Annotated in this window: 47 protein-coding genes and 1 tRNA gene (2 of these 48 only partly in view); 28 read left to right on the top strand and 20 right to left on the bottom strand. The window is 64.9% G+C overall.

Annotated elements, in window-relative coordinates; translation table 11 throughout:
* The 3 genes from ACVMB1_RS32255 to ACVMB1_RS32245 all read left to right on the top strand — a co-directional run.
* Positions 1 to 1650, top strand: the 3' portion of a protein-coding gene (locus ACVMB1_RS32255) for a dipeptide ABC transporter ATP-binding protein (protein ID WP_076834757.1). The gene continues 39 nt to the left of window position 1, outside the view; only the last 1650 of its 1689 coding nucleotides appear in the window; the start codon falls outside the window, past its left edge; its stop codon occupies positions 1648 to 1650.
* Complete coding sequence (locus ACVMB1_RS32250) at positions 1647 to 2948, top strand: ArgE/DapE family deacylase (RefSeq protein ID WP_076834759.1); 1302 nt, start codon at positions 1647 to 1649, stop codon at positions 2946 to 2948. Before ACVMB1_RS32255 ends, ACVMB1_RS32250 begins: the two co-directional genes overlap by 4 nt.
* Before the next feature lie 107 nt (positions 2949 to 3055).
* A complete protein-coding gene (locus tag ACVMB1_RS32245) occupies positions 3056 to 3691 on the top strand; it encodes a pyridoxamine 5'-phosphate oxidase family protein (RefSeq protein ID WP_076834761.1) in 636 nt (211 codons plus the stop codon).
* Positions 3692 to 3998: 307 nt separating this feature from the next.
* Here the strand turns inward: ACVMB1_RS32245 and ACVMB1_RS32240 are convergent, their stop codons facing one another.
* The 4 genes from ACVMB1_RS32240 to ACVMB1_RS32225 all read right to left on the bottom strand — a co-directional run bounded on the left by ACVMB1_RS32240 (position 3999) and on the right by ACVMB1_RS32225 (position 10682).
* Positions 3999 to 7151, bottom strand: a complete 3153-nt coding sequence (locus ACVMB1_RS32240) for an efflux RND transporter permease subunit (RefSeq protein WP_057021104.1) — start codon at positions 7149 to 7151, stop codon at positions 3999 to 4001.
* Positions 7152 to 7164: 13 nt separating this feature from the next.
* On the bottom strand, positions 7165 to 8082 hold the full coding sequence (locus ACVMB1_RS32235; RefSeq protein ID WP_076834763.1) for an efflux RND transporter periplasmic adaptor subunit: 918 nt from the start codon (positions 8080 to 8082) through the stop codon (positions 7165 to 7167).
* A 247-nt stretch (positions 8083 to 8329) separates the two neighbouring features.
* Positions 8330 to 8983 (bottom strand): OmpA family protein, encoded by a 654-nt coding sequence (locus ACVMB1_RS32230; protein WP_076834764.1) that lies wholly within the window; start codon positions 8981 to 8983, stop codon positions 8330 to 8332.
* 139 nt (positions 8984 to 9122) lie between these two features.
* Positions 9123 to 10682, bottom strand: a complete 1560-nt coding sequence (locus ACVMB1_RS32225; RefSeq protein WP_076834766.1) for a caspase family protein — start codon at positions 10680 to 10682, stop codon at positions 9123 to 9125.
* Positions 10683 to 11070: 388 nt separating this feature from the next.
* On the opposite strand from ACVMB1_RS32225, the gene ACVMB1_RS32220 reads away from it, so the two are divergent.
* Both ACVMB1_RS32220 and ACVMB1_RS32215 read left to right on the top strand, forming a co-directional pair.
* Entirely contained in the window at positions 11071 to 11877 is an 807-nt protein-coding gene (locus tag ACVMB1_RS32220; protein ID WP_016843242.1) for an N-acyl homoserine lactonase family protein, read from the top strand.
* Entirely contained in the window at positions 11831 to 12832 is a 1002-nt protein-coding gene (locus ACVMB1_RS32215; RefSeq protein WP_256521258.1) for an NAD(P)-dependent oxidoreductase, read from the top strand. Before ACVMB1_RS32220 ends, ACVMB1_RS32215 begins: the two co-directional genes overlap by 47 nt.
* 263 nt (positions 12833 to 13095) lie before the next feature.
* Here ACVMB1_RS32215 and ACVMB1_RS32210 read toward each other — a convergent pair whose 3' ends face one another.
* The gene (locus tag ACVMB1_RS32210) at positions 13096 to 13656 is read right to left on the bottom strand and encodes a MarR family winged helix-turn-helix transcriptional regulator (RefSeq protein WP_057021109.1); all 561 of its coding nucleotides are present in this window, start codon (positions 13654 to 13656) and stop codon (positions 13096 to 13098) included.
* 169 nt (positions 13657 to 13825) lie between these two features.
* On the opposite strand from ACVMB1_RS32210, the gene ACVMB1_RS32205 reads away from it, so the two are divergent.
* The 5 genes from ACVMB1_RS32205 (at position 13826) to fahA (ending at position 19606) form a co-directional block, all read left to right on the top strand.
* Positions 13826 to 15454: an FAD-dependent oxidoreductase gene (locus tag ACVMB1_RS32205; protein ID WP_141342735.1), complete on the top strand. Its 1629-nt coding sequence runs from the start codon at positions 13826 to 13828 to the stop codon at positions 15452 to 15454.
* 9 nt (positions 15455 to 15463) lie between these two features.
* Positions 15464 to 15691 carry a DUF2783 domain-containing protein gene (locus ACVMB1_RS32200; protein WP_050401747.1) on the top strand — a complete coding sequence of 76 codons (228 nt, stop codon included), beginning with the start codon at positions 15464 to 15466 and terminating at the stop codon, positions 15689 to 15691.
* Between the two features lie 231 nt (positions 15692 to 15922).
* Positions 15923 to 16876 (top strand): MBL fold metallo-hydrolase, encoded by a 954-nt coding sequence (locus ACVMB1_RS32195; protein WP_076834772.1) that lies wholly within the window; start codon positions 15923 to 15925, stop codon positions 16874 to 16876.
* Between the two features lie 2 nt (positions 16877 to 16878).
* The gene (hmgA, locus tag ACVMB1_RS32190) at positions 16879 to 18225 is read left to right on the top strand and encodes a homogentisate 1,2-dioxygenase (protein ID WP_076834774.1); all 1347 of its coding nucleotides are present in this window, start codon (positions 16879 to 16881) and stop codon (positions 18223 to 18225) included.
* Positions 18226 to 18334: 109 nt separating this feature from the next.
* Positions 18335 to 19606 carry a fumarylacetoacetase gene (gene fahA / locus ACVMB1_RS32185; protein WP_076834776.1) on the top strand — a complete coding sequence of 424 codons (1272 nt, stop codon included), beginning with the start codon at positions 18335 to 18337 and terminating at the stop codon, positions 19604 to 19606.
* A gap of 99 nt (positions 19607 to 19705) precedes the next feature.
* Here the strand turns inward: fahA and ACVMB1_RS32180 are convergent, their stop codons facing one another.
* Both ACVMB1_RS32180 and ACVMB1_RS32175 read right to left on the bottom strand, forming a co-directional pair.
* Complete coding sequence (locus ACVMB1_RS32180) at positions 19706 to 20017, bottom strand: DUF1272 domain-containing protein (protein ID WP_028335203.1); 312 nt, start codon at positions 20015 to 20017, stop codon at positions 19706 to 19708.
* A gap of 81 nt (positions 20018 to 20098) precedes the next feature.
* Complete coding sequence (locus ACVMB1_RS32175) at positions 20099 to 20575, bottom strand: Lrp/AsnC family transcriptional regulator (protein WP_038385738.1); 477 nt, start codon at positions 20573 to 20575, stop codon at positions 20099 to 20101.
* A gap of 123 nt (positions 20576 to 20698) precedes the next feature.
* Here ACVMB1_RS32175 and hppD point away from each other — a divergent pair, with 123 nt between their 5' ends.
* Positions 20699 to 21817, top strand: a complete 1119-nt coding sequence (gene hppD, locus ACVMB1_RS32170) for a 4-hydroxyphenylpyruvate dioxygenase (RefSeq protein WP_076834778.1) — start codon at positions 20699 to 20701, stop codon at positions 21815 to 21817.
* A gap of 202 nt (positions 21818 to 22019) precedes the next feature.
* Here the strand turns inward: hppD and ACVMB1_RS32165 are convergent, their stop codons facing one another.
* The 4 genes from ACVMB1_RS32165 to ACVMB1_RS32150 form a co-directional block, all read right to left on the bottom strand.
* Positions 22020 to 23132 (bottom strand): CaiB/BaiF CoA transferase family protein, encoded by a 1113-nt coding sequence (locus ACVMB1_RS32165; protein WP_076834780.1) that lies wholly within the window; start codon positions 23130 to 23132, stop codon positions 22020 to 22022.
* A gap of 233 nt (positions 23133 to 23365) precedes the next feature.
* Entirely contained in the window at positions 23366 to 24166 is an 801-nt protein-coding gene (locus tag ACVMB1_RS32160; protein ID WP_076834782.1) for an FAD binding domain-containing protein, read from the bottom strand.
* A gap of 13 nt (positions 24167 to 24179) precedes the next feature.
* Positions 24180 to 26519, bottom strand: a complete 2340-nt coding sequence (locus ACVMB1_RS32155; protein ID WP_076834783.1) for a xanthine dehydrogenase family protein molybdopterin-binding subunit — start codon at positions 26517 to 26519, stop codon at positions 24180 to 24182.
* A 90-nt stretch (positions 26520 to 26609) separates the two neighbouring features.
* Positions 26610 to 27095 (bottom strand): (2Fe-2S)-binding protein, encoded by a 486-nt coding sequence (locus ACVMB1_RS32150; RefSeq protein WP_028335209.1) that lies wholly within the window; start codon positions 27093 to 27095, stop codon positions 26610 to 26612.
* Between the two features lie 404 nt (positions 27096 to 27499).
* Here ACVMB1_RS32150 and ACVMB1_RS32145 point away from each other — a divergent pair, with 404 nt between their 5' ends.
* The 4 genes from ACVMB1_RS32145 to ACVMB1_RS32130 all read left to right on the top strand — a co-directional run bounded on the left by ACVMB1_RS32145 (position 27500) and on the right by ACVMB1_RS32130 (position 32288).
* A complete protein-coding gene (locus tag ACVMB1_RS32145; protein ID WP_076834785.1) occupies positions 27500 to 29215 on the top strand; it encodes a PQQ-dependent dehydrogenase, methanol/ethanol family in 1716 nt (571 codons plus the stop codon).
* Between the two features lie 27 nt (positions 29216 to 29242).
* A complete protein-coding gene (locus ACVMB1_RS32140) occupies positions 29243 to 30451 on the top strand; it encodes a c-type cytochrome (RefSeq protein WP_307720419.1) in 1209 nt (402 codons plus the stop codon).
* Positions 30452 to 30586: 135 nt separating this feature from the next.
* Positions 30587 to 31267, top strand: coding sequence for a response regulator (locus ACVMB1_RS32135; RefSeq protein ID WP_016843264.1), 681 nt, complete (start codon positions 30587 to 30589; stop codon positions 31265 to 31267).
* A 280-nt stretch (positions 31268 to 31547) separates the two neighbouring features.
* The gene (locus ACVMB1_RS32130) at positions 31548 to 32288 is read left to right on the top strand and encodes a LuxR C-terminal-related transcriptional regulator (RefSeq protein ID WP_076834789.1); all 741 of its coding nucleotides are present in this window, start codon (positions 31548 to 31550) and stop codon (positions 32286 to 32288) included.
* A gap of 105 nt (positions 32289 to 32393) precedes the next feature.
* Here the strand turns inward: ACVMB1_RS32130 and ACVMB1_RS32125 are convergent, their stop codons facing one another.
* From ACVMB1_RS32125 to ACVMB1_RS32115, 3 genes are read right to left on the bottom strand one after another with little or no spacing between them, the layout of a single operon-like run.
* On the bottom strand, positions 32394 to 33767 hold the full coding sequence (locus ACVMB1_RS32125) for an ATP-binding response regulator (RefSeq protein ID WP_076834793.1): 1374 nt from the start codon (positions 33765 to 33767) through the stop codon (positions 32394 to 32396).
* On the bottom strand, positions 33764 to 34936 hold the full coding sequence (locus tag ACVMB1_RS32120; protein WP_076834794.1) for an FIST N-terminal domain-containing protein: 1173 nt from the start codon (positions 34934 to 34936) through the stop codon (positions 33764 to 33766). Before ACVMB1_RS32120 ends, ACVMB1_RS32125 begins: the two co-directional genes overlap by 4 nt.
* On the bottom strand, positions 34917 to 35249 hold the full coding sequence (locus ACVMB1_RS32115; protein WP_141342733.1) for a hypothetical protein: 333 nt from the start codon (positions 35247 to 35249) through the stop codon (positions 34917 to 34919). Before ACVMB1_RS32115 ends, ACVMB1_RS32120 begins: the two co-directional genes overlap by 20 nt.
* A gap of 154 nt (positions 35250 to 35403) precedes the next feature.
* Here ACVMB1_RS32115 and ACVMB1_RS32110 point away from each other — a divergent pair, with 154 nt between their 5' ends.
* Together ACVMB1_RS32110 and ACVMB1_RS32105 are read left to right on the top strand one after the other, a co-directional pair.
* Positions 35404 to 37437, top strand: coding sequence for a methyl-accepting chemotaxis protein (locus ACVMB1_RS32110; RefSeq protein WP_141342737.1), 2034 nt, complete (start codon positions 35404 to 35406; stop codon positions 37435 to 37437).
* A gap of 167 nt (positions 37438 to 37604) precedes the next feature.
* Positions 37605 to 38660, top strand: a complete 1056-nt coding sequence (locus ACVMB1_RS32105; protein WP_253625294.1) for an IS30 family transposase — start codon at positions 37605 to 37607, stop codon at positions 38658 to 38660.
* A gap of 5 nt (positions 38661 to 38665) precedes the next feature.
* Here the strand turns inward: ACVMB1_RS32105 and ACVMB1_RS32100 are convergent, their stop codons facing one another.
* Complete coding sequence (locus tag ACVMB1_RS32100; RefSeq protein WP_141343299.1) at positions 38666 to 39034, bottom strand: DUF3175 domain-containing protein; 369 nt, start codon at positions 39032 to 39034, stop codon at positions 38666 to 38668.
* 184 nt (positions 39035 to 39218) lie between these two features.
* Here ACVMB1_RS32100 and ACVMB1_RS32095 point away from each other — a divergent pair, with 184 nt between their 5' ends.
* The 4 genes from ACVMB1_RS32095 (at position 39219) to ACVMB1_RS32080 (ending at position 43837) form a co-directional block, all read left to right on the top strand.
* Positions 39219 to 40709, top strand: coding sequence for an MFS transporter (locus ACVMB1_RS32095; protein ID WP_244559015.1), 1491 nt, complete (start codon positions 39219 to 39221; stop codon positions 40707 to 40709).
* A 3-nt stretch (positions 40710 to 40712) separates the two neighbouring features.
* On the top strand, positions 40713 to 41546 hold the full coding sequence (otsB, locus tag ACVMB1_RS32090) for a trehalose-phosphatase (RefSeq protein WP_057021127.1): 834 nt from the start codon (positions 40713 to 40715) through the stop codon (positions 41544 to 41546).
* Positions 41547 to 41748: 202 nt separating this feature from the next.
* Positions 41749 to 43200, top strand: a complete 1452-nt coding sequence (locus ACVMB1_RS32085; RefSeq protein ID WP_057021128.1) for a trehalose-6-phosphate synthase — start codon at positions 41749 to 41751, stop codon at positions 43198 to 43200.
* A 547-nt stretch (positions 43201 to 43747) separates the two neighbouring features.
* A tRNA-Ser gene (locus tag ACVMB1_RS32080) sits at positions 43748 to 43837 on the top strand.
* 155 nt (positions 43838 to 43992) lie between these two features.
* Here ACVMB1_RS32080 and ACVMB1_RS32075 read toward each other — a convergent pair.
* The 3 genes from ACVMB1_RS32075 to ACVMB1_RS32065 all read right to left on the bottom strand — a co-directional run bounded on the left by ACVMB1_RS32075 (position 43993) and on the right by ACVMB1_RS32065 (position 47118).
* A complete protein-coding gene (locus ACVMB1_RS32075; protein WP_076834804.1) occupies positions 43993 to 45252 on the bottom strand; it encodes an arsenic transporter in 1260 nt (419 codons plus the stop codon).
* Positions 45252 to 46535, bottom strand: coding sequence for an MFS transporter (locus ACVMB1_RS32070; RefSeq protein WP_283805990.1), 1284 nt, complete (start codon positions 46533 to 46535; stop codon positions 45252 to 45254). Before ACVMB1_RS32070 ends, ACVMB1_RS32075 begins: the two co-directional genes overlap by 1 nt.
* A 133-nt stretch (positions 46536 to 46668) precedes the next feature.
* Entirely contained in the window at positions 46669 to 47118 is a 450-nt protein-coding gene (locus ACVMB1_RS32065; RefSeq protein ID WP_076834806.1) for a hypothetical protein, read from the bottom strand.
* A 185-nt stretch (positions 47119 to 47303) separates the two neighbouring features.
* Between ACVMB1_RS32065 and ACVMB1_RS32060 the strand changes: the two genes are divergently transcribed.
* From ACVMB1_RS32060 to ACVMB1_RS32030, 7 genes are all read left to right on the top strand, one after another.
* Complete coding sequence (locus ACVMB1_RS32060) at positions 47304 to 47762, top strand: hypothetical protein (RefSeq protein ID WP_158074248.1); 459 nt, start codon at positions 47304 to 47306, stop codon at positions 47760 to 47762.
* 105 nt (positions 47763 to 47867) lie between these two features.
* Positions 47868 to 48533: a response regulator transcription factor gene (locus ACVMB1_RS32055; protein WP_076834811.1), complete on the top strand. Its 666-nt coding sequence runs from the start codon at positions 47868 to 47870 to the stop codon at positions 48531 to 48533.
* A complete protein-coding gene (locus ACVMB1_RS32050) occupies positions 48533 to 49921 on the top strand; it encodes a sensor histidine kinase (RefSeq protein ID WP_456834681.1) in 1389 nt (462 codons plus the stop codon). The genes ACVMB1_RS32055 and ACVMB1_RS32050 overlap by 1 nt, the downstream gene beginning before the upstream one ends.
* Before the next feature lie 215 nt (positions 49922 to 50136).
* Positions 50137 to 51141: a TAXI family TRAP transporter solute-binding subunit gene (locus ACVMB1_RS32045; protein WP_057021156.1), complete on the top strand. Its 1005-nt coding sequence runs from the start codon at positions 50137 to 50139 to the stop codon at positions 51139 to 51141.
* Between the two features lie 32 nt (positions 51142 to 51173).
* Positions 51174 to 51767: a hypothetical protein gene (locus ACVMB1_RS32040; protein ID WP_225643109.1), complete on the top strand. Its 594-nt coding sequence runs from the start codon at positions 51174 to 51176 to the stop codon at positions 51765 to 51767.
* A gap of 35 nt (positions 51768 to 51802) precedes the next feature.
* Entirely contained in the window at positions 51803 to 52417 is a 615-nt protein-coding gene (locus tag ACVMB1_RS32035) for a DsrE family protein (protein WP_057021157.1), read from the top strand.
* Between the two features lie 123 nt (positions 52418 to 52540).
* Positions 52541 to 55402 carry a coiled-coil domain-containing protein gene (locus ACVMB1_RS32030; protein WP_141341226.1) on the top strand — a complete coding sequence of 954 codons (2862 nt, stop codon included), beginning with the start codon at positions 52541 to 52543 and terminating at the stop codon, positions 55400 to 55402.
* Between the two features lie 124 nt (positions 55403 to 55526).
* Here the strand turns inward: ACVMB1_RS32030 and ACVMB1_RS32025 are convergent, their stop codons facing one another.
* Positions 55527 to 56954, bottom strand: a complete 1428-nt coding sequence (locus ACVMB1_RS32025) for an HlyD family type I secretion periplasmic adaptor subunit (protein ID WP_076834818.1) — start codon at positions 56952 to 56954, stop codon at positions 55527 to 55529.
* Positions 56941 to 57671, bottom strand: partial view of a type I secretion system permease/ATPase gene (locus tag ACVMB1_RS32020; RefSeq protein WP_244559016.1) — the 3' portion only. It continues 1918 nt past the right edge of the window; the window shows 731 of its 2649 coding nt (coding positions 1919-2649); its start codon lies off the right edge, out of view — the gene reads right to left on this strand; its stop codon occupies positions 56941 to 56943. Before ACVMB1_RS32020 ends, ACVMB1_RS32025 begins: the two co-directional genes overlap by 14 nt.

The raw sequence follows: 57671 nt of genomic DNA, 5'->3' as shown, positions 1-57671 counted from the left end.
GTCGATGGTCTCTCGATCGCGCTCCCCAAGGGCGGTGATCGGCCCTTCGCGGTCGAGAACGTCTCCTTTGAGATCAAGCCAAACGAAGTGGTTTGCCTGGTCGGCGAGTCCGGCTCCGGCAAGTCGATGATCGCGCATGCAGTGCTGTCGCTGTTGCCGCGGGGCGTCGACATCGCGTCCGGCGCCGTGGCGGTCGCAGGGCAGGATCCGTCGAAGCTCGACGGCCGCGCTCTCCGCAAGCTGCGCGGCGGCAACGCCGCGATGATCTTTCAGGAGCCGTTGTCTTCGCTCAATCCGCTGAAGCGCGTCGGCAGGCAGATCGAGGAGATGATCCTGGCGCACCAGCGGCCTGCGCCCTCGGCGACCGAACTCCGCGAGCGGGTGCTGACGCTGCTGACCCAGGTCGGGCTGCCGAATCCGCAGCTGCTGGAAAAGAGCTACCCGTTTGAGCTTTCCGGTGGCCAGCGCCAGCGCGTGATGATCGCGATGGCGATGGCCAACCGCCCCGCGCTCCTGATCGCAGACGAGCCGACGACCGCGCTCGATGTCACGACCCAGCGCCAGATCCTGCGCCTGATTGACGATCTCCGGCGCGAGCGCGGCATGGGCGTGCTGCTGATCACCCATGATTTCGGCGTTGTCGCCGACGTTGCCGATCGCGTCGTGGTGCTGCGCCATGGCAAGGTGGTCGAGCAGGGCACGGCCAGCGAGGTGCTTCGCAATCCGCAGGCCGCCTACACGCGCGAACTGATCGACGCGGTTCCGAAGGCGCGCCTCGCCGACATCCACGAGGCCATCCTGCGTCCCGAGCCGCTGCTCGAGGTCATCGGCCTGCAAAAGACCTTTCGGGTCAAGCGCGGCTGGCTGCAGCCGCCACGCGAGGTGACCGCCGCTGATGGCATCTCACTGACGCTGCACGAGGGCGAGACGCTTGCGGTGGTCGGTGAATCCGGTTCCGGCAAGTCGACGCTCGGGCGCATGATCATGCGGCTTACCGAACCTGACGCCGGCGCCATCCGCTTTGGCGGCGCGGATCTCCGGCAGCTGCGCGGCGAGGCGTTGCGCCAGGCGCGGCGCCAGCTCCAGATCGTGTTCCAGGATCCGTTTGCCAGTCTCGATCCGCGCCAGAAGGTCGGCGATGCCATCGCGCGCGGACCGATGGCCTATGGGACGTCGCGGGCCGAGGCGATGGCCCAGGCGAACAAGCTCCTGGTGCGGGTCGGCCTGTCGGCGACCGCCGCCGATCGCTACCCGCACGAGTTCTCGGGCGGCCAGCGCCAGCGCATCTGCATCGCGCGGGCGCTGGCGCTGAAGCCGCGGGTTCTGATCGCCGACGAGGCGGTGTCGGCGCTGGACGTCTCGGTGCAGGCCCAGGTGCTGGCGCTGCTCGCCGAGTTGCGCCAGGAGATGCGGCTTGCGATGATCTTCATCACGCACGATTTGCGGATCGCCGCCGAGATCGCCGACCGCGTCATCGTCCTGCAGAAGGGGCGTATCGTGGAGGAAGGCACCACCGCCGAAGTGTTCACCGCGCCGTGCCAAGCCTACACTCGCGATCTGCTCGACGCGATTCCCGGGCGCGATTTCTTCGACCAGCCGGGCTTTGCGGCCGTGGCCGTTACACGCCCTACAGCAAGGATCAATTCATGACCGACAGCCGTTCAGTTCCCCTTCCGGCCGGCGCGCGCGAGCGCATCGAGGCGGCTGTCGACGCCGCCTTCGAGCAGCAGCTCGCGACCACGATCGCCTTCTCGTCGATTCCCAGCACGCGCGGCCAGGAAGGTCCGTGCCAGGACATGTTCGCGAAGCTGCTGCGCGAGCGCGGCTATGAGGTCGACGACTGGGTCATCAATCAGGACGAGCTGAAGACCTTGCCCGGCTACGGGCCGGTCGAGACCGATTTTTCCCGCGCGCGGACCGTCGTCGGCACCTATCGGCCGGCGCGCGAGGAGGGACGTTCGCTGATCCTTCAGGGGCATTGCGACGTGGTACCGGTCGGGCCGCTCGACATGTGGGAGCGGCCGCCGTTCCAGCCGGTGGTCGAGGACGGCTGGCTCTATGGCCGCGGCACCGGCGACATGAAGTCGGGCACCATTGCCGCGCTCTACGCGCTCGATGCGGTGAAGGCCGCGGACTTTGCGCCGAAGGGCCGCATCCATCTGCAATCCGTGATCGAGGAGGAGAGCACCGGTCTCGGCGCGCTCTCGACGTTGCAGCGAGGTTACCGTGCCGATGCCTGCCTGCTGCCGGAGCCGACCGAGGAACGGCTGATGCGAGCCCAGGTCGGCGTGATCTGGTTTCGCCTCAAGGTTCGCGGAATCCCGGTCCATGTTGCGCGCGCCGGCACCGGCTCCAACGCTATCCGCGCCGCCTATCATCTGATCGGCCATCTCGACACGCTCGAGGCGGAGTGGAACGAACGTGCCAAGTCGCATCGCCATTTCGGCGCGGTGCATCACCCGCTCAACTTCAATCCCGGCATCATCAAGGGCGGCGATTGGGCCTCCAGCGTGCCGGCGTGGTGCGACGTCGATTGCCGGATCGGAATCCTGCCGGGATGGAAAATCGCCGACTGCCAGGCCGAGATCGTCGAGTGCGTGACCAAGGCTGCCAGGGCCCATCCGTTCCTCGCCAACAATCCGCCAGAGATCGTCTGGTCCGGCTTCCTGTCGCCGGGCTATGAAGCGACCGAGGTGCAGGAGAGCGAGGCGGTCCTCGGCTCGGTCTACGAGCATGTGTTCGGGCGCGAGCTGACGGATTTTCCCTCGACCGCGCTGACGGATGCGCGCTTCTATGGCCTGGATTATGGTGTTCCCGCATTCTGCTTCGGCGCCAGGATGGAGAACGCGCACGGCTTCAATGAACGGGTCCAGCTCGATTCGCTGAAGAAGGTGACCAAGGCCTACGCCCTCTTCGTCGCGAGCTGGTGCGGGATCGACGCGGTATAGAGCATGATCCGGAAAAGTGCGAAGCGGTGTTCCCTCGCGACAAACGCGGAGCGTTTGCGCGGAGATCATGCTCAACGAATTGAGACAAACCAAACGGGAGGTTCGCTATGGGTGACCAGAGTGCGGGCGGCAAGCCGCCGGTCAAATCGCACGAGGATCTTCGTGCGCATTTCGGGCAATTGAGCCCGCTCGCCGAGAAAAAGGTGCTCTATCATCTCGACAAGTTCTGCCGCGACTTCATCGCGCTGTCGCCGTTCCTCGTCATCGCTTCCAGCGACGGCAAGGGTCATGCCGACGCCAGCCCGCGCGGCGATGCGCCGGGCTTCGTCTCCGTGCTCGACGACAAGACGCTGCTGATCCCGGATCGGCGCGGCAACAACCGGGTCGATACGTTCGGCAATATCATCGCGTCGCCCGGGATCGGGCTGATCTTCATGGTGCCCGGCATCAACGAAACGCTGCGCGTCAACGGGCGGGCCGAAATCTCGCAGGAGGCGGATTTGTTGACGCCGCTGACGGTGCAGAACGTCACGCCGATCATCGGGCTCAAGGTGCATGTCGATGAGACCTACTTCCACTGCGGCAAGGCACTGATGCGCTCGAAGCTCTGGAATCCCGCCGCGCAAGTCGAGCGCCACAGCTTTCCGACGCTCGGCCGGATCATCGCCGAGCAGACCGCCGCGATCGAGGTCGAAGTCGCCGAGAAGGCGATGGAAGAGGCCTATCGGACGCGGCTGTATTAGAACTTGAGATCACCCGCATGCGCAGGCGATGACACCGCCTGGTGTAACGCCCTGAATCGATATCCTTCCTCATCGTCGTCCCTGCTCCCGTGCGCAATTGCGCACCAGGCAGGGACGACGTGTTGGAGGAGTCGTAGACTCACACCATGATTTCGGAATAATGGAAAAATATCGCTGATTTGCCCGACGTGTCAAGTCGCCGTGTCGGATTCCGGCCGCCGTCGGCTCCTTTGCATGGGGTTGTTTTCGATATTTTGGAGTACGTCATCTCGTACGGGTCGCACCGCTGGCGAGGCGCGGCCTCAGCTCATTCCGCGGCGGGCGAGATCATGTTCGGCGGGCCGGGCGGGCGCTTGGTGTCGTCGGACTGGTGCTCGTTCGGGGTCAGCTCGTGGTCGGCATGCGAGACCACGAGCCGCTTGCCGAAGCGCCAGATCAGGCCGCCGACATCATCCATCACCATGAACATCGCCGGCACGAACACCAGCGACAGCGCGGTCGAGAAGATCAGGCCGCCGATCACTGCGAGCGCCATCGGCGAGCGGAATTCGCCGCCCGCGCCGAACGCAAGCGCTGACGGCATCATGCCGGCGGCCATCGCGATCGTGGTCATCACGATCGGGCGGGCGCGCTTCATGCCGGCGTCGATCATGGCTTCCTCGCGCGCCTTGCCGTCGCGGATCGCCTCCACCGCGAACTCCACCAGCATGATGGCGTTCTTGGTGACGATGCCCATCAGCATCAGGATGCCGATCCACACCGGCGTGGTGAGCTGCTTGCCGGTCAACAGCAGTGCGCCGATCGCGCCGCCGATCGAGAGCGGCAGCGAGAACAGGATGGTGATCGGCTGCAGGAAGGTGCCGAACAGCAGCACCAGCACGGCATAGACCATCATCAGGCCGGCGGTGATCGCGGTGGCGAAACCGTCGGACAGCTCGGCGAGGCTCTCGGCGTCGCCGGACGGGCTGACCCGCACGCCCTTCGGCAGGGTCTTCATGACCGGCAGGTCGTAGATCAGCTTGGTGGCGTCGCCGAGCGCGGCATTGCCGACAAGGTCGGCGGCGACGGTGGCCTGCCGCTCGCGGTCGTAGCGGTTGATGCTGGTCGGGCCCTGGTCGAGCTGGATGTCGGCGACGACGGAGAGCGGCACGCCGCCGCGCTCGCCCCGCTGGCCGAGCGGCACCCGCAGCTGCTCCAGCATCTGCAGGTCGCTGCGCGCATTGTCCTCGAGCTGGACGCGGATCGGTACCTGGCGGTCGCCGGCGTCGAACTTCGCCAGCGCAGGACCGACGTCGCCGATGGTGGCGACGCGAATGGTCTGCGACAGGCTTTCGGTCGAGACGCCGAGCCGGGCCGCGAGCTCGGCGCGCGGGCGGATGCGCAGCTCGGGCCGGTCGAGCGCGGTCTCCGAGATCACGTTGGCGATGATCGGAATCCGCTTCATCTGCGTCGCGAGTTCGCTGGCCACGTTGTTGACGATGTTGCTGTCGGTACCGGTGACGACCAGCGAGATCGCGCGCAGGCCGTTCTCGTCGAGGAACCAGAACCTGATGTCAGGAACGTTATCGAGCTCCTTGCCGATCGACAGTTCGAGCTCGCGCTGGGTGATCTTGCGGTCGGCCTTCGGCGTGTAGTTGATGATCAGCGCGGCGCGGCGGACCTCCTGCAGGCCCGGCGGCACCCGGCCGCCATCGACGAACACGCTCCGTACCTCAGGCCGCTTGCGCAGCCGCGCCACGATCTCCTCGGTGACCTTCTCGGTGTAGGCGAGCTGCGAGCCGGGCGGCAGCTCCATCGCGAGCAGCGAGCGCGCGGTGTCCTGCGCCGGCAGGAAGCCCTGCGGCAGCAGCGTGATGCTCCAGATCGACGCGGCGAAGATCGCAAAGCCGATCAGCACGGTGACGAAGTAATGCTTCACCGACCAGGTGACGAGGCTGTGATAGCCGCGCAGGATCGGGCCGGGCGGAGGATCATCGTGGTCATGATGCTTGAGGAAATAGGCGGCCAGCATCGGCGTCACGAAGCGCGCAGCGAGCAGCGAGAAGAACACCTGCACCGACACGGTGATGCCGAACTGCTTGAAGAACTGCCCGGCAATGCCGGACATGAAGCTCGCCGGCGCGAAGATCGCGATGATGGTGAGCGAGATCGCGATCACCGCAAGGCCGATCTCGTCGGCGGCTTCGAGGGCGGCACGATAGGGCGTCTTGCCCATCCGCATGTGGCGGACGATGTTCTCGATCTCGACGATGGCATCGTCGACCAGGATGCCGGTCGAGAGCGTGATGGCGAGGAAGGAGACGAGGTTGAGCGAGAAGCCGAGCAGGTCCATCGCCCAGAAGGCCGGGAAGATCGATAGCGGCAGCGAGACCGCCGCGATGATCGTGGCGCGCATGTCGCGCAGGAACAGCAGCACGATGATCACGGCGAGGATCGCGCCCTCGAACAGGGTCGAGATCGCGGCCTCGTAATTGCCCTTGGTGAACTCGACCGAGGTGTCGATCAGCTTCAGGTCGACATCGGGATAGGCCACCTTCAGCGCGTCGATCCGCTTCTGCACCGCGGCCGCGACGACGACGTCGCTGGCGCCCTTGGAGCGCTTGATGCCGAGCGCGACAACCGGCTCGCCGTTGAAGCGGGCGAAGGTGCGCCGGTCGGCGATGGTGTCGGTGACGGTGCCGAGATCGTCGAGCCGGATCTCGCCGCCGCCGAACAGCGGGATCATGGTGCCGGCGAGCTCGTTCAGCGTCTTGGCGCCGGCCAGCGTGCGGATCGCCTGGTCGTTCTTGCCGATCTCGGCGCGGCCGCCGGCGACGTCGACATTGGTGCCGCGCAGGATCTGGCTGACATTGACCGCGGTGAGCCCCACCGCCTGGAGCTTGTCGGGATCGAGCGAGACCAGGATCTCGCGCTCGACACCGCCGATGCGCTCGACCTGGGCGACGCCGCGCACGCCCTGCAGGGCGCGCTTGACCACGTCGTCGACGAAATAGGACAGCTGCTCCGGCGTCTTGCCGGGCGAGATCGCAGCATAGGTCACGATCGGCAGGCCGATCACGTCGACGCGCTGGATCAACGGCTCGGTGACATTCTGCGGCAGATTGGCGCGCACCCGCGTCACCGCGTCCTTGACGTCGTTGAGCGCGCGGTCGGTGTTGGTCTCCAACGCGAACTGGATCGTGGTCACCGACAGGCCGTCGGTGATCGAGGAGGAGATATGGCGCACGCCCTCGACGCCGGAGACGCCGTCTTCGATGGTCTTGGTGACCTGCGATTCAAGTTCCGACGGCGCGGCGCCGAATTGCGAGACCGCGACCGAGATCACCGGAATGTCGGCGCTCGGCAGCCGCGTCACCGCGAGCTTGGTGAAGGAGACCCAGCCCAGCACGAGCAGGATGATCGAGAAGACGATCGAGGGAAGCGGGTTCCGGATCGACCATGCCGAGATGTTCAAAGCCATTAGCGTGCCCGAATTACCGTGATCGCGTGCGATCGAGTTCGTCGGCGAACATGGTCTTGATCTGGTCGCCGTCATGCAACGAGGTGCCAGCGTCGGCCACGACGATTTCGCCGACGTCGAGGCCTTCAAGGATTTCGGTCGAGGTGTCGGAGGTCAGCCCGACGCGCACCCTGCGGGTCTCGACGGTGTTGCCCTTCACGACCTGCAGGGTCAGGCGGTCGATCGCGGTGCGCGGCACCGCGACGCCGCAGGAGCGCTTGGCGTCGATATTGGCGCGCGCGAACATGCCGACCTTCAGCGTCGGATTGTTGTTGATGGTGATGCGGACGTGCCCGAGCTGGGTGGTGCGGTCGATCTGCGGCGAGATCTGGCGGACCTTGCCGACCATGTCGGGCGCATCGTCGCGGCTGATCCGCACATTGGCGCCGGGATTGAGCTTCAGGAGCTGGAAGCCCGGCACCTCGGCGTCGAGCTCGATCTCGTTGTTGATGGAGATCTTGAACATCGGAGGCGCCTGCGGCGAGGCCGGCGCGCCGGGCGCGGTGCGCACTTCGGTGATAAGGCCGGCCGCCGGCGCCCGCAGCACAAGCGGCTTGGCATTGGCCTGTGCGGCCTGCTGCGGCGGCGGGGTCAGCCGCGCCAGTTCCTGGTTCTCGGTGACGGTGTCGCCCTCGCGGACCAGCACGTCGGTGACCTTGGAGCCGTCCTGGTCGACATTCACCTGCGCCTCGCGGCGCGGCACGATGAAGCCGGTGACGCGGACCATGTCGGAGAAACAGGCATTGGTCGACTTCGTCACCACGACCAGCGCCTGGCCCGGCGTCACCTTCTCTTCGGGATGGGAGCGATGCTCGAACGCGTAATAGGCGATCGCGAGGGCGAGGAAGAACACCGTGCCGAGCGCAGGCTTGAGGTATTGGGAAAAATTCATAGCCTGATCAATCCAGAGCTTGGCGCGTCATCGGTGTTGGTCGAAGTCTCATCATGCTCGCTATCGTATTGCCTGGGCATTCGGAAGGCCGGTGCCATTGTTCCGGATCATGCCCTGACGTCATGTGAGGCGGGTCACCTGTGGGCCGCGTTGGGGCTCGACCCAACAGCATTGGCCCTAAAGCAAATGCGCCCCGCCGGGGTGCGGGGCGCATTGTAACCTCAAAAAGGGGCCACGCCACCGCCCATCACTTGGCGGCGGTGGCCTTGTTTTCCACGTTCACGACCTGCACGCGCCGGTTCACCTCCGCCATCGGGTGGCTCGGGTCCTTCAGCTTGCTCTTGCCATAGCCGACGGTGACGAGATCGGTGCCGTTGATGCCGTATTTGTCGACGAGATAGCGCTTGATGGCGTCGGCACGGCGTTCCGAGAGGCCCTGATTGTAGTCCTCACCGCCGGCGGCGTCGGTGTGGCCGGCGACCACGAAGGTCGAGCCCTTCAGGTCCTGATTGGTCAAGGCGCGGCCGAGCGCCTGCACCGACGGCAGCGACTTGGCGCTGATATCGGCGGAGTTGTAGTCGAAGTTGATCTCGAGATCGATCTTGGGCTTGTCCTGGACGATGGTCGCGATTTCCTCGCGCTCGGCCGAGGACAGCGAGCGGGTGGTGCGGCCGCGGACGCTCTGCACGAATTTGGCCTGGTCGACGTTCAGCTCCGGCGAGGTGGTCTGCGGGCCGGCCGAAAGACCGCGGGTCAGCGGCTTCTTGTCGGGCGTCAGCGCCTTGATGATCTGGTCCTCGGTGACATCGTCACCGGCGCGGGCGGCTGCCAGGCAAAACGACAGCGCGGCGCCAACGGTCATGATTGAAACGATCGCGGCCTTTGCCGACGGCTTGAACATTTCGGTCCCTCCTGCGCAAGCTGACGCGGTTCCAACGACTATCCAGATTGATTGCCGGCATCGCCGCCCGGCTCGCACCCTCTGATTAGTCGCTCAATTCCGTCAGCGGTTCGAGCCGCGGGCAGACCTTCGTCCATTGTCACTGCACGCCGTAGTCGGCGAATTCCTTGACGATGTTCGGGTCCATCGCCTTGGCGTTGGCGATGTCGAGATCGCCCTCCGCGACCGCGCCGTTGCGCTGCTTGGCGAGCCCGCGCCCGTACAGCGACGAGGTCAGCCGCGGATTGATCTTCAGCGCGGCGTCGAAATCGGCGATCGCGTTCTTGTTCTGCCCGCCCTTCAGGTTCATCAGCCCGCGGCTGTCGAGTGCATCGACGAAGTTCGGACGCAGGCGCAGCGCCTCGTTGCAGTCCTTCAGCGCCGCCTGCAGGTCGCCGATCACGGTGCGGACCCAGCAGCGGTTGTTATAGGCCTCGACATCCTTCGGGTTCAGCCGCAGCGAATTGGTGAAGTCCTTCACCGCGAGGTCGTAGGCCCCCTTGCTGGCATAGACCTGGCCGCGGCGATACAGCGCCGCTGCGTCATCGGGATTCTTGTCCAGCTTTTCGCTCAAGCTCTTGATCGTCGGATCATCGGCGAGCACAGGCGAATTGCTCGGGGCCGGCGTGGGCTGGATCACCACCGGCGGCGGAGCCGCGGGCGGCGGCAGGGCGATCTCGGGCGCCTTGGGCTGGGGTGGCGGTGCAGTCGGCGCTGCCGCAATCGGAGGCGTCGGCGGCGCCGGTGATGGTGTCGGCGCTGTTGCCGCTGGTGGCGTCGGGGTCGCCGCGGGCGGTGTCGGCGTTGCTGCGGGCGGAGCCGGCGGAGGCGCGACTGGCGGTGCCGCTGCCACTTCCGGTGACGGCGACGCGGCGGTTGCCGGCGCGGCGTTCGACGGCCCGGCCGTGCCGGCCGGAATGAACGAGAAATCCTCGGCCAGTGACGACGAGATCCACGGCACCTGTTCCTGCCGCGAGGCGCGGGTGACGCCGACGCGGGTGCGGTTCAGCGTTTCCTCGGCCATCAGGTCGGGGGTGCGGATCTCCTTCAGGAGTTCCCGCACGAACAGGCTGTGGTCGCTGCCATTGTCGGAGACGACAGACGACAGCGCGGCCGAATACATCACCAATGTACCGTTCGGGGCGATCACCGGGGCGAGCCCTGCCGAAAAGCTGCGGAAGCGCCGCTCGAACGGGTTGCGCCGCGAGGCGTCGATCAAGGCGATCTTCACACCGGCGCCACGGCTGTTGATTTCCCCGAGCACGGTCTCGAGGCTGAAGCCGTCGCGGCGTACGTCCGCCTCGGCCCAGATCTGCGCATCGATCGGGATCATGTAGCTTTGCCGGTTCGACTGGATGCCGTAACCGGAGAAGAAGATCAGGGCGACCGAGCCCGGCTTGATCTTGCCGTAGAGCCGGTCGAACGCGCGGCGCATGCCGTCGCCGGTCAGGTTCTCCCCGACCTCGACGGTGAAGCCGTCGCGCTTCAACTCGTCGGCGACGTCACGGGCGTCGTTGACCGGCTCCTTCAGCGGTGCGTCGGCGTCGGGATATTTGGCGTTGCCGATCACCAGCGCGAAACGGTCGCCGGCAGCGAAGGACAAAGTGGGCGCCGCGATTGAAAAAATCAGCGTGGCGAGCAAGGCAAGGCGGATTTTCATAATCGCAGCAAATCCAGATCGCGGCATTCCAGTGAAACGGCGCCGCTTCCAGCCTGCGCCTCGGGAACCTTACTCTAGCGAAAATCCATTATCAAACCACGGCCAAGCCCCCGTCAACGGCTTGCGGCAGCATCGTTTATCGCGGTGATGCCAGCCAGACCGCAGTGCAGCAGCATGCGGTCATGGCGGCCATCGTCATCCGGCACGGTGCTGGTTCCTGCGGGCCGATAACGTGCCTGCACTCACGAAGGCTGTCGCCACCCTGTCATGCGCTCGTCGCACGCCGCGCGGTTTGACCTTTGCGCGAGGCGATGGCTTTGTGTTCGGGACGGCAGGCTATTCAAAGACAAGCCGTTCAAAACAGGCCTTGCAAACAAGAGCGAAACCGATGGGAAACGCCTACGAGATCTACGCCCTGCGCTATGCGACGATGTCGCCGCGCACGCCCCACCTCAACTTCCTGGTGCCCGATCCGCACGATACCACCGCGCAGGACCTGGATTATTTCGTCTGGCTGATCCGTGGCCATGGCCGCGACATCCTGGTCGACACCGGCTTCAACGCCGAGGAGGCTAAGGCGCGCGCCCGCAAGCTGACGCTCAACCCGGTCGACGCGCTGGCCGGCTTCGGCGTCAGTGCCGATAGCATCAAGGATGTCGTCGTCACTCACCTGCATTACGACCACGCCGGCAATCTCGATCGCTTCCCGAACGCCAAATTCCATCTGCAGGAACGCGAGATGAGCTACGCGACCGGCCGCTGCATGTGCAACGGCATGCTGCGCCATCCGTTCTCCATCGAGCACGTCACGCAGATGGTGCGCCACGTCTATGGCGAGCGCGTCACCTTCCACTCCGGCGACGGCGAGATCGCACCCGGCGTCACCGTGCATCGCGTCGGCGGCCATTCCGACGGCCTGCAAGTGGTGCGCATCGAGACCGCGCGCGGCCCGGTCGTGCTGGCGTCGGACGCCGCGCATTATTATGCGAACCTGCACAAGCGCAGCCCGTTCCCGATCGTCTACAATGTCGGCGACATGGCGCAGGGCTGGGAGACCGTCGAGCGGCTCGCCGGTCATCCGGACCGCTTCATTCCAGGTCACGATCCGATCGTCAGCGAGATCTATCCGCGCGCCAGCGACAAGGTCGATGCGTTCGCGCTGCATCTCGCGCCATCGCGATCGTTCGCGAAATAGCCTCGCCGATTGGGCGAGGCTCGTCTGCAACACGTCAAGAAACGTCAAAAGAAGCGATATGACTGACACCAAGACGACTGACACCAAGACTCTCGGGTTCATCGGCCTCGGCGTGATGGGTGAGCCGATTTGCCGCAACCTGGTCAAGAAGAGCGGCAAGCGCGTTGTCGTGTTCGACCTCTCGGCCGAACCGCTGCAGCGGTTGCGCGCCGACGGTGCCGAGGTTGCGGCGTCGGTCGCCGACGTCATCAAGCGGAGCGATGTGGTGTTCCTCTGCTTGCCGAGCGCCAGGCACGTGCGCGCGGTGTTCGAAGGCGACGGCATTTTGAAGAACACGAGAAGCGGCCAGATCGTGGTCGATCTCGGCACGTCTTCAGTCAGCCAGACCCGCGATTTCGCCGCGCAGTTGCAGGCCAAGGGCGCGGCGTGGGTCGACGCACCGATCGCGCGCACGCGGCAGGCGGCGCAGGACGGTACGCTCAGCGTGATGGTCGGCGCGGTGCCGGCGCTTTATGCCGCGATCGAGCCCTTGATCCGCTGCTTCGCCACCGATGTCACCAATTGCGGTGACGTCGGCGCCGGGCAGGTGACCAAGATCCTCAACAACATGGTGCTGTTCGAGACCGTGAACGCGCTGGCCGAGGCTGTCGCGGTGGCGAAGCATAACGGCGTCGATCCGAAGCTGCTGCTGGAAACCTTGTCGAAGGGCTCGGCCGACAGCTTTGCGCTGCGCAACCATGGCATGAAGGCGATCGTGCCCGGCGTGTTTCCCGAGCGCGCATTCTCGACCGAATATGCGCTGAAGGATCTGTCCTACGCGCTGGAGCTCGCCGCCGACGCCGGCATCAAGATCCGCGGCGCGGAGCTGATCGGCACGGTGCTGCAGGAAGCGATCGACAAGGGATCGAAGGACAATTATTTTCCGGTGATCGCGACACATATCGACAGGGCGTAACGGCACCGTCATTGCGAGGAGCGTAGCGACGAAGCAATCCATCGTCCCGCATGCTCGGATGCATGGATTGCTTCGCTTCGCTCGCAATGACGGTGGAAGGAGCCGCACAAGATTCCATCACCGTCACCCCCGCGCAAAGGCTTCGCCTTTGTCGCTGGAGGAGCGCGCTCTTGCGCGCGTCTCGAAGGGTCGACGGCCACCAGCCGGGCCGTGCATCCTTCGAGACGCGCTGCGCGCTCCTCAGGATGACGGGTTGAGTGAGCCTAATACGCGTCCTTCGCGTCGGCCTCTTCGCTGGTCTGCACCAACTCGAGGGTGCTCTCGACCTTGCCGAGCAGGCGGCCGAGGTCGCGGCGTTCCTGTGCGGAGAGGCAGGACAAGATCTCCTGTTCCTTGCGCAGCAGGCGCGGGATCAGTTCCTCGTAGAGCGCCTGGCCCGTTTTGGTCAGTCGCAGGCGGAATTCGCGGCGGTCGTCGGCGTTCTCGACGCGCTCGACGATCTCGCGCTCCATCAGCGCCGACACCGCGCGGCTGATGGTGGATTTATGGGTGCGCGTGCAGTGCGCGATGTACTGCGCGCTGCAGGGATCGCTGCGGAAGCCGAGCGTTGCGAGCACGCGCCACTCCGGAATGTCGAGGCCGTAGCGCGCCTGATATTCGCTCGACAGCGCCGAGGACACCTCGGCCGCCAGCCGGTTCAGGCGGAACGGCATGAAATGGAAGAGATCGAGGCGCTTCTTGGTCGGCGCGATAGTGTCGCGCAGCTCCGCTTCCACGGCACTGCGCGGCCGGGCTGGAGGCTGGCTTGCAGAGGTCCGTGCCAAAAATCCCTCCAATTTGAGTTGACGGCAGCCCCGACTGGGGGTTTAAGATAGTTGCAAGTGAGACTAATTTAGCAAGGTCGCGGCCGGCTCGCAAGGTCCCGGTCGCACGCCGGTCACACAGAACCGCAGCCAGAGGCCGCGGCGCAAGGGAAACATCCAGGGTCACGCAATGGCACACGCCAACACGGCACAGGCCAAAACCCAGTTCGGCTATCGCCGTCATCCCGACCAGGAGCGCTCGGGCGCCAATGTCGCGGAGCATCCCGTCGTCGTGGTCGGCGCCGGGCCGGTGGGATTGTCGCTCGCGATCGATCTCGCGCAGCGCGGCCAGCGCGTGGTGCTGCTCGACGATGCCGACCGGATCGGCGAAGGCTCGCGCGCGATCTGCTTCTCGAAGCGCTCGCTTGAGTTCTGGGATCGCCTCGGCGTCGGCGACCGCATGGTCGAGAAAGGCGTGGTGTGGAGCGTCGGCAAGATCTTCCACGGCGCCTCGCAGCTCTACCAGTTCAATTTGCTTCCCGAGGAAGGCCACAAGCGGCCCGCCTTCATCAACCTGCAGCAGTTCTACGCCGAGGCCTATCTGGTCGACCGGGTCGGGCAACTGCCTGAAATCGACCTGCGCTGGCGCAACAAGGTGATCGCGCTGGAGAGCCGCAACGATGGCGTTGCGCTGACCATCGCAACCCCTGACGGCTCCTACCAGGTGCACGCGACCTTCGTGGTCGCCTGCGATGGTGCTCGTTCCTCGCTGCGGCAGATGGTCGGCGCGGAGTTCGCGGGCCAGGTGTTCGAGGACCAGTTCCTGATCGCCGACGTCAAGATGACGGCGGCGTTCCCGACCGAGCGCTGGTTCTGGTTCGATCCGCCGTTCCATGCCGGACGCTCGGCGCTGCTGCACAAGCAGCCGGACGACATCTGGCGGATCGATCTGCAGCTCAACCCGGATGCCGATCCGGTGGCCGAGAAGCAGCCCGAGAATGTCCGGCCGCGGATCGAGCGCATGCTCGGCCATGACAAGTTCGAGTTCGAATGGATCTCGCTCTACAAGTTCCAGTGTCGCCGGATGGCCAAGTTCATCCACGGCCGGGTGATCTTTGCCGGTGATTCCGCCCACCAGGTCTCGCCGTTCGGCGCGCGCGGCGCCAATTCCGGGCTCGAGGACGCCGAGAATTTGGCGTGGAAGCTCGACCGCGTGCTGCGCCGGCTGTCGCCGGAGGGCTTGCTGGAGAGCTATCACATCGAGCGCAGCGCGGCGGCGGACGAGAACATCCGCGAGTCGACCCGCTCGACCGACTTTATGGCGCCGGTGACGAAACAGGAAGCGCGGCTGCGCCAGGCGGTGCTGTCGCTCGCCAACGATACCGAGTTCGGCAAGCGCATGGTCAATGGCGGGCGGCTGTCGGTGCCGTCGGTCTACGATACGCCGCTGTCGAGCGGCGATCGCGATGATTGGCGCGGCGGCCCGCGGCCCGGCGCCTCGATGCCGGATGCTCCGGTGACGGAGCAGGGCGGAGGTTCCACCTATCTGACCGATGTTTTCATCAGACAGGGAACGCGCTTCACGCTGCTGGAGTTTGGCAATGGCGCGGCTGCCGATGTGCCCGATGGCGTCGGCAGCATCCGAGTCGGCGGCGAGGATGGGCTGGTCGACGCGCAGGGCCTTGCCGGCAAGCGCTACGATGCCGAGCCCGGCACCGCCTATCTGCTGCGGCCGGACGGCTATGTCGCGGCACGCTTCCGCAACGCGGCGCGGCCGGCACTTGATGCGGCGCTGGCGCGCGCAGCCGGCCTGAACTGAGGAGCAGTCATGGCGCTGTCGACCAGTTCGAATTTCGCAAAGCCCGATGACGCCTTCCGCGCCATCGTCGAGGCCCATCGCGGCCTCACCGAGGCGCAGAGCGCCGATCTCGATGCTGCGCTGGTTCTGGTGCTCGCCAACCATATCGGTGATCTCGACGTGCTGCGCGAGGCGATCGCGCTGGCGAAGCGGCGGATGCTTGATGCAAGCCAGCAGCAACAGCAGCAACAACAATAGTTACGAGCTGAATCAGGATGGATCTTGATCAAGTCGCGCAGCAGCCTCCGCCTCACCTCGCCCCGCTTGCGGGGAGAGGTCGGAACGCATCGTCAGATGCGCTCCGGGTGAGGGGGCGCTTCCGCAGACACATCTGTCGCCGTGTATGCGGAGACAGCCCCTCACCCCAACCCTCTCCCCGTAAGAACGGGGAGAGGGGGCGAATGCTCTTGAACGGACAGGATTGAACTGATGGCCAAAGGTTTCGCATCGACCACGGATCTTTCGGAGAAGAAGGTCACCTTCTCCGAGATCGGCACCGACCTCTATGCCTTCACCGCCGAGGGCGATCCCAACACCGCCGTGATCGTCGGCGACGACGGCTGCCTGGTGTTCGACGCGCAGGCGACGCCGGCGATGGCCAACAAGGTGATCGAGCGGGTCAAGACCGTCACCGACAAGCCGATCAAATATGTCGTGCTGTCGCACTATCATGCGGTGCGCGTGCTCGGCGCCTCCGCCTATCACGCGCAAGCTATCGTCGCCTCGCAGGAGACCTATCGCCTGATCGAGGAGCGCGGCCAGCAGGATTGGGATTCCGAATATGGCCGCTTCCCGCGCCTGTTCCAGGATGCGGCAAGCATTCCCGGCCTGACCTGGCCGACGCTGACCTTCGAAGGCGAGATGTCGATCTATCTCGGCAAGCGCGAGGTGCGGCTGATGCAGCTCGGCGCCGGCCATACCTCGGGCGACATCGTCGCCTGGGTGCCGGATGCCGAGGTGATGTTCTCCGGCGATCTGATCGAATATCACTCGGCGTGCTATTGCGGCGATGCGCATTTGCGCGAATGGCCGACGACCTTGAACGAGATCCGCGCCTTCAATCCGAAGGCGATCGCGCCGGGCCGTGGCGATGCGCTGAAGGGCCTCGCCACCGGGCGCGATGCGATCGCGATGACCCGCGATTTCGTCACCACGCTCTACGGCGCGGCCGAATCATCCGTCGCCAAGGGCCGCAGCATGAAGGAATCGATGGCGGCAACGCGCGAGGTGATGGATCCGAAGTTCTCGAGCTTTGCGATCTACGAGCACTGCCTGCCGTTCAACGTTTCGCGCGCCTATGACGAGGCGTCGGGGATCGACGATCCCGTGATCTGGACCGACAAGCGCGACCAGGAAATGTGGGCCGCCCTGCAAGGAGGATAGCGATGAACATCAATACCTCGCCTGATCAGATCGTCCGCAGCTCAGGGCAAGTCACCCCGGGCTACATGTCCGGCTTCGGCAACAGCTTTGAGACCGAGGCCTTGCCCGGCGCGCTGCCGATGGGGCGCAATTCGCCGCAGCGCTGCGCCTATGGGCTTTATGCCGAGCAATTGTCCGGCTCGCCGTTCACGGCGCCACGCGGCACCAACGAGCGCTCGTGGCTCTATCGCATCCGCCCGTCGGTGCGGCACTCCGGCCGCTTCGCCAGGGCAGATAGCGGGCTGTGGCGCACCGCGCCGTGCCACGAATACGACATGCCGATCGCACAGTTGCGCTGGGACCCCGCGCCGATCCCGAAGGAGGACATGACCTTCCTGCAGGGCGTGCAGACCATGACCACGGCGGGTGATGCCAACACCCAGGCCGGCATGGCCGCACACATCTATCTCATCACCAAATCGATGGTCGATCAGCATTTCTACAATGCCGATGGCGAGATGATGTTCGTGCTGCAGCAGGGCAATCTGCGTTTCGTCACCGAGTTCGGCCGGATTGATGCCGAGCCGGGCGAGATCGTGGTGATCCCGCGCGGCGTCAAATTCCGCGTCGAAATTCCCGGCGGCCCGGCGCGCGGCTATCTCTGCGAGAATTACGGCGGCGCGTTCACGCTGCCGGAGCGCGGCCCGATCGGCGCCAACTGCCTCGCCAATTCACGCGACTTCCTGACGCCGGTCGCGAGCTACGAGGACAAGGACACCCCGACCGAGCTCTACGTCAAATGGGGCGGCTCGCTGTTCAAGACCACGCTGCCGCATTCGCCGATCGACGTGGTCGCCTGGCACGGCAATTACGCGCCCTACAAATACGATCTGCGTACCTTCTCGCCGGTCGGCGCGATCGCCTTCGATCATCCCGATCCCTCGATCTTCACGGTGCTGACCTCGCCGTCGGAGACCGCGGGCACCGCGAATATCGACTTCGTGATCTTCCCGGAGCGCTGGATGGTGGCCGACAACACCTTCCGTCCGCCGTGGTACCACATGAACATCATGTCGGAGTTCATGGGGCTGATCTACGGCGTCTACGACGCCAAGCCGCAGGGCTTTGTGCCGGGCGGCATCAGTTTGCACAATTGCATGTTGCCGCACGGTCCCGACCGCGAAGCCTTCGAGCACGCCAGCAACAGCGAGCTGAAGCCGGTCAAGCTGACCGGCACGATGGCCTTCATGTTCGAGACCCGGTTCCCGCAGCGCGTGACCGAACATGCGGCGAAATCGTCGACGCTGCAGGACGATTACTCGGATTGCTGGAAGGGCTTGGAGAAGAAGTTCGACCCGAACAAGCCGTGAGTTTGTGTCCCTCGTCATCGCCGGGCTTGACCCGGCGATCCATCGCGCTTTCCGAAGATGGATGCCCGGGTCAAGCCCGGGCATGACAGCTTCTTGATTGGAGGAATCAGTGACCCACCCCAACGACCCAAAGCTCCGCTCCTTCATCGACGTCGCCCCGACCTCCGACTTCCCGATCCAGAACCTGCCCTATGGTGTGTTCTCGTCGAAGGATGGCCTTGCGCCGCGCGTCGGTGTTGCGATCGGCGATTATGTGCTCGACCTGTGGGAGCTCGAGCAGGACTCGCGGCTCGATGTCGGACCGCTCGGCGTGTTCTCGCAGCCGTCGCTCAACGCCTTCATGGCGCTCGGGCCGAAAGTGTGGTCGGCGACGCGGGCGCGGATCAGCGAGCTGCTCCGCTCGGATCATCCGGAGCTGCGCGACAACAGGGAACTGCGGGCGCGGGCGCTGGTGCCGATGGCCGACGTCAGGCTGCACATGCCGTTCGCGGTCTCCGGCTACACCGATTTCTACTCGTCGAAGGAGCACGCCACCAATGTCGGCGTCATGTTCCGCGGCAAGGACAATGCGCTGCAGCCGAACTGGCTGCATATGCCGATCGGCTACAACGGCCGCGCCTCGACGGTGGTCGTGTCGGGCAGCAAAGTGCGCCGCCCCCGCGGCCAGCTGAAGCCGCCGACCGCTGAGGTGCCGAGCTTCGGCGCCTGCAAGCGGCTCGACTTCGAGCTCGAGATGGGCGTGGTCGTCGGCCAGGCCTCGCCGATGGGCGAGATGCTGACGGAGAAGCAGGCCGAGGAGATGATCTTCGGCTTCGTCATCCTCAACGACTGGAGCGCGCGCGACATCCAGCAGTGGGAGTATGTGCCGCTCGGCCCGTTCCAGGCCAAGGCGTTCGCGACCTCGATCAGCCCGTGGGTGGTGACGCGCGAGGCGCTCGAGCCGTTCCGCATGCAGGGCCCGGCGCAGCAGCCGGAGCCGCTGGCGTATCTCAAGCAGACCCAGCCGAACAATTACGACATGCAGCTCGACGTCGCGCTGCGCGCCGGTGCAATGAACGAGGCGAAGACAATCTGCAGCACCAACTTCAAATACATGTACTGGTCGTCGGTGCAGCAGCTCGTGCACCATGCCTCGAGCGGCTGCGCGATGAATGTCGGCGATCTCCTCGGCAGCGGCACGATCTCCGGCCCCGAGAAGCACCAGCGCGGCAGTCTCCTGGAAATCAGCTGGAACGGCACCGAGCCGGTCGAACTTGCCAGCGGCGTGACGCGGTCGTTCCTGGAGGACGGCGATTCGCTCGTGATGCGCGGCTGGTGCCAGGGCGACGGCTATCGCGTCGGCTTCGGCGAGGTCGAAGGCACGATCGTCGCGACGGAGTAGGTCGCGTTGTCATTCCGGGGCGATGCGTAGCATCGAGCCCGGAATCTCGAGATTCCGGGTATGGTCCTTCGGACCATCCCGGAATGACGGGTGGGCCAGCTACCGTTCCTCGGGCCTGACATCCCTCAAGCGCGCCGTATTCGCCGCGACGTCCTCGAGGCTGTATTTCAAATGCACCCGCTTGTCCGACGGCGGCTGGTTGACCGTGCAGACACCCGGCCGCCACGGCTTGGCCGGGCGGATCGGCCGCGGCGCAAAGCCGCCGCCGCAGTTCGGGCAGACATTGCCGAGCCTGGTCTCGGCGCAATCCGCACAGAACGTGCATTCATAGGAGCAGATCCGCGCGTCGGTGGCGCTGGGTGGCAGGTCCTTGTCGCAATATTCGCAGTTCGGTCGCAGCTGCAGCGCCATGGTTCGTCTCTCTTGCCGTTGCCGGAATGATCGCAAGTGGTGCCGCAAAAGCGAATGGCGGATTTCCCTCGATTCGAGCCATCACGCCTGTAGCGACTTCAGCGGCAGCCTGGTGCTCTCCTTCAGGCGGTCGAGCACGATCGAGGAGCGCACATGGGCCACGCTCTGGTGCGGCATCAGCACGTTGTTGACGATGTCGGACAGGCTCTTGAGGTCGCGCAGCATCACCTTGAGCACGTAGTCGGCATCCCCGGTCAGCGCATAGGCCTCCTGGATATCGTCGACCCGGTTGACCAACTCGCGAAACCGCTTGGCGTTGTCGGGCGAGTGGGTCGCCAGCGTGATGTGGATGAAGGCGATCAGGCCGAAGCCGAGCGCCTCGCCGGCGAGCTCGGCATGGTAGCCGGCGATGACCTTCTCCTCCTCCAGCCGCATCCGCCGCCGCGAACATTGCGATGCCGACAGCCCGACGAGGTCGGCCAGCTGCTGGTTGGTCAGCCGGCCGTCGTCCTGCAGGGCGGCGAGCATTTTCAGGTCGAAGGCGTCCACTTCAGGCATGCGTCAAATGTCCATTTCGTGCACGGATCGTGCGCAAGGCTAGCAAAATGGGACCGATTTTGCACGCACGTTGTGCAGCAAATGACGGAAACTGATCCCCAGACAAGTCAGGGAGTTGCCGCCATGGGTCCGTTTCCGCACGATGCGCCGCCGGCCGAAATCAGCACTGAGAACCCGATGGGCACCGACGGCTTCGAGTTCGTCGAATATGCCCATCCGAATCCGGCGGAGCTGCACGCGCTTTTCAAGCTGATGGGCTTCGTCGCGGTCGCCCGCCACCGGACCAAGCAGATCACGGTCTATCGCCAGGGCGACATCAACTATCTCGTCAATGAGGAGCCGGGCAGCCACGGCTTCAACTTCGTCGCCGCGCACGGTCCCTGCGCGCCGTCGATGGCATTCCGCGTCGTCGACGCCAAGCAAGCCTATGAACGCGCGCTCGCGCTCGGCGCGGAGCCGGCGGATGTCGCGCCCGCGGCGAAGACGCTCGATGTGCCCGCGATCAAGGGCATCGGCGGCAGCCTGCTTTATTTCGTCGACCGCTACGGCGCCAAGGGTTCGGCCTATGATGCCGAGTTCGAGTGGCTCGGGGCCGTCAACCCGCGCCCGGCCGGGTCGGGGCTTTATTACATCGATCACCTCACCCATAACGTCCATCGCGGCCGGATGGATGTCTGGACCGGCTTCTATGCAAAACTGTTCAACTTCCGTCAGATCCGTTTCTTCGACATCGAGGGCCGCGCATCCGGCCTGTTCTCCCGTGCGCTGACCAGTCCGGACGGCAAGATCCGGATTCCGATCAACGAGGACGCCGGCGATTCCGGTCAGATCGAGGAATATCTCAACGTCTACCGCGGCGAGGGCATCCAGCACATCGCCTGCGGCGCGCGCGATATCCACGCGACGGTCGAGAGGTTGCGCGCCGACGGCCTGCCGTTCATGCCGTCGCCGCCCGATACCTATTTCGAGCGGATCGACGCCCGCCTGCCCAAGCATGGCGAGGACGTCGCCCGGCTCAGGACCAACGGCATCCTGATCGACGGCGAGGGCGTGGTCGACGGCGGCCAGACCAAGGTGTTGCTGCAGATCTTCTCGGCCAACGCGATCGGGCCGATCTTCTTCGAGTTCATCCAGCGCAAGGGCGACGACGGCTTCGGCGAAGGCAACTTCAAGGCGCTGTTCGAATCGATCGAGGAAGACCAGATCCGCCGCGGCGTGCTGAAGGTCGATCACGCGGCGTGAGCCATGGCGCGCCGCGCCAGCGCACAGCAAAGGGTGTCGTCCCGGCCTCGTGCGCAATTGCGCACGGGAGCCGGGACCCATACCGCGGAATCTATCGCGTGTGCCGGGTAGTAGTCCCGCGGAAAAAAGCCGCGCGCCACAACCGCGTGTCGTGGTTATGGGTCCCGGCTCGCGCTTCGCTTGGCCGGGACGACAACGAGATTTACTTCGCTGCTTTCCAAGCCGCCGTCACATCCCCGATATTCGCCAGCTCCGGCTCGCGGATCGCGGACGGCGTGCGCGAGAAGCGCGGCGCGGGGGCAGGCTGGGTGACGCCGTGGCGTTCGACGAACACCTGGCGCGCGGCCATGTGCGGATGCTTGGGCGCTTCCTCCATGGTCAGAATCGGCGCGAAGCAGATGTCGGTGCCTTCCATGATCTGGCACCAGTCCGCGCGCGATTTGCTCTTGAACACCCGGGTCAGCTTCTCCTTCAGCGCCGGCCAGGCCTTGCGGTCCATCTGCGCGTCGAAGTCGGCGTCGGTCAGGTCGGCATGCTTGCGCAGCAGCGCGTAGAATTGCGGCTCGATCGAGCCGATCGAGATGAAGTTGCCGCAGGAGCATTCGTAGACGCCGTAGAAATGCGCGCCGCCGTCCAGGAAATTCTGGTCGCGGCCGCCGCTCCAGCGGCCCTGCGCGGCCATGTCGTAGAACATCGACATCAGCGAGGCCGCGCCGTCGCACATCGCGGTATCGACCACCTGGCCCTTGCCGGACTTCTGCGCTTCCAGCAGCGCGGCGAGCACGCCGACCACGAGGTAGAGCGCGCCGCCGCCGAAATCGCCGACCAGGTTGAGCGGCGGCACCGGCTTCTCCTTGGTGCCGATCGCAGCCAGCGCGCCCGTGATCGAGATGTAGTTGATGTCATGGCCGGCGGCATTCGCCAGCGGGCCTTCCTGGCCCCAGCCGGTCATGCGGCCATAGACCAGTCTTGGATTGCGCGCGAGCACGACATCCGGGCCGAGGCCGAGGCGCTCCATCACGCCGGGACGAAAGCCCTCGATCAGCGCGTCGGCGTGGCCGAGCAGGTCGAGCACTTCAGCAATCGCCGCCTTGTTCTTGAGGTCGAGCTCGATGACCTTGCGGCCGCGGGTTGCGACCGCCTTCAGATTCTTGCCGGCGCCGACCCGATCGAGCGTGATGACCTCGGCGCCCATGTCGGCGAGCAGCATGCAGGCGAACGGGCCGGGACCGATGCCGGCGAATTCGACGATGCGGAAGCCGGCGAGCGGGCCCGAGGTGCGGGCGGCAGTCTGGGAGGCAGGTTTATCGAGCACGTTGTTCTTCCGTTGGTTGCGGGGCGCTAGGCGGCTGAGATGTCACGGCTGGCTTGGTGCCGAACTTCATGCGTTCTCCCAGCCGTCCGTGGGACGGTATTTTTAATTAGCTGATTAGCTAAATTGTCTCGCCTAAAGCCGGATGTGGCAAGCACCTTTTGTCCTGTGCCGCCGGTAAAAACGCGAACGGCGCGCATCGCTGCGCGCCGTTCTGGACTTGTGTTTAGGCGCTATCAGCCCGCGGCCGCGACCGCCCGCTGTCCCATCACCTTGATCAAGTTGGCGCGGTAGTCGGCCGAGCCGTGGATGTCAGCGAGCAAGCCGCTCGCCGGGATATTGACGCTGTCGAGCGCCGAGGCCGCCCAGTTCGCCTTCAGCGCCTGCTCGATAGGCGCCACCCGCATGACGCCGCTCTGCGATGCGCCAGTGGCGGTGGCGCGGACGTCACCCGACTTGGTCTTGGCGACGAACACGCCGGTCAGCGCGAAGCGCGAGGCCGGGTTCGGAAACTTCGCGTAGCCCGCCTTGGCCGGGACCGGAAACGACACCGCGGTGATGATCTCGCCATCCTCGAGCGCCGTCGTGAAAAGGCCCTTGAAGAAATCATCCGCCGCGATCGACCGCTTGTTGGTCTTGACCGTCGCGCCGAGCGCCAGCACCGCCGCCGGATAGTCCGCCGCCGGGTCGTTGTTGGCGAGCGAGCCGCCGATCGTGCCGCGATAGCGCACGGCAGGATCGCCGATCATCGACGCCAGATTGGCGAGCGCCGGGATCGCCTTCTGCATCGCATCGTTTTGCGCCACATCGTAATGCGGAGTCGCGGCCTTGATGGTGACGGTGTCGCCCGACACCTCGATGCCGATCATCTCCTGCACCTTGGAGAGGTCGATCACGTCGGAAGGCGCGGCAAGACGCTGCTTCATCACCGGAAGCAGGGTTTGTCCGCCGGCGAGGAATTTTGATTCCGCGCCTTTGGCGAAGGTTGCGGCGGCGTCAGCGACCGAGGAAGCGCGGTGATAATTTGTCTCGTACATGGCTCTTCCTCCCTCAACCGTGAATGGCATGCCAGACGCGATCGGGCGTCGCCGGCATTTCCAGCTTGTTGTTGCCGATCGCGTCCGTGATCGCGTTGATCACGGCAGCCGAGGCGCCGATCGCGCCGGCTTCGCCGCAGCCCTTGACGCCGAGCGGGTTGCCCGGACACAGCGTCGTGGTGTGGGAGAGCTGGAACGAGGGCAGGTCGTCGGCCCGCGGCATGGTGTAGTCCATGAAGGACGCGGTCATGAGCTGACCAGTGCCGTCATAGACCACACCTTCGAGCAGTGCCTGGCCGATGCCCTGCGCAAGGCCGCCATGGACCTGGCCCTCGACGATCATCGGGTTGATCAGCCGGCCGAAATCGTCGGCTGCGACGAAGTTGACGAAGGAGGTCTTGCCGGTGCCGGGATCGACCTCGAGTTCGCAGATATAGGCACCGGCCGGGAAGGTGAAGTTGGTCGGGTCGTAGAACGCCGTCTCCTTCAACCCGGGCTCCATGCCATCGGGCAAATTATGCGCGGTGTAGGCGGCGAGCGCGACCATCGGCAGCGCGATCGACTTGTCGGTGCCGGTGACCTTGAACTCGCCGTTCTCGATCACGATGTCGCTCTCGGACGCCTCGAGCGCATGCGCGGCGATCTTCTTGGCCTTGGCCTCGACCTTCTCCATCGCCTTCACGATCGCCGTACCGCCGACCGCGAGCGAGCGCGAGCCGTAGGTGCCCATGCCGAACTGCACCTTGTCGGTGTCGCCATGGACGATCGAGACCTGGCTGATCGGCACGCCGAGCCGCTCCGCGATGATCTGGCAGAACGTCGTTTCGTGGCCCTGGCCGTGGCTGTGCGAACCGGTGAGCACCTCGATGGTGCCGACCGGGTTGACGCGGATCTCAGCCGACTCCCACAGGCCGACGCCGGCGCCGAGACTGCCGACCGCCTTCGACGGCGCGATGCCGCAGGCCTCGATGTAGCAGGAGATGCCGATGCCGCGCAGCTTGCCGTCGGCTTTCGCCTTGGCCTTGCGGGCCGGGAAGCCGGCATAGTCGATCGCCTTCATCGCAGCATCGATCGAGGCGTGGAAGTCGCCGATATCATACGCCATGATTACAGGCGTCTGATACGGGAACTGGGTGATGAAGTTCTTCTTGCGCAGCTCGGTCGGATCGACCTTCAACTGCCGCGCCGCCGTCTCCATCATGCGCTCGATCAGAAAACTGGCCTCGGGGCGGCCGGCGCCGCGGTAGGCGTCGACCGGCGTGGTGTTGGTGTAGACGCCGATCACCTCGGCATAGATCGCCGGAATCACGTACTGGCCCGACAGCAGCGTCGCGTAGAGATAGGTCGGCACCGCCGAGGAGAACAGCGACATATAGGCGCCGAAATTGGCGTGGGTCTTCACCCGCAGGCCAAGGATCTTGTTGTCCTTGTCGAACGCCAACTCCGCCTTCGAGACATGGTCGCGGCCATGCGCGTCGGTGAGGAAGGCTTCCGAACGGTCGCCGGTCCACTTCACCGGGCGGCCCACCTTCTTCGAGGCCCACAGAGCCACCATCTCTTCGGGATAGATGTAGATCTTGGAGCCGAAGCCGCCGCCGACGTCGGGCGCGATCACGCGCAGCTTGTGCTCGGGCGCGATGTTGTAGAACGCCGACAGCACGAGGCGGGCGACGTGCGGGTTCTGCGACGTCGTGTAGAGCGTGTAGTGCTCTTCGGCCTGGTCGTAATGCGCGATCGCGGCGCGCGGCTCCATCGCGTTCGGCACCAGGCGGTTATTGGTGAGGTCGAGCGTCACCACATTGGCCGCCTTGCTGAAGGCATCCTTGACCGCGGCTTCGTCGCCGAGATGCCAGTCATATACGATGTTGCCGGGAGCTTCGGGATGAAGCTGCGCGGCGCCCGGCTTGATCGCGGCCTTGATGTCAGGCACCGCGGGAAGTTCTTCGTAATCGACGACGACCGCTTCGGCGGCGTCCCTGGCCTGGTTCTTGGTCTCGGCGATCACGACCGCGACGGCCTGCCCGACAAAGCGCACGGTCTCCGGCGCCATCGCCGGCCACGCGCCCATTTTCATCGGTGAGCCGTCCTTCGAGGTGATGGCCCAGCCGCAGATCAAATTGCCGACCTTGTCGTCGACGATCTGCTGTCCGGTCAGCACCGCGATCACGCCGGGCATCTTCATGGCCTCGGCGGAATCGATGCCCTTGACCTTGGCATGGGCATGCGGGCTGCGGATGAAGTGAGCGTAGCTCATGCCGACCATTTTGACGTCGTCGACGTAACGTCCTTGTCCGGTGATGAACCGGCGATCTTCCTTGCGCACGACACGTGCGCCAATTCCTTCAACACCCATTGTCTAGTCCTCCCGACCGGAGATTCGATTTGCCGCCGTTTCCATCGAGACCGGCGGTGGTGAGCTTGATCGTGTGCGGTGCGTGGCGCGCTATTCGGCGGCCTGCGCAACCTTCATGCGGCCGGCTGCGTCGAGCACCGCCTTGACGATGTTGTGGTAGCCGGTGCAGCGGCAGATATTGCCCTCGAGCTCGTGGCGAACCGTTTCCTCATCGAGCTTGCCACCATGGCGGTGCACGATGTCGACAGCGGACATGATCATGCCGGGGGTGCAATAGCCGCACTGCAGGCCGTGATTGTCGCGGAACGCCGCCTGCATCGGGTGCAGCTCGTCGCCCTTGGCGAGGCCTTCGATCGTGGTGACGTTGCAGCCCGCCGCCTGGCCGGCCAGCATGGTGCAGGATTTGACCGCCCGTCCATCGACATGGACGACGCAGGCGCCGCATTGGCTGGTATCGCAGCCGACATGGGTGCCGGTGAGGTTCAGGTTTTCGCGCAAGAGGTGCACGAGGAGGGTTCGGTCCTCAACGTCGACCGAGACCGCCTTGCCGTTTACCGTCAGTTTGACTGTAGACACGCGTTTCTCCCAATAGCTTCGTTATGGGCCCAGTAGACCACGCTTCATGTGGGTCGTAACCGCGATCAAAGTCGTAGTCGCGGCCCTGTCATGAAGGCGCCGGGCAGTGCCTGCGATCCTAGCAGGCAGCCGTTCAATGGGCAATTTGCAAGCAGCCTGCGGCGCACTCCAGCGCGACGAAATTGCCCGGCAGCGCAAGCGGTTTTCGGCAAACTGACGGTGCTCGCCGCACGCCAAAATCGTCGCCGCGATCGCTACTACCTTCCGCCTATAACGACGCAAGGGCGTTGCTGTCATTTTCATCGCCGACGCAGCGGCAGAAGATCGCTGGTTCATGAAATTCGGTAGCGATCCGCGCCCGCGATGCATCCATCGCGGCAACAAAATCATATTGGAGGAAGCCAATGAAGCTGAGGAGCGGGATTTTCTTTGCCGGCGTGTCGCTGGTCGCCATGGTGCTGGCAGGCATTGGTGCGTCGAAAGCCAATGATTCCGTCGTGAAGGCGGCGTCCGATCCCAACGGATGGGCAATTGCCGGCCACGATTACGGCAATACGCGTTTCAGCCCGTTGAAGCAGATCAACTCCGAGAATGCCGGCAAGCTGCAGCTGGTCTACTCGCTGTCGCTGGCTTCGCTCCGCTCCAACGAGTCGTCGCCCGTTGTGATCGGCAAGAACCTGTATGTGTCGACCTCGTGGGGTCCGAAATACGTCTATGCGATCGATGCCGCGACCGGCGCGCGCAAATGGACCTGGCAGCCCGATATTCCGGATGACGTGCTTCAATACGCCTGCTGCGACGTCAACAATCGCGGCGTGTCCTATGCCGACGGCAAGATCTTCGTCGGCCGGCTCGACGGCAAGCTGACCGCGCTCGACGCCGAGACCGGCAAGGAGCTCTGGACCTCGACGGTCGTCGACTACAAGCAGGGCTCGGTCATCACCTCGCCGCCGCTCGTCGTCCGCGACAAGGTCATCACCGGCTTCGGCGGCGGCGAATATGGCGTCCGCGGCGCCTTGCAGGCGTTCTCGCTCAAGGACGGCAAGCTGCTCTGGCAGACCTACACGGTGCCGGCGCCGGGCGAACCCGGCAGCGACACCTGGAAGGGCGACACCGGGCTGCACGGCGGCGGCGCCGCCTGGCTGGTCGGCTCCTACGATGCCAAGTCCGACACGGTCTACTGGGGTACCAGCAATCCGGGGCCGTGGAACACCGCGGTGCGCTCCACCGGCGACGGCAATTTCGGCAAGCTGACCAACCTTTACACGGCCTCGACGCTGGCGATCGATCCCAACACCGGCAAGATCAAGTGGCACATCCAGGGCACGCCGGCTGACGCCTGGGACTATGACGGCGTCAACGAGCTGCTGCTCGCCGACCTCAAGATCAAGGGTACCGAGACGCCCGTGCTGATGAAGGCGGACCGCAACGGCTTCTTCTTCGTGGCCAACCGCGAGACCGGCAAGATGATCTCCGCGGAGAAATACGTCTTCGCTAACTGGGCCAAGAAGTGGGACATCAACACGATGCGGGCGGAAGAGGATCCGGACAAGCGTCCGGGCCCGGGCCATCCCGCCAAGGACATCTGCCCGAACCTGATCGGCGGCAAGAACTGGCAGCCGATGTCGTTCAACCCGCAGACCGGCCTCGTCTACATCCCGAGCAACAATGTGTGCATGGACTGGTCGGTCTCTGACGTGAACTACAAGCGCGGCGTGTTCTATCTTGGCGCCGAATTCCCGACCAAGCCGGGCCCCGGCGGCTTCCTCGGCGAGCTCGTAGCCTGGGATCCGATCGCCAACAAGAAGGTGTGGAGCATCAAGGAAGACCTGCCCTTCAACGGCGGCACGCTGACGACCGGCGGCAATTTGGTGTTCTCCGGCAATCTGCATGGCGACTTCCGCGCCATCGATGCCAAGAACGGCAAGGTGCTGTGGAGCAAGAACCTCGGCAGCGGCATCGGTGCAGGTCCAGTGACCTATTCGGTCGACGGCAAGCAGTATGTCGCGATCGTGGTCGGACGCACCGCGGCGCTGCCGGCCTTCCTCGGTGACATCGGCAAGAAGATGGTCGCCGCGGCGCCCGAAGGCGGCTCGCTGTTCGTGTTCGCCCTGCAGTAAACGATCGTCTAGGAGGCAGCATTGTCCGTGTCCTGCATCGCCCGAAACGAACTGCGCACCCCCTCGCGCAACACGCGGTTGGAACATGCAATCCGGACCGTGCTGCTCTCCGCCCTGCTCATGGTGCCGGCCCTAGCGGCCGGCGCCGACGAGACAAAGCCGCCGCTGCGGCTCTGCGCCGACCCGACCAACCTGCCGTTCTCGAGCGACGACCCGGGCAAGCCCGGCCTCTATCTCGAGATCGGCCAGGCGGTGGCGCAGACGCTCGGCCGCACGGTGAGCACCAACTGGTACAAGTCCTATTTCGGCAAGCGCACGGTGCGGGAGACGCTGCTCAGCAAGCAGTGCGACGCCATGGTCGGCCTGCCTTTGATCGACGATTTCATGGGCCCGGCGGTGATCTTCTCGAAGCCGATCGCCCATGAGGGCTATGCGCTGGTCGGCAGCAAGGACCGCAAGCTTGCCGGCGTCGACGATTTCAGGGGATTGCGGGTTGCGGTGCAGTATCAATCGACGCCGCAGAACCTGCTCGCGCTGCGCGACGACGTCCGGAAGGTGACCGTGCTCAGCCCGGAGGAGGGCATGGCGGCGCTCGAACAGGGCAAGGCCGACATCGCCTTCATCTGGGCGCCGGTGGCGGGCTGGCTCAACAAGACCAGCTTCGGCGACAAATATCAGATCGTGTCCACCGAGGGCGACGGCCTGCTCTGGGCGACCGCGATCGGTTTCGCCAAGGCGTCCGGCGCGTTGCGCGATGAAGTCGACGGCGTGCTGCCGGCGCTGCAGCCGGAGATTGCCGCCCTGTTTGCCAAATATGGCGTGCCGAACGGCGCACCGGTGAAGTTCGGCGAGGCCGACCGCGCGACGACGTCGTCCGTCGGCGCCAGCGAGCCCGTCACGGTCGGGCAGGCCGCGGCCGCGGCGGCCGAGAGACCGGTTCAGACCGCCGCGACCGCCGGCGACGCCAAGGGGGATGCCACCGCCGGGCGGGAGGTCTTCAACGGAACCTGCGCGCATTGCCACGGCCCGGACGCGGTGCAGGCCGAGCGAAAGATCGATCTCAGGCTGCTCAAGAAGCGCTATGCTGACGACATGGAATCGACATTCTGGAAGACGGTCCATGACGGGCGGCCGGCCAAGGGCATGCCGGCCTGGAAGGACGTCTTCAACGACGACGAGCTCAGAAACGTATATGTCTATCTGCAGAGCGTGCAGGATACCGGCGGATCGAACTAGAAGCTGCGGTTCGCAAGAGGAGCGTTTTCGAGCGAAGTGGATACCGGTTCGCGTGAAGAAAACGCGTCAGAACATGAATCGAGAGCCCCGTTCCGATCCAATCGGAACGGAGGCTTGAGCAGTGCGAGGGTCCTCATGATGGGGTTCCTGATCATCGACGATCACCCCCTGTTCGGGGAGGCGCTTGGCAACGCCATTCGCATCTCGCATCCCGATGCCCGGATCTATGAGGCCACCTCGATCAAGGGGGCCCTTGGCATCCTCGCCAGCGAGCCGAATATCGACCTGGCGCTGCTCGATCTGCTGCTGCCCGACGTGGTCGGCTTCTCCGGCTTCCAGAAGATCAGGGATCGCTATCCGCGGCTGCCGATCGCCATCGTCTCGAGCGAGGAGGACAAGCACACCATCCGCGAGGCGCTCGAGATGGGCGCGGTCGGCTATCTGCCGAAGTCGACCTCGCTCGGCGAGCTCTCGCAGGCGATCGCGCGTGTGCTGAGCGGGTCGGTCTCCGCGCCGCGGGATTTCGTCGCGGTCGGTGCGCTGGAACAGTCCGAGACGGCGCGGACGCTGCGCGAACGCATTCAGAAGCTGACGCCGCAGCAGATCCGGGTGCTCCATCTGATCATCCGCGGCCTGCAGAACCGCGAGATCGCCGCCGAGCTCAAGCTCGCGGAATCCACCGTGAAGGCGCATGTCACCGAGATCCTGCGCAAGCTGAAGCTGTTCAGCCGCAACAAGGCGATCATCGAGCTCGGCAAGATTCCGCTTCCGGTCCCGGAGGCCTGTTCGGGCGCAAAGGCGGAGAAGGCGCCCTAGTGTGCTGAATGCGAAGTTCGTGCGATTTCGCGGCAGCCACTTTCACGAACTTCGCATTCATAAAGCACACTAGAATCATAAGTTTGCTAGTGTCCTTATCGAATCCGAAGTTCGCTCCGAAGGTGCGGCAAATGATGCGAACTTCGGATTCGGCACACTAGCCGTGCTGCACTGCGAGGCGGGCGCATTGGAAATCCTGCCTATAGGCTGCCATCCGGCTTTGAGATAACGTCGTGCGCACAATGGCTGTTATGAGCATCCGAGGGAGGACGGCGCAGCATTGACCACGACCGCGCCCCTGGCGGACGAGCCGCCGCTCGGCAAGGCGGGTACGCCTCGACTGCTGATCGTCGAGGATCACCCGCTGTTCCGTGCCGCCCTGATCGGCGTGATCGGGGCCGAGTTTCCCGATGCCGAGGTGCTGCAGGCGACGTCGATCGACGGTGCGCTGGATGTGATCGCGGCGCGCGACGGGCTCGATCTGATCCTGCTCGATCTGTCGATGCCCGGGACGACGGGCCTGCTCGGCGCCTACCGGGTGCGTGCCGCCGCGCCGCGCAGCGCGCTCGTGATCGTGTCGGCGCATGACGATCCCCGGATCGTCGGCGGCGCGCTCTCGCTCGGCATTTCCGGCTACATCCCGAAGTCGACGCCGAAGCTCGAGCTGGCGCGGCTGTTGCGCGGCATCCTCGAAGGCGCGGTGTGCCTGCCGCCGCGTTTTCGCGATACCGCCGCCGCGCGGAAGGCCCAGGCCGAGGCGCGCGAGCTGGTGCAGCAGCTCGGCCAGTTCACCGCGCAGCAGCTTCGCGTGCTCGACATGATCTGCCGCGGCCTGCAGAACAAGCACATCGCCTATGAGCTCGATATCTCGGTCACCACCGTGAAGGTGCATGTCTCGGAGATCCTGCGCAAGCTCGGCGTGCGCAGCCGCACCGAGGCCATCATCGCGCTGTCGAAGCTGGACTTCGGCAAGCACGACCACGCGCCGGTGACGGCCTCGCCGTCGTCGCATGGCGCCTAGAGCCTTTCCCGTTTCGATGGAATCGCAACGGGAAAGGCTCCAGGTTCTTGTCTGATGCGTTTTCTTCACGCGAACCGGTATCCACTTCGCTCGAAAACGCTCTGCTCATAACCGCGCGCCCGACTGCTCCGCCGCCAGCAGGAACGACAGCAGCGAGCGCATCTCGGCGGGCTTGATCGGCTTCTTCAACAGCTCATGGCCGAAGGCCGATACGTCGGAGGCGGCCTTGGCCGAGTAGTCGGCGGTCACGATGATCGCCGGTACCTTGGCGTTGATCGCGCCGCGGATGACATCGACGGCCTGAATGCCGGTCTCGCCATTGTCGAGATGCAGATCGGCGATGATGGCGTCGGGAATGCCGTCGAGCGCGTGGATGCGCTCGAGCGCCTCGGTCTTGGAGATCGTCACCGCGACGTCGCAGCCCCATTTCTCCAGCAAATGGGCGAGCCCCTCGGCGCTCGAGAGGTCGTTCTCGATCAGCAGGATCTTGGCGCCCTCCATGCCGCCATAGCGATAGTCGACGCTCGCCTGTTCGCGCACCGGGATCGCAACCGGATCCAGCGTGCGAGGCACGGTGACCGAGAACACCGAGCCTTTGCCGGCGCGCGAGCTCAGCTTGATGTCATGGCCGAGCAGGTCGGCAAACCGGCGCACGATCGAGAGACCAAGCCCGATGCCGGCCTTGTCGCCGGCGCTGGTTTCGCCGCGCTGAAACTCGACGAAGATGGCTTCGCGCTGCGCTTCCGGAATGCCCGGCCCGGTGTCGTGCACCTCGATGCAGATGTCATCGCCCCTGGCACGGCATCCCATCAGCACGCTGCCGCGCTGGGTGTAGCGCAGCGCATTGGCGACGAGGTTTTGCAGGATCCGTCGCAGCATCAGCGGATCGGAGCGAACGACCGCGGACGACGGCATGATCCGGAAACCGAGATTGCGCTTGGCGGCGGTCGCGACAAATTCCTGCTCCAGCGGCTCGAACAGCGAGGCGATCGCGACCGGCCCGAATTCGGGCCTGAGCACGCCCGCATCGAGCTTGGAGATGTCGAGCAGCGTCCGCAGCATGTCCTCGAGCGTCGCCAGCGAACGGTCGATCTGATCGGTAAGCGCGACGCTCTTGGACTCGGTTGCCATCTCGGTCAGCGCGGACAGCGTCAGCCGCGCCGCATTCAGCGGCTGCAACAGATCGTGCGTCACCGAGACCAGCACGGATGATTTCAAAGAGCTCGCCGCTTCGGCCTGCTGCTTGGCCTGCAGCAGGCGACCATTGGTTTTCTCCAGCGATTGCAGCGCCTGCTTGAGCTGCTGGGTGCGGTCGCGCACCTGCTGATCCAGCGCGATCGCGGTCTCGAACAGCGAGAAGGCGTTGAGCTGCTGATCGGTCGAGCGCTCGACGCGCGACATCAGCGCCGCGTTGATCTTGCGCAGCTTCTCGGCCTCGCGTTCGAGCGCCGCAATTCGCGTGGTCTTGGTATCCGTCATTGCGGCGCGAGTGTCCGCTTGCCGATGGCGATGCCGGTCAGCGTCTGGTTGACATGCATGGAGCGATACTGCTCGCCATAGGTCTGAAAGCCAATCACTTTGTTGCGGCGATAGAGCTCCGACATCTCCCGCGACAGCTGGCGCTGCTCGACGTCGAGCCGGCGCAGCACGCATTCGAAGCCGATGAACATCGAGACCTCGCCGAGATCCTCGGTCAGCTCCTTGAGCAGGCGGCTCGTCACGTCGATCGGGTCGCGCTCGCGCGCCACCGTCAGCACCATGCCCTCGTCGATGGCGCAGAAGAATTGCAGCGATCCGTCCGGGTTGGTGCGCTGGATCGACCGCGCGTAATAGGCGCCGCCGACGCGAACCAGCACGGGATGCGCGGCGAACGAGAACAATTCGAGCTTGCTGTCGCTGAGGCCGACGGCGCGGGAATATTCCAGCGCGGCCGGCTCGGCATTCAATTCCTTGACGATGCGGTGCTCGATGTCGGCCTCGGTCACCACCATCTTGGTCGAGGTCGGTTCGAAGTGGTCGCACTTGAACAGGCGGAACGGCAGCCGGGTCCGGATCAGGATCAGGACCGCGGCATCGGTAAAGGCCTCGCCGCCATGGAAGACCCACGATTTCTCGAAGCGCAGGCCGTCGCCGGCGGAGCCGCCGACCACCGGGATGTCGCCGAGCGACGCATAGATCGCCGACATGATGGTCTCCTCACGCTGGCACATGCCGTCGATGAAGAGCAGCCCGAAGGAATCATGGGTGTGATCGCAATGCTCGGTGCGTTGCGCGAATTCGTTCTGCAATTCGGTGCAGATCGAGCGGCCGTGATCGACCCGAAATGTCGAAAGGTCGAACAGCGGCCGGGCCGCGATGACGAAATCGGCCGCGTTGAAGCCCATCGCGACGACGCTGTCCTCGTCCCAACCGCCGGGCGACAATTCGCCGGCCGTGGTGCAGCCGAAGATCGGTACGTCGGGCATGCGGCTGGACAGTTCGGCAATGAATGTCCGCGGCTCGTAGACCGGCGACACGAACACCACGAGCATCGCGAGATCAGCCGCCGCCAATTGGCGCGCGATCTCGTCGGCTGCTTCCCGCGGCCCGTCGGTCTTTGCCTGCACCACGACAATACTGTCGGCGGCGCTACCGTTCTGCTTCGCCAAAGGCGTTCTCCCTAACCAGAATTTTTTTGCTTTTCTTGGCGCGGCCGACTGAACCCGCGCGGGTCGTGAGGGCATCCGGACCATGCCGCGATGGCTGGCGTTCCGGCTTGCCCGCGGCTTTCAGGTCGTGAGGGGAAATGCCATTGGCCGGGCTATTGCGCCGGCAGCTACGCTCGCCGCAAGCGCCAATGGCGCCGGTCGACGCGATGACATGGGACACCTCCCGATGTGTGTTCTCCTGGCCCGGGCAGGGACAGGATTTGATCGGTTCTAAACTATCGGGCCGGACCTGCGCGTCAATCACCTTACCCACCCGGCTAGCCCGACCAAGGTAGTATCGCGCCGGGCCCGGCGGCCGCTGCCCATTTACCGGGCCTTATCGATTCTGCCTTAGTTTTGCGCTCCGGGGTCTGGGGCGGGTTGCTGCCGGACCTCGCGTGGTTTTCAGAATGAAGACGGGGGTTGGAATGCCGGGGCTGAAGCGATCGTTGTCGATCAGGATCCCAACCCTCAGATTTCGCGCCAAGATCATGCTCGGCTTTGCCGTCACGCTGGCGCTTTCGGCAGCCACCATGGGCTTTGCCTATATGGGCTTCGAGCGGGTCTCCGCCGGCGTCGGCTCCTATCGCCAGAGCGTCGCGGAAGCCGATCTGGCCCGCAACATCGATCGCGAATTGATCTTCTACCGTTCGCTGGCGCGCTACTTCGTTGCGACCGGCAAGGAGGACGACGCCAAGGCCGCGCTCGCCGCCGAGGGCAGCCTGAAGGACGCCATCATGGCGTCGATGAAGGGCACCACCAATCCGGCCCGGCTCGAGCAGATCACCAAGCTGGAGCGCGAATTCCGCGCCTTCACCAAGATCTTCGCCGAGATCGTCCGCATCAAGGACGACAGCGCACAGACCGCGCAGAACAAGCTGACCCGCAGCGCGACCTCGATGCGCTACAAGCTCGACGATCTTCCGAGCAACGCCGATGATTCCGAGCTGCAGTCGATCCAGTTCGGCGCCAAGAAGGTGACCGACCAGCTCCAGTCGATCACCGGGGCCGTCAATACCTTCGTCGTCAACGGCGACAAGACGGTCGCTTCGAGCGCGCTCGCCCGGCTGAAATTCGCCGACAATCTCGTGAAGGCGATCACCTCGAATAACGAGCGGATCACCCAGAGCGTGAAGGACATCACCGCGCTGCTCGAAGAGTACCGCGAGGCGCTCGCCAAGCTGATCGCGAACGCGAAGTCGATCGACGAACTGACCGTCGAGATGACGGAGTCCGCGGCCGCTATCAGCCAGGGCGCGGCGGCGATGAAGTCCGATCTGCTCGCCGACCAGAAGCGACTTGAAAACGAATCGCACACCATGATCGGCGAGACCGAGCAGCTGATCCTGATGCTCGCCGCCGGCAGCTTCGTGCTCGGGCTGGTCTGGGCGTTCCTGCTGGGCAAGGGCATTTCGCGACCGATCGCGGCGATGTGTGCGGCGATGCGCGAGCTCGCGGCGGGCAATTTCGACGTTGTGCTGCCGGGCCTCGGCCGCCGCGACGAACTCGGCGAGATGGCCGGCGCCGTGGAGGAATTCAAGGTCCAGGCGATCGCCAAGGCCGAACGCGATGCCGCGACCCAGGAAGCGCAGAACAAGGAAAGTGCGACCGCGCGGCGCAACGAGCTGATTCGTTTTGCCGACGAATTCGAATCCGCCGTCGGCTCGATCGTCTCCAACGTGTCGGCCTCCGCCGTGCAGCTCGAATCCGCGGCCGGTACGCTGACCCGGACTGCGGAGACCACGCAGAACCTGTCGAGCCAGGTCGCCGGCGCCTCGGAGGAAGCCTCCAGCAACATGCAATCGGTCGCCTCCGCGACCGAGGAACTGTCGGCGTCCGTCGACGAGATCGGCCGTCGCGCCAAGGAATCCAGCCAGATCGCCGATTCCGCCGTGCGTCAGGCCGAGCAGACCGACGCGCGGATCGGCAAGCTCTCGCGCGCTGCGCAGGAGATCGGCGACGTCGTCAAGCTGATCACCGCGATCGCCGAGCAGACCAATCTGCTGGCGCTGAACGCCACCATCGAGGCCGCGCGCGCCGGCGACGCCGGCCGCGGCTTCGCCGTGGTCGCCGCCGAGGTGAAGTCGCTGGCGAGCCAGACCGCCAGGGCCACCGACGAGATCTCCACCCATATCTCGGGCATGCAGGCGGCGACGCAGGAATCGGTCGCCGCTATCAAGGAGATCGGCGGCACTATCGGGCAGATCTCCGGCATCGCGACCAACATCGCAAGCTCGGTCGAGCAGCAGAGCGCGGCAACGCAGGAGATCGCGCGCAGCGTGCAGAACGTCGCGCAGGGCACACAGGAAGCGGCGTCCAGCGTCACCCAGGTGAATCGCGGCGCCACCGAGACCGGAGCTGCTTCCGAAGAGGTGCTGAATTCGGCCCGCTCGCTGTCGGTCGAGAGCTCGCGGCTGCGCGAGGAGCTCGACCGCTTTATGGCCAATATCCGCGCGGCATAAGGCGCGCGCGGATCTATCCATCGTCGTCCTGGCGAAAGCCAGGACCCATAATCACCACTCACTATTGTTTTAAGTGCAACTCGCCGCGTGCCCTTTTGTTGGGCCGCGGCGTATGGGTCCCCTGAGTTCACAAACGAAGTGCAACACTTCCTTGAGGAGGTGTTGCCATGGGGCGGACTTACAAGCAGCTCTCTCTGGACGACCGATGCGAGATTGCCTGCCGATCGGCCAATGGCAGCTCGGTCCGGCAAATCGCGGCAGCTCTGGATCGCTCGCCATCAACGATCTCTCGGGAACTGAGGCGCAATCGGGGGAGCCAGGTCGGCTACAAGCCGAGCTATGCCCAGCACCAGATGCGAGCGCGGCGCTGGACGGGCGGACGCCTCGAACGGGAGCCCGGCCTGCGCCGCGCGGTGTTGCAACGCCTTCGCCGCGGCTGGTCGCCCGAGCAGGTCGCTGGCCGGCTGGCCCGCGAGTACGGGCGCAAGGTGATCTCCCACGAGACCATCTACCGCTTCATCTATCGCCAACTCAGGCGCACCACGGACTTCAACTGGCGGCGCTATCTGCCGCGCGCCAAGAGCAAGCGCGGCTGCCGCGGCAAGCGGGGCGGCAGCCCCGCAAGCTTCATCGAAGGCCGTGTATCCTTGGCAAATCGGCCGCTCGAAGCGGCCGACCGCAGCGTGCCCGGACACTGGGAGGCCGACCTGATGATGTTCTCGAAATACGGTCAGGCCGTGCTGACCGTGCACGAACGCACCTCGCGGCTGCTGCTCGGCATCCGCCTTGCCAGCAAGGTCGCGCGCGGTGTCGCCCGCCATCTCGTGGGCTTCTTCGCGACCCTTCCACAAGAGCTGCGCCAGAGCGTTACCTTCGACAACGGCACCGAGTTCGCCGGTCACCTGGCGCTGCACCGCCTCTCGATCGCGACCTTCTTCTGCGATCCCCATGCCCCCTGGCAGAAGGGTGGCATCGAGAACGCCATCGGCAGGATGCGCCGCTTTATTCCCCGCAAGACGGATCTCGTAACCCTCTCGACCGCCAGATTCCGCCAGTTCATCGCCGCCTACAACAACACCCCGCGCAAATGCCTTGACTACCGCACGCCTGCCGAGTCCTTTGCTCAAGTGTTGCACTTCGAATGTGAATCCACCTCCCGGCTTTCGCCAGGACGACGAATTAATTGCCTGCGCCGGGACGACGCTGTTTGGTTGGCGGGATGATGCGACTAATCCCGTCCGAACTGGTGCTTCAACTCGACCTTGGCGCGCTCCAGCCGTGATCGCTCGGTCTTCGGCAGCGTCTTGCCGGCGCGGTTGATATAGAAGGTCAGCATCGAGAGCGCGGAACGATAGGCGCCGCTCTTGCGGCGCGCGCTGTGCTCGGCGGACCGCTTCAGCGATGATGCGATCTTCTTCGCGCTGGTCTGCTTGAACACGCCGCGCTTGAGGTCGAGCGCGTCGCTCTCCTTTGTCACCCGCTGCGACCAGCGCTTCGCCGTCCTCTTGCTTGCGCCGCGCCTGCGCCGCGTCGTGCCCATGGACCGTGCCGGTAATGTCCTTGCCGTCTTGCGTGTTGCTTTCTTGTGTGCGGCCATCGATGCCTCCGTGTGTTTTGAGCCGAGAACAGTTCGCCGCGATCGTGGTTCCTATGCCGCATTGCGGGAACCCTTGCCGGCCTGCCGCGTTAACACCGCGTGGCGGGCACTCCGTTTGCCGCAATTCCGGGTGAGTGAACCTTGGAACAGATCGTTCCGGGGTTTTTCTCATTGGTCGATTCTGATGACAGTGCAGCCGACACAATTGAGTTCCGCGACGACGCGACAGGCCGTGGCTCCGGTCACGCCGGACGATGACCGCATCATCGAGACCTCGATTCCGGTCCGGCTCGACAATCTCAGCTGGAGCCGCTTTCACACCCGCGTCGTGGTGGCGCTTGGCATCACCTGGATCCTCGACGGGCTGGAAGTGACGCTCGCGGGTGCATTGTCGGGTGCGCTGAAGGACAGCCCGACGATGAGCTTCTCCAATGCCGATGTCGGTCTTGCCAGCAGCGCGTATCTCGCCGGCGCCGTGCTCGGCGCGCTGGGGTTCGGCTGGCTCACCGACCGGATCGGGCGCAAGAAGCTGTTCTTCATCACGCTCGCGCTTTATCTGTCGGCGACCGCCGCGACCGCGCTGTCGTGGAATGTCGCGAGCTACGCGCTGTTTCGCTTTCTCACCGGTGCCGGCATCGGCGGCGAATACACCGCGATCAACTCGACCATCCAGGAACTGGTGCCGGCGCGCTATCGCGGCTGGACCGATCTCGTCATCAACGGCAGCTTCTGGATCGGGGCGGCGATCGGTGCGCTGAGCGCCATCATCCTGCTCGATCCCGCGTTCCTTGCGCCGGACCACGGCTGGCGGATCGCCTATTTCACCGGCGCGGTGCTCGGCCTCGTCGTGCTGTTGATGCGGATGTGGATTCCGGAGAGCCCGCGCTGGCTGATGATCCACGGCTATCCCGACCGGGCCCACAAGATCGTCGCCGATATCGAGACCTCCGTGCTCGGCCACGAACAATCGAGCGCGGACTTCGAGAAGATCAGGCTGCGGATGCGCGATCACACGCCGCTGCGCGAGGTCGCGGCGACGCTGTTCTCCACCTACCGGCAGCGCTCGCTGGTCGGGCTCACGCTGATGGCCGCGCAGGCGTTCTTCTACAATGCGATCTTCTTCACCTTCGCATTGATCCTGACCGACTTCTTCGGTGTCGCCGCCAGCAATGTCGGCTGGTACATCCTGCCCTTCGCCGCCGGCAACTTCCTCGGGCCGCTGCTGCTCGGCCGCCTGTTCGATACGCTCGGCCGCCGCACCATGATCGCGCTGACCTATGGCATCTCGGGCGTGCTGCTGGCGCTGTCCGGCTATCTGTTCTCGATCGGCGTGCTCAGCGCGCAGACCCAGACCATCGCCTGGATGGTGATCTTCTTCTTTGCCTCGCCGGCCGCGAGCGCCGCCTATCTTACCGTCAGCGAGACGTTTCCGCTGGAGGTCCGCGCGCTCGCGATCGCCGCCTTCTATGCGATCGGCACCGGCATTGGCGGCGTGATTGGACCGGCGCTGTTCGGCGTGCTGATCGACACCGGATCGCGCAACAGCGTCTTCGCCGGCTACCTGCTGGGGTCGGCGCTCATGATGGTCGCCGCAGCGGTCGCATGGCGCTATGCCGTCGCGGCCGAGCGGAAATCGCTCGAATCTGTCGCGCGACCACTGGCATGTGTGGAGTAGACTATGACGAAACATGACGTGGCCGAGATGCCCATGGATGATGACATCGCCCCTGACGCCAAGACGGACAGCGTGCCGACGCAGGCGTCGCTGATTCCGCCACTCCGCCAGGTCGCGGTGCTGCTTGACATCGACGGCACCCTGCTCGATTTCGCGCCGACGCCGCGCGAGGTCTGGGTGCCGCCGGAACTGTCGACCACGCTGAAGCAGCTGCATGAGCGCACCCACGGCGCGCTGGCGCTGGTCAGCGGCCGCTCCCTCAATGACATCGACCTGATCTTCGCGCCGGAAGTGTTTCCTGCGATCGGCGGCCACGGCGCCGAGATGCGGCTGCAGCCGGACAGCGAGGCGGTCGCCGCACACGCGCCGCCGCTCGACAAGGAGTTGAAGCGCCGTCTTGCCGCGATCGCAAAGCTCAGCCCCGGCATTCTGCTCGAGGACAAGGGCTATTCGCTGGCGCTGCACTACCGGCTGGCGCCGCAGGCGGAGAAGGCGATCTATGAAGCGGTGTCGCTGATCCGCGCCGAGTTGCCGAATGCGCCGATCGAGGTGCTACCGGGCAAGAGCGTCTGCGAGATCAAGCATTCCGGCTTCACCAAGGCGACCGGCGTGCTCGAGCTGATGACGCATGAGCCGTTCAAGGGGCGGCGTCCGTTCTTCATCGGCGACGACGTCACCGACGAGACCGTGTTCGCGATCATGCCCGATTTCGACGGTCTAGCGTTCTCCGTCGGCCGTCGCGCAACCGGCGTCGCCGGACATTTCGACGGACCGAGCGATGTGCGCGAATTCCTCGCGCATCTGCTCGACGTTGATAGGGACGTCAGCCTGTCCTAACCGAAACGCATTCATCGCAGGCGAATCGAATACGGTGCTTTTGCGTCGTGGCGTCAACCTCGCGCGTAATTTTCTTTTCGCGAGTTCCCGCGAGTTCCGTTCGTGTTCGCCAGAATTTGGTTTCAATTGGGAGATTCCTTGGTCAGGAACCATCTTGATGAATGGTTGTTAATACGCGAGTTGACCAACAGGAGGGGACCTGGTGAACCTCGTCGTCGTATCGAACCGCGTCTCGCGCGGAAAACCCAATGAACCCATGACGGGGGGGCTGGCTGCGGCATTGTTGCCGGTGGTGGAAAAGACAGGGGCAATATGGGTTGGTTCCAGCGGACGCGTCCGCGACGGGAACCTGAAGGAACCTTTCGCAGAGGTCGAAGCGCTCGGGGCGGGCGCGCTGGCGATGCTCGATCTGCCGGCCGCGCACTATGGCGGCTATTACGAAGGCTTTGCCAATTCGGCGCTGTGGCCCGCGATGCATTCGCGCGCCGATCTGATTCGTGCGTCTCGCGAGGACTACGCGAGCTATCGCGAAGTGAACGCGTTCATGGCGCGCGCGTTGCTGCGCTTCCGCAAGCCGGATTCCGTGTTCTGGGTCCAGGACTATCATTTCCTCGCGCTCGGCGCCGAGCTGCGCGATCTCGGCGTCACGCAGCCGATCGGCTTCTTCCTGCACACGCCATGGCCGGCGCGCGCGGTAATCGCGGGCGTGCCCAATCATCGCGAGCTGATCGAGGCGATGCTGTCCTATGACCTGATCGGCTTCCAGACCGATGAGGACTGCGAGAACTTCCTGAGCTATGTGCAGCACGATCTCGACTTCGAGGTGCGCGACGGCGTGATCAATTCGTCGTTCGGCCGCACCCGCGCCGCGGTGTTTCCGATCGGCATCGATCCGGGCAAGTTCGCGCAGCAGGCGACCAAGGCGATGACGCATCCCGACGTGACGCGGCTGCGGCGCAGCCTCAACGGCGAGAAGCTCGCGATCGGCGTCGACCGGCTCGACTACTCCAAGGGCCTCGTCAACCGCATCAAGGCGTTCGACAAGATGTGGACGCTGCATCCGAACCTGAAACGTTCGGTGTCGCTGCTGCAGATCGCAACGCCCTCGCGAGGCGCGATCGAAGCCTACGGCAATCTGCAGAGCGAGGTGGCGAAGCTCGTTACCGACGTCAACGGCGTGCATGGCGAGGTCGACTGGACGCCGATCCGCTACCTCAACAAGGGCTTTGGCCAGGGCGTGCTCGCAGGCCTTTACCGCACCGCGCAGGTCGGCGTCGTGACGCCGCTGCAGGACGGCATGAACCTGGTCGCCAAGGAATATGTCGCCGCGCAAAACCCGGCGGACCCCGGCGTGCTGGTGTTGTCGAAATTCGCCGGTGCGGCGAACGAGCTCGACGCCGCGCTGCTGGTCAATCCGCACGATATCGACGGCATGGCGCGCACCTTGGCGACGGCCCTCGCGATGCCGCTGACCGAGCGGCGGATGCGCTGGGAAGCCATGATGGAGAAGCTCAACAGCGGCACCATCCAGCAATGGTTCGCCGACTTCATCGAGGCGCTGCAGGATACGCACAATGCGGGAAACGCGGCGCTGCCGGAGCCACCAACCCTGTGGCCGCGCCGCACGGCGGATTTTGCCGCGCGCTATCACTGAGCGAGCATGACGATGCAGGGTGGGTGCGTTGGTTCGCCCATCCGCGGTGCTGTCGTCCCTGCCTAGTGCGCAATTGCGCACGGCAGCAGGGACCCATACGCCGCGGTGGATGTTGTGAACGGGGCTCGTCGTAGCAGCATCGCGCAATAATCGGCACTTGTGGTTATGGGTCCCTCTTTCGCTGGGACGGCACTGAGTGTGTTGCGCGGTCAGTGGTCATAACCTCGCATGCTCGCGACGGGGCTCCCGAAGGCGAGAACCCGGCATCCATTCTTCCACGAGTGAGGCGCCCCAATAGATTCCCGGCTCTCGCCTGCGGCGAGCCCCCGGAATGACGAAACGGCGCGTCGATCGGATGAACTCATTGATTTGCGCCGGTCCCTGACCGACCGCCGGCCAAAATCGCGCGCGTCCACGCGCAAGGCGCAGCGCGCGGCTGTCGTCGCTATCAATTTACCCAATGTTTTCAATATGTTGTGGAAATTTCGCGCTCCCGGCCTGCGCTCCCTTGCAAAATCCGCCTCAGCCCTTCAAGAGAGGGCCTCCCGGAGAGATGGCCGAGTGGCTTAAGGCGCACGCTTGGAAAGCGTGTGTGCGGGAAACCGTACCGTGGGTTCGAATCCCACTCTCTCCGCCATTTCCACGATTTAGTGCGCCAAGCCGCGATCTTCTACGATTTTGTGCGACCGGCGGCGCGTATGCAGCGCTTACACAACATGCGCGGCCCCGCCAAGAGAAGTTGAGCCCTCTTGGAGCTCCCCCCGTTTCTGGCAATCGAAGCCGCAACCGCTCTTATGAGGCAGACAGCGAGAGCGCAAGCAGCGAAAGTACCAATGCCGGCGGCATGACCACAATGCCGAGTTGCAGAAAGCGAAGCGCGCCAACATGCTCACCCTCGCGCCGCAGCGCGATCAGCCACAGGATCGTGGCGAGTGAACCGGTGACTGAAAGGTTGGGTCCGAGGTCGACGCCGATCAGGATTGCGCCGGTGACGTGATGCGACGCCTGCGCGGCTTGCGTGGTCGTCGCTGCGATCAGACCCATCGGCAGATTGTTGATGAGGTTCGAGGCAATCGCCGTGATGACGCCGGCGCCCCATGAGGTTGCGTGCGGCGATCGCGCGGCGGTTCGCTCGAGCTCTTCCGCGAGTGCCGGCAGCACGCCGGTGCGATTGAGGCCCTCGACCAGGATGAACAGTCCGGCGACGAGAGGAAGGACCGACCATGAGATATCGCGCGCGATCGATAGCGGCGATGTGCGGCCGAGCAGGAGCACGATCACGGTCACCATCGCCCCGCAGGCAAATGTCGGGATTCCAAGATCCAGACCCAACGCCGATGTGGCGAGCAGGACCGCCGCCGTCGCGCCGATGCCGGCGGCGACGATCGCGGCACTTCTGGCAAGCACGGCCGGCTCTCCGTCGCGCACATCGACACTACCCGACAGGCTGTTCCGCAGGCTGAGCCGGAGCATGATGAAGGTCGCTGCAATCGCCACGATCGAGGGCAGCAGGAAGTAGTGCAGCCACTGCGGCAGCGTCGGCATCCGCGCGCCGAACAACACGAGGTTGGCCGGATTAGAGATCGGCAGCACGAAGCTGGCGGCGTTGGCGATGAACGCACAGACGAAAAGATACGGCAGCGGCTCGACCTTCGCGGCACGGGTCGCGGCGTAGACCGCGGGCGTCAGCACGACGGCGGTGGCGTCGTTCGACAGGAAAATGGTGACCAGCGTACCGACCGCATAGACGATCGAAAACAACCGCGACGCTGAGTTGCGCGAATGCTTGACGGCGAGTTCGGCGAACCAATCGAACAAGCCCTCTTTCCGAGCGACCTCGGCCAGCAGCATCATGCCGATCAAAAAGAAGTAGACGTCCGTTCCGTTGCCTGCCGCCGCGACGGCGTCTCGCCACGGCAACAGGTCGAAGGCGATCAGCAGGACGGCGCCGGTCACTGCCCAGATGTATTCCGGCAGATTCCAGGGGCGTGCAATGACGCCCAAGGTCGCAAGACCGGCGATTCCCCAGGTCGCGGCGTTGTGAGTGAACATCAGGCGACACTCGCGGCGCTTGAAACCATTGCATCCGATGCGTGCCCGGGCTTTGTCGCACAAGCAGGCTTCAACAACGGCGCGAAGACGCTCCACAGCGCGACTGAGACCGTGGCGCAGCCACCGAGAATGAGAAACATCGGCCCGTACCCGAACTCCTGCGCGATCCAGCCACCGATCGCAGGGCTGAGCGAGGCACCGATGTTTTGGACCGTCATGACCGCGCCATGGCCGGCATTGATCCGCCCGGTCCCGTCGAGAATCCGCGCGACGAGGCCGGGCACTGCCACGCTCTGCAATCCCGCGCCGACGCCGTCAAGAATCTGTACCGGATAAACGCCCCAGCTGTTCAGGAGCCACGCCGCGATGATGCCCCGGACCGGCAAGGCGATGAACGACACCAGCATGACCAGCCAGTAGCCCTCCCTTTCGGCCATCCGCATCGCAACCAGCGAGGTCAGGATCATGGTGCCCTGGGCGATGACGATGGTCATCGCGACGAAGCTCGCGGGGTCGGCCTGCTTGTCGGCCACGACCGCCAGGCCGTACAGCGGGAGCATCGCCGCATTGCCGAGGTGGAAGAACAGCAGAGTTGCGGCGAGGATCAGCAATGGCTTCGATTCGATCAGCACTTGCAACCCGCTCGCGCGCTTGTCGTCCGTGCTCTCGCGTTCGAGCCCGCGGGCTGCGTCGTCGTCGATGGACGCGCTCGGGATCATCATAACGGAAGCGATCGAGAGAACACCGAAGACCGCCGCGAGCCAGAACACCGCGGTGAAGCCGTACACCCAGCCGACGAATCCGGACAGCCCGGCGCCGACCATGTTGCCGGCGTGGTTGAAGGCCTGGTTACGGCCGTTCTGTCGATTGAAGCCTGCCTGGCGGACGATACCCAGCGTGATGCCGGCGACGGCCGGACCGATCGCGGCGCCGGCAATCGCCGTCGCGACCTGTGAGGCTGCCAAGAGCCAGAACTCCTGTGACAGCAGCACGATGCCGGAGGCGACGACACTGCAGATGCCGGGGATGATGACGAACAGCTTCTTGCTGCGCGTGGCGTCGATCAGGGCTCCGGCCGGCGTCGTCATCAACATCCCAGCAACGCCGCCCGCCGTCATCACCGTCCCGATCCAGCCGGCCTGCCAGCCCTGCGCGAGCAGAAATACGCCGAGGAACGGCCCGATGCCGGCCTGCATGTCGGCGATGAAGAAGTTCAGCGCGAGCAGCGGACGGAGCGCCTTCTCTGGACTTGCGCTGTATGAGGCCGTCGGTGCTATCGACACGTTGCATCCCGATGCTTGATTAAACAAACTGCCTGTCCGATGAGATCCTCGACGCACCCGAGCCGGTTGAGTCCGGTTCGGGTCCGGTTTCCTGTTACGGCTGCTCAGAGCGGCGTCAGTCGTCCCCTAAGCGTCAAGCAGCTTCGTGTCCGTTGCCGACGAGCTTGGCTTTCCGGATTCGTCCGCCCAATTCGACGTGCAGTTCGTAGGTCTCGCCGTTGCGCCGGCCGTCTATTTCGAAATGCTTGGGCTTGCGACGGGGCGTACCCATCGGTTCGAACCCGGCCGAGCGAGCGGCCTCGATCGCTGCGGCGGGGTCTACGGGTTCGTGGTGGGCGTGCTCGGGCTTCTTCTTGTGCTGGATCGTCACGCCCGCGCCATCGCACGCGAAATGCGTCACCTTGAGCTCAGAAGGCTTCTGCTCGCCTTCTAGTTCGACATCGGCTCCGATCCGGAGCTTGACGAGGTCTGCTCCATGCGGCGTGAGATCGGCAAGCACCATGCCTTTCGGGGTCTGAACCACAAAGCGGTGCGCAAAAACGTGCACGATCCTGCCGGACAATTTGATCTGGTCTTCCGACATCCTGATCTCCTGATTTTCTACTGTTCGTGATTTGCTCAAAGCGCTTTGGGCCCAGGGGGCGGTGGCGGTGCTCCGGGCGGTGGTGGCGGGGCGTCAGCCCGCGGTGGTGGGGGTGGTGTCCCTGGGGGCGGCGGCGGAGGCGGCCCGTCGGCCCGCGGAGGCGGCGGTGGCGCGCCGCGAGGCGGATGCGGCGGAGGACCGAAGGCTTCGGTTCGGCCGTCGGCATGCGAGACGATTTGAGCGCGGAAGATCCCCTGATCGAACATTCCCTGGACCGTCACGATCTCTCCCCTGGTGACGGCATCGGCATTATCCCCACGCGGTCCGAGATCGATCAGGGCGCGGCCGCCGCCGTCCTCCATCAAGAACATGTGGCCGAAGATCTCAGCGACGTTGCCGCGCACGGCGGACGGACCGCCGGGTTGCAGCCTGTCGATCGCGGTCGGCTGCAGCAGCATGACGCTGCGCGGCGGCCAATTCTGGGCGACGCGAACGCCACCGGCACCGGCCGCTGCGCCGGCGACAAGCACGGCAAGCGCGGCCCCTGCCAACAGGCCACGATGCCGGACCTGCCGGCGCCCAGGCAGCGACGGGCTCGTATCCCTCTGTGCATCGCTTTCGGTCATTGGACGCTCCTTTCATGATTGCGATGCCTGAAGCCTAGGACACTGTCCCCAATCCAGCCTGAACCGTTCCGTTCAGCTTGAGTTAAGCTTGGGCGCCTAGTTCCGGTCCGAGGTGTGAGCCGAATGAAAATCCTTCTGGTCGAAGACGATCGCCTGCTCGCGCAAGAGATCGCCCGAGCCCTGCGTGAGGAGAATTTCGCGGTCGACATCGCCGCCAACGGCGAGGACGGACAGCACCTCGGCGAAACCGAATCCTACGATGCCGCAGTGCTCGATCTCGGGCTGCCCAAAGTGCCCGGCGTCGAGGTGCTGCGCGGTTGGCGGAAGCAGGGCCGGCACCTGCCGGTGCTGATCCTGACTGCGCGCGACGGCTGGACCGACAAGGTGGAAGGCTTCAAGGCCGGGGCCGATGACTATCTCACCAAGCCATTCCGGATCGAGGAACTGGTCATGCGCCTTCGCGCGCTGGTCCGTCGCGCCTCGGGGCATGCTGTGCCGCGAATTTCCTGCGGACCCCTGAGCTTCGAAACGCAGACCGGCGTGTTCGAGCTCGATGGATTGCCGTTGAAGCTGACCGGGTTGGAGTGGCGTGTTCTCGAATGCCTGATCCTGCGCAAGGACACCGTGGTCGAGCGAGGCCTGCTGTCGGAAAAGGTCTATGAGGGCGACGTCGGGACGGATTCGAATTCCATCGAAGTGATCGTCGCGCGGCTCCGGCGCAAGGTCGGCAAGGCGCTGATCGAGACCGAAAGGGGCCGCGGCTACAAGCTCAACTCGGGATCCCCATGATGAGCCGGAATGCATCGCTCGGCCGGCGCCTCATGATCGGAGCCGGCGTGTTCATCACCGCAGCCCTGATCGTCGCCGCGATCCTGATATCGTTCGTGCTGCATCGATTCGTGCAGGGGCAGATCGATCAGAGGCTCGACGCGCAGATCCTCTTCCTCGCGTCCATGCTTGAAGCCGACGGCGCCGGCAACATTCGTCTGGCGGGATCCGCCGACGGGCCGCCATTCGATCGACGCCGACGCGGCTGGTACTGGCAGATTTTGGGGCCAAAGAACGCCTTGCGGTCGCGGTCGCTCGACGGAGCGGATCTGGCTCCTCCCGATATCAGCAACAGACCCCTGCCGCCCCCGCCGCCGCCTCCCCCGATCGGCGAAGATCCGCCTCCGCGAGAACGCCCGCTGCCTGCCGACGGCAAGGGTCCATACGACAACGTACTCCACTTTCGCATTTTGAACGTCGCGGTGTCCGGCACTCCTGTCACGATCGTGGCCTCCGCGCCGAGAGACGCGGTGCGCGGGCCGTTGTGGGAAGCAATGCGCACGTTGGCCTTGTCGCTCGCGGTGCTCGGCATCGCATTGATCTTAGCGATGCTGATCCAGGTTCGTCTGGGGTTGCGTCCCCTCGAACGACTTCGTCAGGCGGTCGCCGATGTAAGAGCTGGACTTCGCGACAACGTGCCCGACGCGCAGCCGGGCGAGGTGCAGCCATTGGCCACCGAACTGAATGCGCTGCTGGTTCAGAACGCCACCAACCTGCAGCGGGCGCGCAAACACGTCTCGAATCTGGCGCACGGACTGAAGACGCCGCTTGCGACGCTGGCGGTCGCGCTGCAGAAGCAATCGTCAGGCTCAGAGGATCTTCACGGTCTCGTCGTCCTAATGGACCGGCGCATCCGGCATCATCTGGGCCGCGCCCGATCGGCCGCACTTGGCGGTCCGGTTCGGACAAGAACAGTAATCGCGCCACGCGTCGCGGATCTCGGTCTCGTCCTCGGCAAAGTGAACGCCGACAAGACGATCGATTTCGTCAATCATATACCAGCCGGCCTGGCGGTAGCCTGCGAACAGCAGGACGTCGACGAGATGCTGGGAAACGTGCTGGAGAACGCCTTCTCCTGGTGCGGCAGCAAGGTTGTCGTCGAATCTCGCGAGGAGACGCGAAGTGTCGTCCTCGTCGTCGAGGACGATGGACCGGGGCTTTCGCCGGAGCAGATGTCGCAGGCGGTGCAGGCCGGCCAACGGCTCGACGAAAGCTCTCCAGGATTCGGCTTCGGGCTGTCGATCACGCGGGAACTCACCGAGCTTTACGCCGGATCCCTTAGCCTGGACCGGTCTCCACTCGGGGGACTTCGAGTGGCGATACGTCTGCCGTCCGCGGGGCTGGAGTGAGGGAAATCCCGGATGTTTGGTGCCGGTGACCGGTCCCTCGCTGCCGCGGCGTGGGGGGACACGCACAATGGATAATCCGGAAGGAGTAGTGGGCTCCCCCATGGGGAGAAATAGCGCGCGCCGATGAACTGCATGAAACTACGACAAAATCACCGATCGGCGAGGGCGGAGATCCCATGGGACAGACCGCAAAAAGGGAATTGCACCCGTTGCGCATGCTGGCGCTGCTGATTCCGCTGCTCACGACCGTTCCGCTGTCAAACGTGGATGCACAGGCGCAACCTGCTGCACCGCGTCAATTGCGCCGTGAGCCGCCGCCGCAAAAGCCGCAGGTGACGATGAATGCCTGGACGATCGGCCTCGCCGGGGGCCTGCTCGAGGGCGCGCCCATTCGTCTCGCGGCCGAAATCGCCCGCGTGGTAGACGATGGCGACAAGCTGCATGTGTTGCCGGTCGTGACGCGCGGGCCGACGGAGAATGTGAACTCGCTGCTGTATTTGCGCGGCATCGATGCCGCCATCATCAATTCCGACGTGCTCGAGGAATACAGGAGCCAGGTGCCGGATATCCAGCAACGGCTGGCTTTCGTGCTGAACCTGTTTCCGTCCGAACTGCATATCTTCGTTCGTCCCGAGATCCAAAGCCTGAGCGATCTCGCCGGCAAGAAGGTGAACTTCAATAATCTGGGTACCGCGGCGGCCTATTCGGGGCCGCTGATCTTCAGCCGCCTTGGCCTCGATGTGGAAAAAACGTTCATTCCCCATCAGGTCGCGCTCGAGCAGATGCGCAAGGGCGAGATGGCCGCGGTCGTCTTCATCACCTCGAAGCCGGTGGATGCCTTCGTGCGCGGCCGCTGGGACCCGGGGTTCAAGTTCCTGCCTGTTCCCTATGACAGGAGGTTCGAAGACTTTTATCTTCCCGCCTCGCTCGAGGCCACGGAGTATCCCAATCTCATCAAGCAGGGCGAGCGCGTCACGACAATCGCCGTGCCGACCGCCCTGGTGGCTTTCAACTTTCCGGCCAAATCGAACCGCTATGAGCGCCTTGCGCGCTTCGTGGAGTATCTGTTCTCGCGGATCGACAAGCTGCAGCAGCCGGGCTTCGACCAAAAGTGGAAGACGATCAATCTCGCCGCGACCGTTCCCGGCCTGACGCGCTTCCCCGCAGCGCAGGCGTGGCTCGATCGCGAGCCGCGCGCCGCCGCAAATACATCGCAATGAGACGCGCGGCGACCTGCGCGGTGGCTGGAGTCTTGCTCGCAAGCGGCATTGCTTCGGCGCAGGCGGCAGGATATCGCCAGATCGCTCAGCTCCGCGATTGCTCCGCCAAGGAACGCTCCGAACGGCCGGAGTGCTCCGAGAAGACACCGCGGGCGTCGGCGCTGCCCCAGGCGAACCTGGGTAACAGCTGGGTCGTCAGCCTGACGACTTCACCGCTCGACTATTCACCGGTCGCCACCGCCACGACGTCATCGCGCGACGGTGCTGGCGAAAGCGCAATGACGCTTTCGATTCGCTGCCATGGCGGGCGGAGCGAACTGATCGTCGCGGGCTCCCGCGTGTCCGGTCGCGGCGATGGATATGCGATTTCCTACCGCATCAACGACGGTCCGCCGCAGCAAGTAGCGGCAGCTGTGCCTGCGTCCGGGACCGGCGTTGCGTTCGGCGGTGACGTGGTTCGCTTGCTGCAGTCCCTTCCGGACGGCGGAGGTCTCAATATTCACCTCGCACCCCGTACCGGACCGGCGCTGGATGCGGTGTTTCCGTTGGGCGGGATGGATGTGGTGCGCGCGAAGATCACCGCTGCCTGCAGGTGGCCACAACCGACCGCAAAACCCAACGGCTAGGGATTTCAATAACGTGTCTTTAACAGGAGGTATCCATGCGCGTGTTTCAGCATATTGCGAAGGTAACCATCATCGGAGCCGCAACGGCGCTCCTGGCCGCTTCATACGCTGCGGCGGAGCAAGGCGGCGGACGGTACTGGACACCGACAACAACGAACCGCACTGCGGACTATCAGCACGTTTCAGAAAAGGTCCAAAGGGTTCATATCTCGCGCAAGGCGACCACCCACAAGAGGGAACGATCTCCTCTCGACGCCAACGCCCGGCTTCCATCCAACGCCAAGTCGCACAACCTGATCCTGCAGGTGAACACGAACGATCCCGCAGCCATGAATCTCGCGCTCAACAACGCAGTCAACGTTGCGCAATACTACAAGGATCTCGGCGAGAAGGTGAAAATCGAGGTGGTCACCTTCGGACCCGGCCTGCACATGCTGCGCGACGACACCTCGCCGGTGAAAGCCCGTCTCGAGGAAATGGCGCTGAGCACGCCGGAGGTCTCGTTCAAGGCCTGTGGCAATACCCAGGAAAAAATGCACAAGGCCGAGAACAAGGATATCCCGATTGTTCGCCAGGCGGAGGTGGTGAAGTCAGGCGTCGTGCGCGTGATGGAACTGCAGGAGAAGGGCTGGTCCTATGTGAAGCCGTGACCTGTGGCCTAACCCGAAAGGGGTGGGTGGGGTCCTCCATGCGGGCTGTAGGCTTCGCGCTGCGGTACGGCGCATAATGCCGTACCTCAACAGATCGTGTCGCCACGCGACAGGTGATTGCGGATGGGCCCGGTGATCCTCAAGGACAAGGCAGTTGCCGGCTGCGACATCGCAGATTCGTCGCGCCGCCTGCTGCCCAAGGCGGGACGGTCCGCGCTGTCGTGGACGACTGCTGCCATGCTCGCAATGATGTGCGCGCCGGAAACACGGGCTTCCCCAGATCCGGCGCGCCCTTCGACGCAACCGCAGCATTCGGCGGCTGCCGGTAGTCCCGCTTTCATCGAAGCGGCAAGGAACGGCGCTCCCGAAGCCTTGCCGCCGGGTCGAGGCGGCAATGACAGACCGGTGCAGGTCGCCCAAGCGAGCGTCGGCGACACGGGGCAGGCCTCGAAACGGGAATACAACTGGGCGGAGTCGCTCTCCTGCGAACTGACGAATGCAAGACGTGACATCGAGTTGCTGCAACGTCTCGAGCAAGAGCGCTATCGGGCCGAGTCGATGGAGCAGAGTCTCGCGGCGGCGCGCCGCGATATCGAGGCCCAGGCCGCGTTGACGGACAAGGCGGCCGATGAGAAGCAGGCCGCGCAGGGCGGCGCGGAGTTGCTGAACTCCCTGCAAGAGACGCGTGAGCGGGCGGAGCGCCTGGAGCGGGATCTGGCGGCAGCGCGGCGTGATGTCGAAACCCAGACCGTGCTGGCGACAAAAACGGGTGAGGAAGCGTCTCGGCTGAAAGCAGCGGCGGAAGGTGGCGCGGCGGATCTGCAGCGGGAGCGCGAGCGGTCCGCGCGGCTCGAGCAGGATCTCGAGGCATTGCGCCGCAACGTCGAGACTCAGACGGCGCTGGCGGCAAAGGCAGGCGAGGAGGTTTCCCAGCTGAAGGGGATGCGTGAAAGCGGCGCTACGGAGCTGCAGTCGGCCCTGCAAAGGGAGCACGAGCGGAGCGCGCAGCTGGAGCAGGATCTGGCGGCAGCGCGGCGCGATGTCGAGACCCAGATGGCGTTGGCGACAACGACAAAGGAAGAAGCCCTGCGGCAGAAGCAGGCAGCGGACGTCGGAGCTGCCGAGCTCAGGCAATTGCGCGAACGAGCCGAGGCGCTGGCACAAGACCTCTCGCTGTCGCGGAGCTCGATCTACGCATACGAAGCCCAAGTCCGCAAATCCGGAGACGAAGCGACGGAGCTCAGGCAGGCGGTTGCAAGCTGCACGGCTTCGGTCAGCAAATTCACACCCGACGAAGGTGAGCGGTTCGCACGGCTGGAGCGGGACCTTGCGGCTGCCCGCAGCAACGTCGAGACCCAGGCCGCGCTGGCGACCAAAGCCGGCGAGGAGGTTTCCCGACTGAAACAGCAAAGCGAAAGCGGAGCGGCCGAGTCGCAGGGCTCCCTGCAAAAGGAGCGAGAGCGGTCCGAAAGGCTGGAGCAGGATCTTGCGGTCGCGCGGCGTGATGCCGAGACCCAGACCGCGCTGGCGGCAAAGGCGGCCGATGAAGCCCTGCGGCAGAAGCGGACGGTGGAGGCCGGGGCCGCCGAGCTGCGGGACTCGCGTGCCAAGGCCGACGCGCTGACACAGGAGCTTTCCCAGACGCGAAGCACGATCTACGCCTTCGAGGCGCAGGCCCGCAAAGCCGGTGAAGAAGCAGCGGAGCTCAGGCAGGCGGCCGAGAGCGGCGCGGCTTCGGTTCACAAATCCACACCGGACGAACGTGAGCGACTGGTGCGGCTGGAGCAGGATCTTGCGGCTGCGCGCCGCGATGTCGAGACGCAAACCGCGCTGGCGACGAAAGCAGGCGAGGAAACCGCCCGACTGAAGCGGGAAAGGGAAAGCGGTGCGGCGGAGTTGCAGAACTCACTGCAAGCGGCGCGGGCCGACCGGCTGGAGCAGGATCTCGCGGCAGCGCGGCGCGATGTCGCGACCAAGACGGCGCTGGCGACGAAAGCAGACGAGGAAACGTCCCGGCTGAAGGCGGTGGAGAAGAGCGGTGCTGCCGAGCTGCAAAAGGAGCATGAGCGGTCCGCCCGGCTGGAGCAGGATCTTGCGGCGGCGCGCCGTGATATCGAGAGCAAGGCCGTGCTGGTGACCGAGGCGGGCAAGGAAACGTCCCGGCTGAAGGCGGTGGAGAAGAGCGGTGCGGCCGAGCTGCAAAAGGAGCGTGAGCGGTCCGCCCGGCTGGAGCAGGATCTCGCGGCGGCGCGACGTGACGTCGAGAGCAAGGCCGTGCTGGTGACCGAAGCGGGCAAGGAAACGTCCCGGCTGCAAGCTGTGGGAAAGAGCGCTGCGGCGGACCTGCAAAAGGAGCGTGAGCGGTCCGCGCGGCTGGAGCAAGATCTGGCGGCAGCGCATCGCGACAGCGAGACCCAGACGGCGCGGGCGGCAAAGGCAGGCGAGGAAATCTTGCTGCAGAAGCAGGCGGCGGAAGCCAGCGCTGCCGAATTGAGACAATTGCGCGCCAGGATCGACGTGCAGCCCCAGCACCTCCCTTTGTCGCGGAGCGCAATCCATGCGTATGAGGCCGAGGATCGCAAGGCGCACGGCGCGGCGTTGACGACCGGTGCGACCGCGCGGGACAAGTCCATCGAAGTGGCCACCAATCCAACCGCCGAACAGACGCGAGCGGCGCCTGCTCGCGCGGTTGCCCAGCCTGCTCCCGAGCAGGCTGCGGAAGCCGGAGGGTTGGTTGCGCGGGCGAGCTCCTTGTTGCGTCAGGGCGACATAGGCGCGGCGCGGCTTGTACTCGAGCGCGCCGTGGAAATGGGCAGCGCCCAGGCGAGCTTCGCGCTGGCAGAAACCTACGATCCCCTGATTCTTGCGAAGTGGGGGACTTACGGCACGCGCGGCGACGAGCGCAGGGCGCAAGACCTCTACGCCAAGGCCAACGCCGCGGGAGTTCATGAGGCGAAATCGCGTCTGGAAGCGCTGCGCCGATAGCGCATGTGCCAATCCACCGGCAATTTCACCGCAATCGTCCTAACGACGGGCGCCACCGCGACGAGCTTCGCTCTCACGCGCGTGGCGCCCCGCCCGGCCGCAACGTCCGGCGACGGGCTTCGCTTTAGCGTTCGCGCAGGGCTTCCTGCCGGTAGCGTGCCAGCGGCGACAGCAGGTAGCTGATGATCCTGCGCGTGCCGGTCTTGATTTCGACCGTCACCGCCATGCCCGGCCCGAGCTTGACGAGCTTGTCCTCGATTTGCATGTGCGTCCGGTCGAGCGAAACGCGCGCGGCGTATTCCAGCTCCTGACCTTTAGGCTCGCTGCTGCTCTGCGCCGCGCCCAATGTCCGGTCATTGGGGTTGCCCTGTTGCTTTTCGCGCGTGATGGCATCCGTCGACACGCTGAGCACATCGCCATGAAGCAGCCCGTACCGGGTGAAGTTGAACGTATCGACCTTGATCTCCGCCTTCTGGCCGGGATGCACGAAGCCGATGTCGCGGTTCGACAGCATGGCCTCGATCTCGAGCTGGCTCTCGCTCGGGACCACGACGGCCAGCGCCTGAGCGGGCGTCACCACGCCGCCCACCGTATGAACGGCAAGCTGCTGCACGACGCCGTCGACCGGTGCGGTCAGGCTCTGCAGTTTCGTTCGCCGCTCCGCCTTGACCACCTCCTGCGCGGCGCTCGCAGCTTTCTGCTCGGCCTTCGCAAGAGCATCATAGGTCGCGCGGCGATACTCCGCGGCAGTCTTGTCCTTGGTCTCCTTCAGCAGCGCGATCGCCGCATCGGCTTCGCGCAGCCGGCTCTGCTGCAGGACGAGGTCCTGCTGCATGGCGACCAGTTCCTGATATTCGGAGAGATAGACGACCTTCGACGCCAATGCCTTCTCGACGAGACCCTTGCGGATATCGACGCGCTCCTTCAGTACCGGAATCGTCGCCTCCAGCTTGTCGACGCTCGCCGATGTGGTCGCCCGTTCCGCCTCCTTCTGCCCCTGCTGACGCTCGATTTCAGAAAGCTTTGCGCTCTGTTCGGCGCGCTGGCTGATCAGGAACTGGCGATGCATCTCGATTTCGGCCGCACTTGCGTTTTGCGGCGGCCGGAAGGCCGCGAGCGGGTCTGCGGCCAGCGCGGCGCGCAGCCGCGCGACGTCCAGCTCGGCTGCAAGCAGATCGCTCTTCTGGCGTTCCTGGTCGGCTTCCGTCATTGTCGGATCCAGCTCGATCAGGACGTCGCCGGCCTTGACGCTCTGGCCGTCGCGGACGCGGATGGCGCGGACCACACCGGTCTCGAACGGCTGGATCAGCTTGGTGCGCCCGCCCGGCACGATCTTGCCGGTCGCGCTGGCGACGATATCGACGCTGCCGAGCGTCGCCCACAACAGCGCGATGCAGAACGCGGCGATGATGCAGGCCCCGATCGCGCGCCCGATCGGCGACGGCGGCGATTCGGCGATCTCGAGCGCCGCCGGCAGAAAGGCGATTTCGTGCTCGCGGCGGCGAGGTTCGCGTCTCGGGAACGCGACGACATTGCGGCTAGCGGACGTCATGGATACCGGCCTGCAGATAATGGAGGTTGGCGTAACGGCCGTTGGTGCGGATCAGCTCGTCATGGCTGCCGTCCTCGACGATGCGGCCATGCTCGAGGGTGATGATCCGGCTTGCATTGCGCACCGTCGACAGCCGGTGGGCGATGACGAACACGGTCCGGCCGGCGGAAATCCGCCTCATGTTCTGCTGGATCGCGCGCTCGCTTTCGTAGTCCAGCGCGCTGGTCGCCTCGTCCAGGATCAGGATGCGTGGATCGGTGATGAGTGCACGCGCGATTGCGATTCGCTGGCGCTGCCCGCCGGACAGGCTGCTGCCGCGCTCACCCACGACGGTGTCGTAACCCTCCGGCAGTTCGAGGATGAAGTCGTGGGCGCCGGCTAGCTCCGCCGCTTCGATGACGCGCTCCATCGGCATCGCCGGATCGGCCAGCGCGATGTTGTCGCGAACCGTGCAGTTGAACAGTACGTTCTCCTGCAACACGACGCCGATCTGGCGCCGCAGCCAGCTCAGATCGACCATCGCGAGGTCGACGCCGTCGACGAGCACGCGCCCGCTTTCCGGGACATAGAGACGCTGGATCAGCTTGGTGATGGTGCTCTTGCCCGAGCCCGACGAACCCACGATGCCGATGACCTGGCCTGGCTCGACGCTGAAGGACACGTCGTGCAGCACCTCGGGGCCGTCGATGCGGTAGCGGAAAGTCGCGTGCTCGAATG

It is taken from the genome of Bradyrhizobium sp. USDA 4504 (assembly GCF_054063995.1).
This window is presented reverse-complemented; position numbering and strand designations above follow the sequence as displayed.

Bases quoted from the DNA above. Each gene is read 5' to 3' on its own strand.
- ACVMB1_RS32250 (WP_076834759.1), top strand. From the start codon at position 1,647: ATGACCGACAGCCGTTCAGTTCCCCTTCCGGCCGGCGCGCGCGAGCGC.
- ACVMB1_RS32245 (WP_076834761.1), top strand. From the start codon at position 3,056: ATGGGTGACCAGAGTGCGGGCGGCAAGCCGCCGGTCAAATCGCACGAG.
- ACVMB1_RS32240 (WP_057021104.1), bottom strand. From the start codon at position 7,151: ATGGCTTTGAACATCTCGGCATGGTCGATCCGGAACCCGCTTCCCTCG.
- ACVMB1_RS32235 (WP_076834763.1), bottom strand. From the start codon at position 8,082: ATGAATTTTTCCCAATACCTCAAGCCTGCGCTCGGCACGGTGTTCTTC.
- ACVMB1_RS32230 (WP_076834764.1), bottom strand. From the start codon at position 8,983: ATGTTCAAGCCGTCGGCAAAGGCCGCGATCGTTTCAATCATGACCGTT.
- ACVMB1_RS32225 (WP_076834766.1), bottom strand. From the start codon at position 10,682: ATGAAAATCCGCCTTGCCTTGCTCGCCACGCTGATTTTTTCAATCGCG.
- ACVMB1_RS32220 (WP_016843242.1), top strand. From the start codon at position 11,071: ATGGGAAACGCCTACGAGATCTACGCCCTGCGCTATGCGACGATGTCG.
- ACVMB1_RS32215 (WP_256521258.1), top strand. From the start codon at position 11,831: ATGCGTTCGCGCTGCATCTCGCGCCATCGCGATCGTTCGCGAAATAGC.
- ACVMB1_RS32205 (WP_141342735.1), top strand. From the start codon at position 13,826: ATGGCACACGCCAACACGGCACAGGCCAAAACCCAGTTCGGCTATCGC.
- ACVMB1_RS32200 (WP_050401747.1), top strand. From the start codon at position 15,464: ATGGCGCTGTCGACCAGTTCGAATTTCGCAAAGCCCGATGACGCCTTC.
- ACVMB1_RS32195 (WP_076834772.1), top strand. From the start codon at position 15,923: ATGGCCAAAGGTTTCGCATCGACCACGGATCTTTCGGAGAAGAAGGTC.
- hmgA (WP_076834774.1), top strand. From the start codon at position 16,879: ATGAACATCAATACCTCGCCTGATCAGATCGTCCGCAGCTCAGGGCAA.
- ACVMB1_RS32180 (WP_028335203.1), bottom strand. From the start codon at position 20,017: ATGGCGCTGCAGCTGCGACCGAACTGCGAATATTGCGACAAGGACCTG.
- ACVMB1_RS32175 (WP_038385738.1), bottom strand. From the start codon at position 20,575: ATGCCTGAAGTGGACGCCTTCGACCTGAAAATGCTCGCCGCCCTGCAG.
- hppD (WP_076834778.1), top strand. From the start codon at position 20,699: ATGGGTCCGTTTCCGCACGATGCGCCGCCGGCCGAAATCAGCACTGAG.
- ACVMB1_RS32160 (WP_076834782.1), bottom strand. From the start codon at position 24,166: ATGTACGAGACAAATTATCACCGCGCTTCCTCGGTCGCTGACGCCGCC.
- ACVMB1_RS32155 (WP_076834783.1), bottom strand. From the start codon at position 26,519: ATGGGTGTTGAAGGAATTGGCGCACGTGTCGTGCGCAAGGAAGATCGC.
- ACVMB1_RS32145 (WP_076834785.1), top strand. From the start codon at position 27,500: ATGAAGCTGAGGAGCGGGATTTTCTTTGCCGGCGTGTCGCTGGTCGCC.
- ACVMB1_RS32135 (WP_016843264.1), top strand. From the start codon at position 30,587: ATGATGGGGTTCCTGATCATCGACGATCACCCCCTGTTCGGGGAGGCG.
- ACVMB1_RS32125 (WP_076834793.1), bottom strand. From the start codon at position 33,767: ATGACGGATACCAAGACCACGCGAATTGCGGCGCTCGAACGCGAGGCC.
- ACVMB1_RS32110 (WP_141342737.1), top strand. From the start codon at position 35,404: ATGCCGGGGCTGAAGCGATCGTTGTCGATCAGGATCCCAACCCTCAGA.
- ACVMB1_RS32105 (WP_253625294.1), top strand. From the start codon at position 37,605: ATGGGGCGGACTTACAAGCAGCTCTCTCTGGACGACCGATGCGAGATT.
- ACVMB1_RS32100 (WP_141343299.1), bottom strand. From the start codon at position 39,034: ATGGCCGCACACAAGAAAGCAACACGCAAGACGGCAAGGACATTACCG.
- ACVMB1_RS32095 (WP_244559015.1), top strand. From the start codon at position 39,219: ATGACAGTGCAGCCGACACAATTGAGTTCCGCGACGACGCGACAGGCC.
- otsB (WP_057021127.1), top strand. From the start codon at position 40,713: ATGACGAAACATGACGTGGCCGAGATGCCCATGGATGATGACATCGCC.
- ACVMB1_RS32075 (WP_076834804.1), bottom strand. From the start codon at position 45,252: ATGTTCACTCACAACGCCGCGACCTGGGGAATCGCCGGTCTTGCGACC.
- ACVMB1_RS32065 (WP_076834806.1), bottom strand. From the start codon at position 47,118: ATGTCGGAAGACCAGATCAAATTGTCCGGCAGGATCGTGCACGTTTTT.
- ACVMB1_RS32060 (WP_158074248.1), top strand. From the start codon at position 47,304: ATGCGGCGGAGGACCGAAGGCTTCGGTTCGGCCGTCGGCATGCGAGAC.
- ACVMB1_RS32055 (WP_076834811.1), top strand. From the start codon at position 47,868: ATGAAAATCCTTCTGGTCGAAGACGATCGCCTGCTCGCGCAAGAGATC.
- ACVMB1_RS32050 (WP_456834681.1), top strand. From the start codon at position 48,533: ATGAGCCGGAATGCATCGCTCGGCCGGCGCCTCATGATCGGAGCCGGC.
- ACVMB1_RS32045 (WP_057021156.1), top strand. From the start codon at position 50,137: ATGCTGGCGCTGCTGATTCCGCTGCTCACGACCGTTCCGCTGTCAAAC.
- ACVMB1_RS32035 (WP_057021157.1), top strand. From the start codon at position 51,803: ATGCGCGTGTTTCAGCATATTGCGAAGGTAACCATCATCGGAGCCGCA.
- ACVMB1_RS32030 (WP_141341226.1), top strand. From the start codon at position 52,541: ATGGGCCCGGTGATCCTCAAGGACAAGGCAGTTGCCGGCTGCGACATC.
- ACVMB1_RS32025 (WP_076834818.1), bottom strand. From the start codon at position 56,954: ATGACGTCCGCTAGCCGCAATGTCGTCGCGTTCCCGAGACGCGAACCT.